Annotated in this window: 49 protein-coding genes and 3 tRNA genes (1 of these 52 running past the window's edge); 21 read left to right on the top strand and 31 right to left on the bottom strand. The window is 62.0% G+C overall.

Features of this window, described 5'->3' with window-relative positions:
• Positions 1–102: 102 nt before the first annotated feature.
• From gap to B5G09_RS09425, 4 genes are all read right to left on the bottom strand, one after another.
• Positions 103–1,122, bottom strand: coding sequence for a type I glyceraldehyde-3-phosphate dehydrogenase (gap, locus tag B5G09_RS09410; RefSeq protein WP_087404969.1), 1,020 nt, complete (start codon positions 1,120–1,122; stop codon positions 103–105).
• 234 nt (positions 1,123–1,356) lie between these two features.
• Positions 1,357–2,112 (bottom strand): ATP-binding cassette domain-containing protein, encoded by a 756-nt coding sequence (locus tag B5G09_RS09415; RefSeq protein WP_087310799.1) that lies wholly within the window; start codon positions 2,110–2,112, stop codon positions 1,357–1,359.
• Positions 2,109–2,852, bottom strand: a complete 744-nt coding sequence (locus tag B5G09_RS09420) for an ABC transporter permease (RefSeq protein ID WP_087310797.1) — start codon at positions 2,850–2,852, stop codon at positions 2,109–2,111. The genes B5G09_RS09415 and B5G09_RS09420 overlap by 4 nt, the downstream gene beginning before the upstream one ends.
• Positions 2,853–2,854: 2 nt before the next feature.
• A complete protein-coding gene (locus B5G09_RS09425; protein WP_087310795.1) occupies positions 2,855–3,256 on the bottom strand; it encodes a DUF4834 family protein in 402 nt (133 codons plus the stop codon).
• A gap of 152 nt (positions 3,257–3,408) precedes the next feature.
• On the opposite strand from B5G09_RS09425, the gene purB reads away from it, so the two are divergent.
• Complete coding sequence (gene purB, locus B5G09_RS09430; RefSeq protein ID WP_087404970.1) at positions 3,409–4,758, top strand: adenylosuccinate lyase; 1,350 nt, start codon at positions 3,409–3,411, stop codon at positions 4,756–4,758.
• Positions 4,759–4,770: 12 nt separating this feature from the next.
• Positions 4,771–5,112, top strand: coding sequence for a DUF3784 domain-containing protein (locus B5G09_RS09435; RefSeq protein WP_087404971.1), 342 nt, complete (start codon positions 4,771–4,773; stop codon positions 5,110–5,112).
• A gap of 394 nt (positions 5,113–5,506) precedes the next feature.
• Here the strand turns inward: B5G09_RS09435 and B5G09_RS09440 are convergent, their stop codons facing one another.
• From B5G09_RS09440 to B5G09_RS09460, 4 genes are all read right to left on the bottom strand, one after another.
• Positions 5,507–7,906 (bottom strand): TonB-dependent receptor, encoded by a 2,400-nt coding sequence (locus B5G09_RS09440; protein ID WP_087404972.1) that lies wholly within the window; start codon positions 7,904–7,906, stop codon positions 5,507–5,509.
• Positions 7,907–8,263: 357 nt separating this feature from the next.
• Positions 8,264–8,341, bottom strand: a tRNA-Val gene (locus tag B5G09_RS09450).
• An 89-nt stretch (positions 8,342–8,430) separates the two neighbouring features.
• A tRNA-Val gene (locus B5G09_RS09455) sits at positions 8,431–8,505 on the bottom strand.
• Positions 8,506–8,756: 251 nt separating this feature from the next.
• Positions 8,757–8,830, bottom strand: a tRNA-Asn gene (locus tag B5G09_RS09460).
• Positions 8,831–8,956: 126 nt separating this feature from the next.
• Here B5G09_RS09460 and B5G09_RS09465 point away from each other — a divergent pair.
• From B5G09_RS09465 to B5G09_RS09480, 4 genes are all read left to right on the top strand, one after another.
• Positions 8,957–10,033 carry a DUF1573 domain-containing protein gene (locus B5G09_RS09465; protein WP_087404974.1) on the top strand — a complete coding sequence of 359 codons (1,077 nt, stop codon included), beginning with the start codon at positions 8,957–8,959 and terminating at the stop codon, positions 10,031–10,033.
• Positions 10,034–10,063: 30 nt separating this feature from the next.
• Positions 10,064–10,948 (top strand): sulfide/dihydroorotate dehydrogenase-like FAD/NAD-binding protein, encoded by an 885-nt coding sequence (locus B5G09_RS09470; protein WP_087404975.1) that lies wholly within the window; start codon positions 10,064–10,066, stop codon positions 10,946–10,948.
• Between the two features lie 12 nt (positions 10,949–10,960).
• Positions 10,961–12,352, top strand: coding sequence for an NADPH-dependent glutamate synthase (gene gltA, locus B5G09_RS09475; protein ID WP_087404976.1), 1,392 nt, complete (start codon positions 10,961–10,963; stop codon positions 12,350–12,352).
• Between the two features lie 85 nt (positions 12,353–12,437).
• Positions 12,438–13,130: a lipocalin family protein gene (locus B5G09_RS09480; protein WP_241147624.1), complete on the top strand. Its 693-nt coding sequence runs from the start codon at positions 12,438–12,440 to the stop codon at positions 13,128–13,130.
• Positions 13,131–13,204: 74 nt separating this feature from the next.
• Here B5G09_RS09480 and B5G09_RS09485 read toward each other — a convergent pair whose 3' ends face one another.
• Positions 13,205–14,236: a glycosyltransferase family 9 protein gene (locus B5G09_RS09485; RefSeq protein ID WP_087310777.1), complete on the bottom strand. Its 1,032-nt coding sequence runs from the start codon at positions 14,234–14,236 to the stop codon at positions 13,205–13,207.
• Positions 14,220–14,825, bottom strand: coding sequence for a DUF4254 domain-containing protein (locus tag B5G09_RS09490; protein WP_087310775.1), 606 nt, complete (start codon positions 14,823–14,825; stop codon positions 14,220–14,222). The genes B5G09_RS09485 and B5G09_RS09490 overlap by 17 nt, the downstream gene beginning before the upstream one ends.
• Before the next feature lie 75 nt (positions 14,826–14,900).
• Here B5G09_RS09490 and B5G09_RS09495 point away from each other — a divergent pair, with 75 nt between their 5' ends.
• The 4 genes from B5G09_RS09495 to B5G09_RS14545 all read left to right on the top strand — a co-directional run bounded on the left by B5G09_RS09495 (position 14,901) and on the right by B5G09_RS14545 (position 19,651).
• Complete coding sequence (locus B5G09_RS09495; protein WP_087404978.1) at positions 14,901–15,905, top strand: glucosaminidase domain-containing protein; 1,005 nt, start codon at positions 14,901–14,903, stop codon at positions 15,903–15,905.
• Between the two features lie 115 nt (positions 15,906–16,020).
• On the top strand, positions 16,021–16,707 hold the full coding sequence (locus B5G09_RS09500; protein WP_087310771.1) for a hypothetical protein: 687 nt from the start codon (positions 16,021–16,023) through the stop codon (positions 16,705–16,707).
• 50 nt (positions 16,708–16,757) lie between these two features.
• On the top strand, positions 16,758–18,920 hold the full coding sequence (locus tag B5G09_RS09505) for a S9 family peptidase (protein ID WP_087404979.1): 2,163 nt from the start codon (positions 16,758–16,760) through the stop codon (positions 18,918–18,920).
• Positions 18,917–19,651, top strand: coding sequence for a methylated-DNA--[protein]-cysteine S-methyltransferase (locus B5G09_RS14545; RefSeq protein WP_343285481.1), 735 nt, complete (start codon positions 18,917–18,919; stop codon positions 19,649–19,651). Before B5G09_RS09505 ends, B5G09_RS14545 begins: the two co-directional genes overlap by 4 nt.
• 57 nt (positions 19,652–19,708) lie before the next feature.
• On the opposite strand, the gene B5G09_RS09515 is transcribed toward B5G09_RS14545, so the two are convergent.
• The 12 genes from B5G09_RS09515 to B5G09_RS09570 all read right to left on the bottom strand — a co-directional run bounded on the left by B5G09_RS09515 (position 19,709) and on the right by B5G09_RS09570 (position 31,733).
• Positions 19,709–21,262, bottom strand: coding sequence for a hypothetical protein (locus B5G09_RS09515; RefSeq protein ID WP_087404980.1), 1,554 nt, complete (start codon positions 21,260–21,262; stop codon positions 19,709–19,711).
• A gap of 149 nt (positions 21,263–21,411) precedes the next feature.
• A complete protein-coding gene (locus B5G09_RS09520) occupies positions 21,412–22,839 on the bottom strand; it encodes an NADH-quinone oxidoreductase subunit N (RefSeq protein WP_087404981.1) in 1,428 nt (475 codons plus the stop codon).
• Positions 22,840–22,846: 7 nt separating this feature from the next.
• Positions 22,847–24,331 carry an NADH-quinone oxidoreductase subunit M gene (locus B5G09_RS09525; protein ID WP_087310763.1) on the bottom strand — a complete coding sequence of 495 codons (1,485 nt, stop codon included), beginning with the start codon at positions 24,329–24,331 and terminating at the stop codon, positions 22,847–22,849.
• A 12-nt stretch (positions 24,332–24,343) separates the two neighbouring features.
• A complete protein-coding gene (nuoL, locus tag B5G09_RS09530; RefSeq protein ID WP_087310761.1) occupies positions 24,344–26,236 on the bottom strand; it encodes an NADH-quinone oxidoreductase subunit L in 1,893 nt (630 codons plus the stop codon).
• Positions 26,237–26,255: 19 nt separating this feature from the next.
• Positions 26,256–26,564 (bottom strand): NADH-quinone oxidoreductase subunit NuoK, encoded by a 309-nt coding sequence (gene nuoK / locus B5G09_RS09535; RefSeq protein WP_087310759.1) that lies wholly within the window; start codon positions 26,562–26,564, stop codon positions 26,256–26,258.
• A gap of 13 nt (positions 26,565–26,577) precedes the next feature.
• The gene (locus B5G09_RS09540; RefSeq protein ID WP_087404982.1) at positions 26,578–27,087 is read right to left on the bottom strand and encodes an NADH-quinone oxidoreductase subunit J; all 510 of its coding nucleotides are present in this window, start codon (positions 27,085–27,087) and stop codon (positions 26,578–26,580) included.
• Positions 27,088–27,090: 3 nt separating this feature from the next.
• Positions 27,091–27,525 carry a 4Fe-4S binding protein gene (locus B5G09_RS09545; protein ID WP_197714840.1) on the bottom strand — a complete coding sequence of 145 codons (435 nt, stop codon included), beginning with the start codon at positions 27,523–27,525 and terminating at the stop codon, positions 27,091–27,093.
• A gap of 2 nt (positions 27,526–27,527) precedes the next feature.
• Positions 27,528–28,604 carry an NADH-quinone oxidoreductase subunit NuoH gene (gene nuoH / locus B5G09_RS09550; protein WP_087404983.1) on the bottom strand — a complete coding sequence of 359 codons (1,077 nt, stop codon included), beginning with the start codon at positions 28,602–28,604 and terminating at the stop codon, positions 27,528–27,530.
• A 17-nt stretch (positions 28,605–28,621) separates the two neighbouring features.
• The gene (locus B5G09_RS09555; RefSeq protein ID WP_204246452.1) at positions 28,622–30,169 is read right to left on the bottom strand and encodes an NADH-quinone oxidoreductase subunit C; all 1,548 of its coding nucleotides are present in this window, start codon (positions 30,167–30,169) and stop codon (positions 28,622–28,624) included.
• Between the two features lie 61 nt (positions 30,170–30,230).
• Positions 30,231–30,893 (bottom strand): NADH-quinone oxidoreductase subunit B, encoded by a 663-nt coding sequence (locus tag B5G09_RS09560; protein ID WP_087310751.1) that lies wholly within the window; start codon positions 30,891–30,893, stop codon positions 30,231–30,233.
• A complete protein-coding gene (locus B5G09_RS09565; RefSeq protein ID WP_087310749.1) occupies positions 30,884–31,234 on the bottom strand; it encodes an NADH-quinone oxidoreductase subunit A in 351 nt (116 codons plus the stop codon). Before B5G09_RS09565 ends, B5G09_RS09560 begins: the two co-directional genes overlap by 10 nt.
• A 136-nt stretch (positions 31,235–31,370) precedes the next feature.
• The gene (locus B5G09_RS09570) at positions 31,371–31,733 is read right to left on the bottom strand and encodes a hypothetical protein (RefSeq protein WP_206384437.1); all 363 of its coding nucleotides are present in this window, start codon (positions 31,731–31,733) and stop codon (positions 31,371–31,373) included.
• Between the two features lie 293 nt (positions 31,734–32,026).
• On the opposite strand from B5G09_RS09570, the gene B5G09_RS09575 reads away from it, so the two are divergent.
• From B5G09_RS09575 to B5G09_RS09585, 3 genes are all read left to right on the top strand, one after another.
• Positions 32,027–32,659 carry an outer membrane beta-barrel protein gene (locus tag B5G09_RS09575; protein ID WP_087404985.1) on the top strand — a complete coding sequence of 211 codons (633 nt, stop codon included), beginning with the start codon at positions 32,027–32,029 and terminating at the stop codon, positions 32,657–32,659.
• Between the two features lie 138 nt (positions 32,660–32,797).
• A complete protein-coding gene (locus B5G09_RS09580) occupies positions 32,798–34,177 on the top strand; it encodes a tryptophanase (protein WP_087404986.1) in 1,380 nt (459 codons plus the stop codon).
• 7 nt (positions 34,178–34,184) lie between these two features.
• A complete protein-coding gene (locus B5G09_RS09585; protein WP_087404987.1) occupies positions 34,185–35,618 on the top strand; it encodes a sialate O-acetylesterase in 1,434 nt (477 codons plus the stop codon).
• A 163-nt stretch (positions 35,619–35,781) separates the two neighbouring features.
• Here B5G09_RS09585 and B5G09_RS09590 read toward each other — a convergent pair whose 3' ends face one another.
• The 4 genes from B5G09_RS09590 to B5G09_RS09605 form a co-directional block, all read right to left on the bottom strand.
• Positions 35,782–36,774 carry an aspartate-semialdehyde dehydrogenase gene (locus B5G09_RS09590; protein ID WP_087310739.1) on the bottom strand — a complete coding sequence of 331 codons (993 nt, stop codon included), beginning with the start codon at positions 36,772–36,774 and terminating at the stop codon, positions 35,782–35,784.
• Between the two features lie 161 nt (positions 36,775–36,935).
• Positions 36,936–39,338, bottom strand: a complete 2,403-nt coding sequence (locus B5G09_RS09595; RefSeq protein WP_087404988.1) for a transglycosylase domain-containing protein — start codon at positions 39,336–39,338, stop codon at positions 36,936–36,938.
• A 36-nt stretch (positions 39,339–39,374) separates the two neighbouring features.
• Positions 39,375–42,314 carry a hypothetical protein gene (locus tag B5G09_RS09600; RefSeq protein WP_087404989.1) on the bottom strand — a complete coding sequence of 980 codons (2,940 nt, stop codon included), beginning with the start codon at positions 42,312–42,314 and terminating at the stop codon, positions 39,375–39,377.
• A gap of 1 nt (position 42,315) precedes the next feature.
• Positions 42,316–42,663: a translation initiation factor gene (locus tag B5G09_RS09605; protein WP_087310734.1), complete on the bottom strand. Its 348-nt coding sequence runs from the start codon at positions 42,661–42,663 to the stop codon at positions 42,316–42,318.
• Between the two features lie 87 nt (positions 42,664–42,750).
• Here B5G09_RS09605 and B5G09_RS09610 point away from each other — a divergent pair, with 87 nt between their 5' ends.
• Positions 42,751–43,848, top strand: a complete 1,098-nt coding sequence (locus B5G09_RS09610) for a DUF4435 domain-containing protein (protein ID WP_087310901.1) — start codon at positions 42,751–42,753, stop codon at positions 43,846–43,848.
• Between the two features lie 142 nt (positions 43,849–43,990).
• Here B5G09_RS09610 and B5G09_RS09615 read toward each other — a convergent pair whose 3' ends face one another.
• Positions 43,991–45,256 (bottom strand): aspartate kinase, encoded by a 1,266-nt coding sequence (locus B5G09_RS09615; RefSeq protein WP_087404990.1) that lies wholly within the window; start codon positions 45,254–45,256, stop codon positions 43,991–43,993.
• 100 nt (positions 45,257–45,356) lie between these two features.
• Positions 45,357–47,495, bottom strand: a complete 2,139-nt coding sequence (locus tag B5G09_RS09620) for a prolyl oligopeptidase family serine peptidase (protein ID WP_087404991.1) — start codon at positions 47,493–47,495, stop codon at positions 45,357–45,359.
• 89 nt (positions 47,496–47,584) lie between these two features.
• Here B5G09_RS09620 and B5G09_RS09625 point away from each other — a divergent pair, with 89 nt between their 5' ends.
• From B5G09_RS09625 to mdh, 4 genes are all read left to right on the top strand, one after another.
• Positions 47,585–48,421: a 2,3,4,5-tetrahydropyridine-2,6-dicarboxylate N-succinyltransferase gene (locus B5G09_RS09625; RefSeq protein ID WP_087404992.1), complete on the top strand. Its 837-nt coding sequence runs from the start codon at positions 47,585–47,587 to the stop codon at positions 48,419–48,421.
• An 85-nt stretch (positions 48,422–48,506) separates the two neighbouring features.
• Complete coding sequence (locus B5G09_RS09630) at positions 48,507–49,229, top strand: biotin--[acetyl-CoA-carboxylase] ligase (RefSeq protein ID WP_087404993.1); 723 nt, start codon at positions 48,507–48,509, stop codon at positions 49,227–49,229.
• A gap of 146 nt (positions 49,230–49,375) precedes the next feature.
• Entirely contained in the window at positions 49,376–49,753 is a 378-nt protein-coding gene (gene gcvH, locus B5G09_RS09635) for a glycine cleavage system protein GcvH (RefSeq protein ID WP_087310724.1), read from the top strand.
• Positions 49,754–50,463: 710 nt separating this feature from the next.
• A complete protein-coding gene (gene mdh / locus B5G09_RS09640; protein ID WP_087310722.1) occupies positions 50,464–51,405 on the top strand; it encodes a malate dehydrogenase in 942 nt (313 codons plus the stop codon).
• Positions 51,406–51,529: 124 nt separating this feature from the next.
• Here the strand turns inward: mdh and B5G09_RS09645 are convergent, their stop codons facing one another.
• The 3 genes from B5G09_RS09645 to greA form a co-directional block, all read right to left on the bottom strand.
• A complete protein-coding gene (locus tag B5G09_RS09645; RefSeq protein ID WP_087404994.1) occupies positions 51,530–53,839 on the bottom strand; it encodes a TonB-dependent receptor in 2,310 nt (769 codons plus the stop codon).
• Positions 53,840–53,972: 133 nt separating this feature from the next.
• Positions 53,973–54,314 carry a hypothetical protein gene (locus tag B5G09_RS09650; protein WP_206384438.1) on the bottom strand — a complete coding sequence of 114 codons (342 nt, stop codon included), beginning with the start codon at positions 54,312–54,314 and terminating at the stop codon, positions 53,973–53,975.
• 94 nt (positions 54,315–54,408) lie between these two features.
• Positions 54,409–54,885, bottom strand: coding sequence for a transcription elongation factor GreA (gene greA, locus B5G09_RS09655; RefSeq protein WP_087404995.1), 477 nt, complete (start codon positions 54,883–54,885; stop codon positions 54,409–54,411).
• A gap of 336 nt (positions 54,886–55,221) precedes the next feature.
• Here greA and bamD point away from each other — a divergent pair, with 336 nt between their 5' ends.
• The 3 genes in view from bamD to coaBC are tightly spaced (at most 13 nt apart) and all read left to right on the top strand, a layout consistent with a single transcriptional unit that may run on beyond the window.
• Positions 55,222–56,040 carry an outer membrane protein assembly factor BamD gene (bamD, locus tag B5G09_RS09660; protein WP_087404996.1) on the top strand — a complete coding sequence of 273 codons (819 nt, stop codon included), beginning with the start codon at positions 55,222–55,224 and terminating at the stop codon, positions 56,038–56,040.
• Between the two features lies 1 nt (position 56,041).
• Entirely contained in the window at positions 56,042–56,374 is a 333-nt protein-coding gene (locus B5G09_RS09665; protein ID WP_087310714.1) for a DNA-directed RNA polymerase subunit omega, read from the top strand.
• A gap of 13 nt (positions 56,375–56,387) precedes the next feature.
• Positions 56,388–57,074, top strand: the 5' portion of a protein-coding gene (gene coaBC, locus B5G09_RS09670; RefSeq protein WP_087404997.1) for a bifunctional phosphopantothenoylcysteine decarboxylase/phosphopantothenate--cysteine ligase CoaBC. It continues 546 nt past the right edge of the window; the window shows 687 of its 1,233 coding nt (coding positions 1–687); the start codon lies at positions 56,388–56,390; its stop codon lies off the right edge, out of view.

Below are 57,074 nucleotides of genomic sequence, written 5' to 3' on the forward strand. Positions count from 1 at the left end.
CCCCCCGGCCTCATCCGCCCCCACGCCCATACCCACACAAAAACGCGCACAAAAAGAGGGAAGCTCGTTCGAGCTTCCCTCTTTTTTCGAGGTGTCTTACAATTACTTGTTGTTGTAAGCAGCCATCTTCTCGATGAGCATCAGCACCTTGTTCGAGTAACCCCACTCGTTGTCGTACCAGGCGACAACCTTTACGAAGGTGTCGGTCAGTGCGATACCGGCGGCCTTGTCGAAGATCGACGTACGGGGATCGCCCAGGAAGTCCGACGAAACGACAGCATCCTCGGTGTAACCCAGAATGCCCTTCAGCTCGCCTTCCGAAGCCTCCTTCATGGCGGCGCAGATCTCATCGTACTTGGCCGGCTTTGCGAGGTTGACCGTCAGGTCGACAACCGATACGTCCAGCGTCGGAACACGCATCGACATACCCGTCAGCTTGCCGTTCAGCGAAGGAATAACCTTACCTACGGCCTTGGCAGCGCCCGTCGACGAGGGGATGATGTTGCCCGAAGCGGCACGACCGCCACGCCAGTCCTTCATCGAGGGACCGTCTACGGTCTTCTGCGTTGCGGTGGTCGAGTGAACCGTCGTCATCAGACCGTCCGTGATACCGAACTTGTCGTTGAGCACCTTGGCGATCGGGGCGAGGCAGTTCGTGGTGCACGAAGCGTTCGAAACGATCTTCTGACCGGCATAGGTGTCGGTGTTAACGCCGCATACGAACATCGGCGTAGCGTCCTTCGAAGGAGCCGACATTACCACGTATTTGGCACCGGCTGCCAGGTGAGCCTGAGCCTTCTCCTCGGTCAGGAACAGACCCGTCGACTCTACGACGTACTCGGCACCTACCTCGTTCCACTTCAGGTTTGCGGGATCCTTCTCGGCGGTGACGCGGATGGCGTGGCCGTTGACGATCAGCTGGCTCTTCTCCATGTTGTAGCTGATTTCGCCCTTGAACTGACCGTGCATCGTGTCATACTTCAGCATATAAGCCAGGTAATCTACCGGGCAGAGGTCGTTGATACCTACAACCTCGAACTTGTCAGTCTGCGTGCAAGCAGCACGGAAAACCATACGGCCGATACGACCGAAGCCGTTGATACCGATTTTGATAGTTGCCATAATACTTTGAATTATTTGTTAATAAAACCTTGCGTTATTTTTTTCACAGCGCAAAAGTACATACTTTAAATATTATACGCAAATAAAAATTTAATTTTTTTACAATCCGTCTCCGCAACGGCTGCAACCCCTTTCCGGCCTTCGCGTTCAGCATCCCGCCGCAAGCTCGCCCGGACGGTTGTCGGACATCCGACGCCCCCTCGTCCGGTCTGCCGACGCCCCCCGGCCCGGTCCTTACTTGGCGGCCGCTTTGGCGCGCTTGGCCATGGCCGAGGCGAAGACGAAATCGTTCAGCTCGCGGTTGTCGGCATGGAGGATCTCCTCCTTGGTCCCCTCCCACCACTTGCGCCCCTGGTGGATGTAAACAATTTTCTCGCCAATCTCCATCACGGAGTTCATGTCGTGCGTATTGATGATCGTCGTCATGCCGTATTCGTGGGTGATCTCGTGAATCAGGTTGTCGATGACGATCGAGGTCTGCGGATCGAGGCCCGAGTTGGGCTCGTCGCAGAAGAGATAGCGCGGATTCATCACAATGGCCCGGGCGATGGCCACGCGCTTGATCATGCCGCCCGACAGTTCAGCCGGATAGAGATGGTTGGCATTATCGAGCCGCACGCGGCGCAGACAGGAGTTCACGCGTTCGAGCTTTTCGCGTTCGCTCTGGGAGGTGAACAGGTCGAGCGGCAGCTTGACGTTCTCCTCGACGGTCGACGAGTCGAGCAGCGCCCCGCCCTGGAAGATCATGCCGATATCCTTGCGGATCTCCTTGCGCTGGCGGAAACCCAGCCGCGTGAAGTTCACCTCGTCGTACCACACGTCGCCCGAATCGGGTTCGTGCAGCCCCACGAGGGTCTTCAGCAGCACGGTCTTGCCCGAACCGCTGCGACCGATGATCAGGTTCGTCCGTCCGGTCTCGAACTCCACCGAGATATCGTCCAGGACCACCCGTCCGTCGAACGACTTGACGATATGTTCGGCACGTATCATATCAGCAGCACTTGAGTCAGAATCAGGTCAAAGAGCAGCACCACCACGCAGCTTACGACCACGGCCCGCGTCGAGGCGACACCCACCTCGAGCGAATTGCCCCGGGCGTTGTAGCCGAAGAAGGCCGAAATCGAGGTGATGATGTAGGCGAAGAAGACGGTCTTGATCAACGTGTAGGTGATCGAGTAGGGTTTGAAGTCCATCAGCAGGCCGTCGACGTAGTCGGCCGGGATCATGATGCCCGTGGCGGCAGCGATGAGCCAGCCGCCCAGCACGCCGATCAGGATCGAGAGGATCGTCAGGAAAGGGAAGAAGATCATCGCGGCGACGATCTTCGGCAGAATGAGGTACGAGGCCGAATTGACGCCCATGATCTCCAGGGCGTCGATCTGTTCGGTGATGCGCATCGTGCCGATTTCGGAGGCGATGCTCGAGCCGACCTTGCCGGCCAGGATCAGCGCCACGACCGCCGACGAGAACTCCAGGATCATCGTTTCGCGCGTGGCGTAGCCGATCAGCGACTTGGGGATGAAGGGCGAATCGAGGTTGATCGACATCTGCAGGGTGATCACCGCGCCGATGAAGATCGAGATGATGGCCGTCAGACCGATCGAGTTGATGCCCAGCGACTCCATCTCGAAGAGGATCCGGCGGCGGTAGATGGCGGCCTTCTCCGGACGGGAAAAGACCTTTCCCATCAGGATGAAATAGCGTCCTATGAGTCCGAAAGCCCGCAGCATGGTCAGTTTTTCTCCTCTTCGAAATCAATGTAATCGCCCACGTCCTTCGAGACGCGTTTTTCGGGGGCGCCGGGTGTTTTGTGCACCCGCACTTCGCCTTCGCGGCCGCCGCGGGGTTCGTTGCCCGCGGCAAAGGGCGAGCCGAAACCGCCCTGTCGGGGGTCGAACCCGCTGCCGAACTGCTCCTCCATCTGCTTGCGGGCCCGGTAGAGCCGCCAGCGGAAGGCCAGCATCAGCACCAGAATCAAAAGAATCAGTCCCATGATGAAATAGAGTATGAAGAGTGCAATACCTTTGAGTACCGCCGGGGCTGCGACAGCCAGAAACAGAATGATGAACGTCGTGAACGGATTGCGCCGCACGAAGCCCACCACCGAGTCGATGATCGCCATCAGGAAGTTCATGTCTTCTCCGGTTTCCAGGTTTTCAAGCCTTCCCCGCAAAGAGCGTGCAAGCCGCACGCCGGGGAGTTTATCTTTGCAAAGGTAGCGAAAATTATGCGTAATTCAATTAAATGTCGTAAATTTGGTGCTCGAAAACAAATCTCATCCCAAATATGTTAACGCCACTGACTGCCATCTCGCCCGTCGACGGGCGCTACCGGAACAAAACGGAAAAACTGGCGGATTATTTTTCCGAACAGGCCCTGATTCGTTATCGAATCCGCGTCGAAGTGGAATATTTCATCGCCCTGTGCGAGCTTCCGCTCCCCCAGCTCCGCGACATCGACCACGCAAAGTTTGCCGAACTGCGCAGACTCTACACCGATTTTTCGGACGCCGACGCCCAACGGGTCAAGGAGATCGAGGCGGTTACGAACCACGACGTCAAGGCCGTCGAGTACATCATCAAGGAGAAGATGGATGCCCTGGGACTCGAACGCTACAAGGAGTTCGTCCACTTCGGCCTCACGTCGCAGGATATCAACAATACGGCCATTCCGCTCTCGCTCAAGGAGGCCATGACCGGCGTCTACTACCCGGCCGTCGAGGAGGTGCGTGACAAGCTGGCGTCGTTCGCCCGCGAGTGGCGCACGGTGCCGATGCTGGCCCGCACCCACGGACAACCCGCTTCGCCCACGTCGCTGGGCAAGGAGTTCTCGGTCTTCGTCGAACGCCTCGAGAAGCAGCTCGTCATGCTCCACGACATCGCCATCCCGGCCAAGTTCGGCGGCGCCACGGGCAACTTCAACGCCCACCATGCGGCCTATCCCGAGATCGACTGGGTGGCCTTCGCCAACCGCTTCGTCAACGAGCGGCTGGGGCTCTGCCGTTCGCAGTACACCACCCAGATCGAGCACTACGACAACCTGGCGGCCATCTTCGACAACATGAAGCGCATCGACACCATTCTGATCGACCTCTCGCGCGACATGTGGACCTATATCTCGATGGAGTACTTCAAGCAGCGGATCAAAGCCGGCGAGGTCGGATCGAGCGCCATGCCCCACAAGGTCAACCCGATCGACTTCGAGAACGCCGAGGGCAACTTCGGCATCGCCAACGCCGTCTTCAGCCACCTCTCGTCGAAGCTCCCCGTCTCGCGCCTGCAGCGCGACCTCACGGACTCGACCGTACTGCGCAACATCGGCGTTCCGGTGGCCCACGCCGTGATCGCCCTACAGTCGCTGATGAAGGGACTGGGCAAGGTGATCCTCAACCGCGACGCGCTGGAGCGCGATCTGGAGCAGAACTGGGCCGTCGTGGCCGAGGGCATCCAGACGATCCTGCGCCGCGAGGGCTACCCGAAACCCTACGAGGCGCTGAAGGCCCTCACGCGTACGAACGCCCACATCACGCACGAGGCCATTGCCGACTTCATCGAGACGCTCAACGTTTCGGAAGAGGTGAAGAAGGAGCTGCGCGCCCTCTCGCCGATGACCTATACGGGCGTCTTCCGCTGTTAACGCCGCCGGACCATGAACAGCGACCTGATCGTCTGCGGCGTGCTCTTTCTGCTCTTCGTCGTGATGGGCGGCTTCCTGCTCGCGGGACGCGGGGCGTGGCTGATCGCCGGCTACAACACGATGCCGAAGAAGGAGCGCAAACGCTATGACGAACGGGCGCTGTGCCGCTTCATGGGCTGGCTGATGCTCTACTGCGCCGCCTGCATGCTCGTGATGGGGGCCGACTCGCTGTGGCCCGGACGGGGATTGTGGCTCGCCGCAACAATCTGGCTGGTGATCGGGGCAATCGGGGCCGTGATCTACGCCAACACGGGAGGCCGCTTCTTGAAGGAAAACGCCCGGAAGAGGCCCTGAAAAAAAGGGCCCTCGGACAAAGCACACGCGAAACAGGCCCAAAGATACACCGAAAAGCCGCCGACGGATCGAATTCCGCCGGCGGCTCTCTTTTGGCACACGCTTTGCTCTTTGAAGAGTCAACTGCGGGTCAGCAACCGCAGTGAGGTTTCTTCATTTATTTAAGTTTGGGTTAGTAGTTTAGGAGGGCAACCTCCGAAGGCAGCAGGCAGTCGCGAGATTCCCTGCTGTTTTTGTGTGCCGCAAGACAGTCCCAATCCGCCCCACGCAGACACCCCGTTGCGTCCACAGACGAACATCCCGTTGCGCCCGCAGGCAGACACCTCGTTGCACCCTGCACCCACAGATGCACAGACGCCCCGACGTGCCGTTCGCATCTTTCGGCCCGCTACCCCTAAAACTCGATCGTCAGCCCCAGCGTCGGCAGCAGCGTACCGCTCACCTGCTCGATCCGCTTCATCTTATACCTTTGCTGTTCGACCGGAGCCTCCGGATTTTCGATCTCACCGGTCGACATCCAGACGTCGGGCGAACGGAACTTGCTCACCGTGACGTTCTGCAGATCGACGTAGAACCCCAGCATGAAGTGTTTGAAGTAGAATACCTTGTCCAGCCGAACGTCCAGCTGTGCAAAGGCGTCGAGCCGCTCGGCATTGTAAAAGTCGTAATTGTAGTAGGGGCGCCCCTGAGCATCCCAGGCCGTGACGAGCGACGACTTGTCCAGATCGTAGGGCGTATAGGGGGCGCCGCCCACGGCACTCAGCTTGGCGCCGAAGCTCCAGTTGCGCGGGAAATCGTAGGTGCCGCTGACGTTGACCACGAAACGGTTGTCCCAGGCCGAGGCGATCCACGGCGCCGAGACGTTGTTGCGATATTCCGAACGGTAGAGGGTCACCGACCCCACGACGTTCAACCGCCCGGGAATCTGCCACCGGGCCATCGCCTCCACCCCGTAGGCCCGTCCCTGGGCCGAGGAGACCAGCGCCTCGTTGCCCACCGTGCCGTAATCAGCCCCCTTGCATGCGAGAGGAATGCCGTCGGCCAGCGACAGCGGCACCTCACCGTAACGCTTGAAGAAGCCCTCGAGCGAGACGATCAGCCGGTCGCGGTGGCGCCAGTCAACTCCGGCGCTGACCGTTGCGACGTGCATGTACTCCAGCGAGCGGTTGGCCAGCGCCCCCTCCTGCTTGAAGCCGAGCGCCGTGTAGGGCGGCAGTTGGTAGTAGAGTCCGGCAGCGCCGCTCACCGACCAGGCATCGCTCAGCGCATAGGAGATCGAGCCGCGCGGCGAAAGTTGCTCCCAGAAGCGGGCCATGCGTCCCGAATAGTCGCAGCCGTCGGTGCGCAGTCCGGCCGAGGCCTTCAGCCGTTTGTTCAGCGAGATGTACTCGGCCGAGACGAAGGCCCCCCAACCGAGGATCCCCAGCCGGGTGTCGTAATTCGAGTAACGCGTCTGGTCGGCGACATAGAGCCGCTGGAACGAACGGTCCGTATAGTTCGACCAGGTCAGCTCGACCCCTTCGCGCACGCTCCAGCATCCGAGGTAGGTGCGGTTTTCGCCGCGCAGCGTGCTCTTCTGCTCGACGGAGCGCAGCCGCAGCGTCAGATTCTCCTCGCTCGACGAATCGTTGTTGCGGTATTTCAGGTTGCGGTTGTTCAGGTAGTTGTGGCTCAGCGTCACGGTCTGCACGTGGCGGCCGGCATAGTGGCGCCACGTGGCGCCGACGGTGAAGGTCTCCTGCTGGATGCGCGGCAGGTAGCTCAACAGATACTGCGCATTCTCCCCCTCCTCGTCGACGTTGAGCTTCATGTTGTCGATGCCGGCCAGCGCCAGCACCGTCAGCTCGTCACGCTCCGAAAGGCGCGTCTTGACCTTCACCTGTCCGTCGATGTAGTTCGGCAGGAAGGGCAGCCCCAGCATCTTGAACAACAGTTGCAGGTAGGATTGCCGCAGCGAGAAGAGACAGGTGGTCTTCCGCCCGATGTGGCCGCTGCCGCTCACCCCCACCTCCGAGGCGCCCAGCGTCGCCTTGAAGGTCTGCTTCTCAGGATTGCCGTCGCGCAGCTGAAAGTCGAGCACCGAACTCATCGCCCCGGCCCGGTCGGCGGGGAAAGCGCCCGTATAGAAGCTGATCTCGCGCACGAGGTCGGCATTGACGATGCTCACCGGGCCGCCCGTAGCGCCCTGCGTGGCGAAGTGGTTGATATTCGGGATCTCGATGCCGTCCATGTAGAACTTGTTCTCCGAGGGTCCTCCGCCGCGCACGATCAGGTCGTTGCGGTAGCCCACGGGCGAGAACGACACGCCCGGATAGGAGCGGACGATACGCGATACGTCGCGGTTCGAACCGGGACTCTTCTCGATCTCCTGCATGCCGATGACCTTCAGACTGACGGGGCTCTCGGTCGTCACGCGGAAGGGCGACGGACGCACCGTCACGGCCTCGACCTGCGTGGCATCCTCCTCGAGTTCGACCTCAATGAAGGGGGTGGCCGCCGAAACCCGGTATTCGGGCGTCGTGCAGCTCTTGTAACCCACCGACGAGACGGTCAGCCGCCAGATGCCGGGCCGTACGTGTTCGAGGCGGAAACGACCGAGCGAATCGGTCGAAACGCCCGTACGCTCCTGCCCGGCCAGCACCACGGCCGCATAAGGGACCGGCTGACGGCTCAGACGGTCGATGACCCGGCCGCTGACGGGATAGGAGTTTGACTGGGCCCGGACATCGGATGCCGCCAGGGCAAAGAGGAGGATCGCCAAGATCGACAGGATGTGGATTTTCAGCGCATTCATACGGCAAAGATACACATTTTCAGGGCGGATTGTCCCGACCCGGGGGCCAAATCGACAAAATCCGCGATCATCCTCCCGGAGCAAAATCACTACCAGGGGAAGCATACAAAAAGAGAAAGGGCACCGCCATCCGGGAGCGTCCGAAGCGGATGCCGGCACGTCAGAGGAGCAAAGCGGACAACGGCAATAGCCAAGGCCGGGCCGGCAGGGCGGGCCGGGCAGAGCTGGAGGGGCGGGCCGGGCGGAGCTGGAGGGGCCGGACGGAGCTGGAGGGGCTGGAGGACCGATAGCCGGGCGGCAAGGCCAAGGCAGACACGGGCAGACAAAAAAACGCCGCCTCACGATGAAGCGGCGTTTTGGTGGGAGCTGAGGGATTCGAACCCCCGACCCTCTGCTTGTAAGGCAGACGCTCTGAACCAGCTGAGCTAAGCTCCCGAAGACTCTCCCTTTCGGGAAAGCGGGGATATATATAAGCGGCACCAAGGCCGACAAAAAAGCCACCTCTTGACGATGTGGCGGCTTTGTGGGAGCTGAGGGATTCGAACCCCCGACCCTCTGCTTGTAAGGCAGACGCTCTGAACCAGCTGAGCTAAGCTCCCTTAAAAATGGCTTGGGACTGCAAAGGCAAACTTTCGATGGCCTGACGACCTCTTCCGTTCAACGGATCGCGCCGCGTTGTTGTCAACAGCGAGCTTTCCGGTATTCCGTTTCGAGACCGGGATTCATTGGAGAGTGGTCCTGACGATTACTCATCTTCCGACCTCTTGTCTCTCCCCCCCCCACGTCTCTCATCGGCCGCCCCTTGCAGGCGTGTTTCTGAAAGAACCTTTACGCAACCCTCGCGCATCTGCGCCTGAACAAGGACTTGAACCTAGGACCCCATGATTAACAGTCATGTGCTCTAACCAACTGAGCTATTCAGGCATTCGAAGCGGTGTTCTACCGTTTTCGTGGTGCAAATGTATAGCAAAAATTCATTCCTGCAAAATTTTCGCCGGTTTTTTTTGCAAAAAAAGTATCTTTGCAAAAATTCGAACAACGACTTCAAAGATGCGAAAACGAACCATATCGTTCATACTGTTGCTGTTATGCAGCGTCACGGGATTCGCCCAAGGGAAACTGGTCTTCGAGCCCGCAACGTGGGACTTCGGCACGATCCGCGAGGTCGACGGACGCGTGAGCCACACCTTCACGGGCGAAAACCGCGGCGACAGCCCGCTGGTGATCCTCGACGTGGTGACCTCGTGCGGATGTACGGCACCCCGCTTCTCGCGGCGCCCGATCCTGCCCGGCGAGAAGACCGAGATCACCGTCACCTTCGATCCGGCCAACCGCCCCGGCGTCTTCTCGAAGGATCTGACCGTCTACTCGAGCCAGCGGCAGAAGATCGCCACCCTCACCATCGGCGGCGAGGTCATCCCGCGGCCGAAGAGCATCGAGGAGCTCTACCCCGTCGATGCGGGCGGCGGCGTGCGGCTCACCACGACACTCAACACCTTTGCCTACATACGGGCGGGCCAGCACGTGCAGGGCGCTTTCGGCTGCATCAACACCTCCCGAAAGAGCGTCCGGCTGGAACTGCGTCCGCTCCATGCCAGCGGACTGCTCCGCCTCGAGGCCCCCGGGGAGCTCGCCCCCGGCCAGCGCGCCTCGATCAATGTCGCCTACCTCAACCCCGCCGCACAGCCGCACTACGGCACGATCCGCGATGCGCTGGAGCTGCTGGTCGACGGCCGCACGAACGGTACGGTACTCGTCACCCACGGCATCGGGGTGGATGCCGATGCCGGAACAGCGGAAAAAACGGCCCCGCGCTGCGAATTCTCGGAAAATATCCTTAAATTCGGAAGCCTGAAACGAACGGATGCAGTACACCGGCTCGCCTTCCGGGTTTCGAACACCGGAACGGCCGATCTGATCCTGCGGGCCGTCGAGGGCGAGGGGCATGTCGCCACGACCCTCCGGCCGGGCATCCGGATCGCTCCGGGGGAGTCGTTCCGCGCCGAGGTGATGCTGGACCCCCGCTCGCAGGACTACGGCGTGGTGAGCGAACACCTGGTCGTGGTGACCAACGACCCCGTGCGTCCGATGCGGCGCATCCGCGTGACGGCCATCATCGAAGAGTAGCAACAAAGCACACACAAAGCTGACATATATATGTATCCCATTCTTGAAAAAAGACTCCTTGCCGAAGGAATCTGGCTGATGAAGATCCTCGCCCCGCGGGTGGCGCATGCCGCCCAACCCGGGCAGTTCGTCATCGTACGGGCCGACTCGCACAGCGAGCGCATCCCGCTCACGATCTCCGACTACGATGCCGCCGAAGGCAGCGTCACGCTGGTCATCCAGGCCATCGGAGCCTCGACCCGCAAGATCTGCGCCCTGGAGCAGGGGCAGGAGATGGCCGATCTGGCCGGCCCGCTCGGACGCCCCTCGGCGTTCGTCCACACGCCCCTCGAGGAGCTGCGCACGCGCCGTTACCTCTTTGTGGCCGGAGGCGTCGGAACCGCTCCGGTCTATCCGCAGGTCAAGTGGCTGCACGAGCACGGCGTGCGGGCCGACGTGATCATCGGCGCCAAGAGCAGCCGCATGCTGATCTACACCGACGCCATGCGCCAGGTGGCCGACCACCTCTACATCGCCACGGACGACGGTTCGGAGGGGTTCAAGGGAATGGTCACCGGCCTGATCGAGGAGCTCATCGAGAAGCGCGGCGAACACTACGACGAGTGCGTGGCCATCGGACCGATGATCATGATGAAGTTCGTGGCCCTGACCACCCGCAAGTACAACCTCAAGACCACCGTGTCGCTCAACGCACTGATGGTTGACGGCACGGGCATGTGCGGAGCGTGCCGCGTGACGGTGGGCGGGCAGACACGCTTCACGTGTGTCGACGGCCCGGAGTTCGACGGCCACGAGGTCGATTTCGACGAGGCGATGCGTCGTCAGGGGATGTACCGCACCCAGGAGCAGCGCGCCGCGGCCATCGAGGCCGAGCGCGAGGCGGGACACGCATGCAGAATCGGTTTGGACAAATAACAGAGGACGACTATGGCAAACAAGATACCGCGCGTGCCGGTGCGCGAACAGGATCCGGCCGTCCGGGCGACCAACTTCGAGGAGGTCTGCTACGGCTACAATCAGGAGGAGGCGATGCTTGAGGCGTCGCGCTGCCTGCACTGCAAGAAACCCCGCTGCGTGGAGGCCTGCCCCGTGGGGATCCACATCCCGGACTTCATCGCGGCGCTGCACGAAGGCCGGCTGCAGGAGGCCGCCGACGTCATCGCGCAGGACAGTTCGCTGCCCTCGATCTGCGGCCGCGTCTGCCCGCAGGAGACGCAGTGTGAGGGGTCGTGCATCCTCGGCATCAAGGGCGAGCCGGTGGCCATCGGCAAGCTGGAGCGCTTCGTCGGCGACTGGAAACTTGAACACGGCACGGCGCCGAAGGCTCCCGCCGCACGCAACGGCCACAAGGTGGCCATCATCGGCAGCGGCCCGGCCGGACTGGCCTGCGCCAGCGACCTGGCCCGGATGGGTTACGAGGTGAAGATCTTCGAGGCGCTGCACGAGGCGGGCGGTGTGCTGGTCTATGGCATTCCGGAGTTCCGGCTGCCGAAGCAGCGCATCGTGGAGCGCGAGATCGAGGAGGTGAAGGCGCTGGGCGTGGAGATCGAAACGGACGTCATCGTGGGCCGCACCGTCACAGTCGACTCGCTGATGGACGAGGAGGGCTACGAGGCCGTCTTCATCGGTTCGGGGGCCGGACTGCCCCGCTTCATGGGCATTCCGGGCGAGAACCTCAACGGCGTGGTCTCGGCCAACGAGTTCCTCACGCGTACGAACCTGATGCACGCCTACGACCGGACGTACGACACGCCGATCTACGTCGGACAGCGCGTCGTGGTGGTCGGCGGCGGCAACGTGGCGATGGATGCCGTGCGCACGGCCCGGCGGCTCGGAGCCGATGCCACGATCGTCTACCGCCGCTCGGAAAAGGAGCTCCCGGCGCGCGCCGAGGAGGTGCACCACGCCCGCGAAGAGGGGATCCGCTTCCGGATGCTGACCAACCCCACGGAGGTGCTGGGCGACGAGCGCGGATGGGTGCGCGGCGTACGCTGTGTGGAGATGGAGCTGGGCGAACCCGACGAGAGCGGACGCCGCTCGCCGATAGTCAAACCGGGCTCGGAGTTCGAGATCGCCTGCAACGTGGTGGTCATGGCGCTGGGCACCTCGCCCAACCCGCTGCTGGCCTCGACGACCGCCGGACTCGAAACCACGCGCCGCGGCTGCATTGCGGCCGACGAACACGGCGCCACCTCGCGCAAGGGGGTCTTCGCCGGGGGAGATGCCGTGACGGGAGCCGCCACGGTGATTCTGGCCATGGGTGCCGGCCGCAAGGCCGCACGGGCCATCGACGAATACATCCGCAGCGGGAAGCAGTAAATCGCACGCGGTAAATGGCGTCGGGTGAACACAATCGGGAATTTTCGCTATTTTTGCAGCCGGAAATTTCAAAACCGCAAAGATGATGAAAAAGAGTATGTGGATCGCGGCCGTGGCCCTGCTCGGAGCCGCAGCCTGCGGCGAACGGAAGCCCGGGACCTTTACGGGCCATATCACCGACGCCTCGATGAATCAGGTCACGGTACAGGACCTCTCCTCCGAGCAGACCTATACCTTTTCGCTGGCCGATGCCGACCGCAGCGAAGCCTACGGACTGCTCGTCGGAGCTCCGGTGGCAGTGGAGTACCGCGGACGCCTCGAAGACGGGGCCGACGCCCTGAAGGTCTCGACCAACCCCACCTATGCCGAGGCCGTCGGGCGGTGGATGCTCTACAACGAGGAGCACCCCGAGTTCACGATGGGCGTCGAAATCCGCGTCGAGGGCGAGGCCGTCTCGATCAACTCGGCCACGCTGCTCTATTCGGGCTGGGAACTGCTGGACGAGGCAGACAAAATTCTGCTCCGGGGTCGCAGTGTCGGCAACGGCGCAAGCTTCGACTTCTCGCAGACGGGCGTCATCGCCCGGGATGCCGAGGGGCGTCTGCAGATGACGATCGAGGGGACGGAGGTCGTCTTCACGAAGGTCGCCGGACCGGAGATGCCCGCCGCAGAGGCCGAAGCGGCCGGGGACGGACAAGTGGAGACCGAACAGAACCCGGCCGGAGATACCGCCGCATCCGGAAGCGACCAGGCCGACTCCGCCTCCGTGGCGAAGTAACCCCGAGGAGACCCTTTCACAAAAAAACGTTGCAGCTATCTGCAACGTTTTTTTGTCCCGTCGTCGGAAAGTCGTTACGGCCGGCCGATCAGCCGCTCGACCCGATCGGTGACCATCTCGGGCGTGATGGCCGTCAGGCAGTGCCAGTCACCGAAACGGCAAGGCTTGTTGCCGAAGACCGAGCATGGGCGGCAATCGCAGTCAGCCTGCACGATGCCCTCCTCCGGTGCGCCGAATCCCAGGAATCCCAACCCGGGATGGGTGGCGCCCCAGATCGACACGACCGGCGTGCCGACCAGCGCCGCCAGATGCATGACCAGCGAATCCATCGCCACCACGCAGTCGAGATTCGAGACGAGGGCCATCTCGCCATCCAGCCGGAGCTTGCCGGCCAGCGCCGTCACGTTGGGATACGTCCGCTCCATCTCCTCGGCAAAGGTCTTCTCGGTGTCCCCGCCGCTGTGGATGAAGACCCGGTCAAAATGCTCCGCAAGCAGACGAACCAGCTCCCGGGCCTGCGCCTCGGGATAGGTCTTGCCCCGATGGGCCGAGAAGGGGGCGAAGCCCACCCAGCGGCCCTGCTTCGGCCCGAAAGGGTTTTCGAGGGTGCGATGCGGTGCCGGCGTCGGATCGGGAAACGTGAAGCCCAGCTGCCGGAAGACGTCGCAATAGCGCAACACGGTATGGCGCAGGGGTTTCATGCCACGGCCGCCCGTGCGGATGAAGCGGCGTTTTTCGGCGCGGCCCTTGTCGATATGGGCCGTCGGGATGCCGTGCAGCCGCATCGAGAGGCGGAAAGCCTTCGAGCGCAGCACGTCGTGGACGTCGGCCACGGCATCCACGCCGAGGCGCCGGGCCTCGGCCGCCAGCCGCCACATGCCCCGCAGCGAGTGGTGCACACCCTTCGTGTCGACCTCCAGAAAATCGACCGGAAGCCCCTCGAAAAAGGGATAGAAGAGCCGCCGCGTCGCCACCGTGACCTTCAGATCGGGGCAGGCCGCGCACAGCGCCCGCAGGGCATGGGGCAGCATCGCCACGTCGCCCATGGCCGAGGTGCGCAGTACCAGCAGGTGACGGGGCAGCGGGCCGTTACTTTTTCTGCCCATAGAGCACGGGATTCAGCGACGGGTCGTTGTACATCTTCATCTGCTTGTAGGTCTTCATGTACTTGCGTCCCGCCTCGATATCCTCGATCAGCTCCTCGATGGCCCGCGAAAGGTCGACCTGCTGGGTGAGCAGCACGTCGAGCTTGCGGCGGCAGGCATCGCGGTGAGCCTGGTCGACATCCGTACGTTCGGTCTCGCGAGCCATGTGGTAGATCTTCAGCGCCAGGATCGACAGCCGGTCGATGGCCCACGCCGGCGTCTCGGTATTGAGCCGTGCATCGGCCGCCGGGCGGACATCCCGGTACTTGTCCAGCAGGTAGGAGTCGATATACTCCACCATGTCCGTGCGGTCCTGGTTCGACTTGTCGATACGCCGCTTGATCCGGAGCGCCTCCACCGGGTCGATCGCCGGGTCGCGGATGATGTCCTCCAGATGCCACTGCACGGTGTCGATCCAGTTCTTGTGGTAGAGCAGGTGGTCGATCGTCCCCGCCTCGAACGGATTCTCGATCGGGTGGTCCACATCGTCCCAGCGGTGGTAATCCTCGATGGAACGGTTGAAAATGCGGTTCGCGTTTTCGGTAAACATAGGTTCGGTTTTATGGGATTATTGCTATTTTCAGCGGAAAATTATACCTTTGTCGGTAATCATCAAACAAAGATAATGAATATTTCCAGAAAAGCAATACTCCTGACGGGAATCCTCCTGGGACTCGCCCTCGGCCTGAGGGCCCAGGTGCGCCAGACCCGCGAGGAGTATGTCGACCGATACATGCACATCGCCGTGGCACACATGGAGCGTTACGGCATCCCGGCCAGCATCACCCTGGCCCAGGGAATCCTCGAGTCGGACTGCGGCAACAGCCTCCTGGCAATGAAGTCGAACAACCACTTCGGCATCAAGTGCAAGACGGGCTGGAAGGGCGAGCGCGTCTACCACGACGACGACGCCAAGGGCGAATGCTTCCGCGCCTACCCCTCGGTCGAGGCCTCGTACGAGGACCACGCCGAATTCCTCGACTCGCAGCCCCGCTACGACTCGCTCTTCGCCTACGCCTCGGACGACTACAAGAGCTGGGCCCGCGGGCTGAAGGCCGCCGGCTATGCCACGGCTCCGGACTACGCCCAGCGGCTGATCCGCATCATCGAGGAGAGCCAGCTCTACCTGCTGGACCGTCCCGACGGTGAGCGGCTCTACGCCACGCGCTTCGGACTGGAGCGCAACCCCGAGGAGTGGTTCTCGTCGCAGTCGAGCGTCGAGGAGGTCGCCCGCACCGAGGCGGCCGTCGATCCGGACAACTACCGCGTGACGATCAACGCCCACGAGGGTTACAACGTCTACATGACCAACGGCGTGCACTACGTCACGGCCAAGGAGAACGACACCTTCGAGAACATCGGCCGCAAGTTCCGCATCTCGGCACGCAACCTGCGGCGGTTCAACGACCTGAAGGACAAGAAGGCCCAGCCGATGACCGGCGAGGTGGTCTACATCGAGCGCAAGAAGAAGCGCTGGGAGGGCAATGCCCAGCACCACATCTGCCGCCCGGGCGAAACGGCCTACGCCGTCGGACAGTCCTACGCCATCCGCACGCGGTCGATCGAGCGGCTCAACGGACTCAAGCCCGGCGAAGAGCTTGAAGCCGGCCGCCGGCTGCGCATCAAATAAACCCCGGCAGACAGGGCGGCCGTGCAGCAGCCGGGACCCCGGACAACAGCCCCGGAAACCGCCGGACGACACCCCGCACCCGAATACCGCAAAAACCAACGACATACCATACCTTATGGAAACAACCCCCTTGAGAACCCGGATTCTCGACACGATCATCCGCAAATCGAACCTCAAACAGAAGGTTTTCGACAATACGTTCGCCGCCTTCAACCTGCTGAAGGAGACGCTGCTCGAAATCGCCGCGGAGATGGACGACGAACTGGACGGCAAACTCGACCGCCGCGTGCGGCTCGAATACCGCGACCGCGGTAAATTCGAGGCCCAACTGCAGGTGGCCAACGACCTGCTGATCTTCCAGATGCACACCGACATCTTCGAGTTCGACGCCAACCACCTCATCTGGCAGAATCCCTACGTGCAGGCCGACCAGGAGAACTCCTACTGCGGTCTGATCAACATCTACAACTTCCTCTCCGACTCGTTCAAGTTCAACCGCAACGCCGACGAGGGCTATCTCATCGGGCGGATCTTCATCAACCGCGAACGCTGCTACTTCGTCGAGGGCAAGCAGCAGACCTCAATGCGAGCCATGAACTTCGGCAAGAAGGAGATCGACCGCGACGCGCTGGTCGACGTGCTGGAGGCGGCCATCGCCTACTCGCTCGACTTCGACCTGCTGATGCCTCCCTACGAGGAGAACAAGCGCGTGACGGTCGACCAGTTCAACACCAAGATGGACAACTCGAAATTCGTGACGGGCAAACGCCTGGGCTACGACTTCGACGTCGAGGACATCTGATCCCGCAACCCGCCTGCCGGCAACACCTCACCAGAACACTCCGCAACACGATGAACAACCCGACCAACCGAAGCACGCGCCGCACAGCCTCCCTGCTGTTGGGCGCGACGCTTCTTTTTACGGCCGGCCGCACCTCGGCCGGTAACGAATATGCCGAAATCGCCCGTCTGAAGGCGCTGAACGAGACGGTGCGCGGCATCCGCTCGATGAACGACGGCGAGCACTACACCCGCCTCGAGGGCAACGACATCCGCCGCTACGCCTACGCCGAGGCGGGAGCGGGCGAGAGTCTGCTCCCGACGCCGACGCCCAACCTCACGATCTCGGACTACGAGCTTTCGCCCGACGAGCGGTCGATCCTCATCGCCTCCGGGCGGCAGCCGATCTACCGCCACTCCTACACGACAAGCTATACGCTCCTGCGCGACGGACGGCTGACGCCGATTCTGCGCGAGGCCGAGGCACCGCGCGACGCCTCGTTCTCGCCCGACGGACGGCGCATCATCTACTCCGACCACAACGACCTCTACGCCTACGACCTCGAGACGCGGCAGACCCGCCGTCTGACCGACGACGGCCGCTGGAACGAGGTGATCAACGGCACGACGGACTGGGTCTACGAGGAGGAGTTCGGCACGACGAAGGCCTACGCCTTCTCGCCCGACGGCAGCCGCCTGGCCTTCCTGCGCTTCGACGAGAGCCAAGTGCCGCTGATGGAGATGATGCGCTACGACGGCAAGCTCTACAACCGGGCCTTCTCATTCAAGTACCCGAAGGCCGGCGAGCGCAACTCGACGGTCGAACTGTGGGTCGTCGACCTGGCAACCGGCGCCAAACAGCGCCTCGAGACGGGTCCCGAGAGCGACCAGTACATTCCGCGCATCGGTTGGACCCCCGACGGGCGGCCGTGGTACTTCCGCCTGAACCGCCGCCAGAACACCTTCGAGATGGTGGTCTGCGAGCCCCACGGCGCCCAGCGCACGGTCTACGAGGAGCGCACGCAGCAGTATGTCGAGCGGGTTGACGACCAGACGGTCACGTTCGTCGACCGGGACCGCTTCCTCGTGCGGCAGGAGAGCCATACGGGCTACATGCACCTCTACCTCTACAGCCTGCGCCGCGGACTGCTCGAACAGGTGACCCGCGGGGAGTGGGAGGTGACGCAGGTGGTCGGCACGGACGGCAAACGTGTCTGGTACCTCTCGACCGAGACCTCGCCCCTGCGCCGCAACCTCTACAGCGTGCGCCTCGACGGCCGCGACAAACAGCGTCTGACACAGGGCGAAGGGTACTACACCGTCGCGCCGAGCGTCGGCATGCACTACTTTATCACCACCTTCTCGAACGCCTCGACGCCCAATCTCACCGAGGTGTGCGATGCCGAAGGGCGGCCTCTGCGCACGCTGGCCGACAGCCGCGCGCTGCGCGACGAGCTCGCGGCCCGGCAGCAGCCCGTCAAGGAGTTCTTCCGCTTCACGACCGAGCGGGGCGACACGCTCAACGCCTATCGAGTGCTGCCCCGCGGTTTCGACCCCGCGAAGCGCTACCCCGTGCTGCTGACGCAGTACTCGGGCCCGGGATCGCAGCAGGTGGCCGACCGCTGGTCGATGGACTGGGAGGATGCCCTGGCCGAAAAGGGTTACGTGGTGGTCTGCGCCGACGGCCGCGGAACGGGCTTCCGGGGCGAGAAATTCAAGAAACAGACCTACGGACGGCTCGGTGCGCTGGAGGTCGAGGACCAGCTCTCGCTGGCCCGCTACATGGCCTCGCAGCCGTGGATCGACCCGGCGCGCATCGGCATCTACGGCTGGTCGTACGGCGGATTCATGGCCCTGAGCTGCGCGCTGAAGGGCCACGGGCTGTTCCGCATGGCGATTGCCGTGGCGCCGGTCACCTCGTGGCGCTACTACGACACGATCTACACCGAAATCTACAACAACCTCCCGCAGTTCAATGCCGACGGGTATGACAAATATTCGCCGATCCACTTCGCACAGATGCTCGACGACCGGCGCACGCGGCTGCTGATCATCCACGGCACGGCCGACGACAACGTCCATTTCCAGAATACGGTCGAGATGACCCGCGCGCTGAACCGTGCCGGCAAGCAGTACGACATGATGGTCTATCCGGACCAGAACCACTCGATGATGCCCGACGCCATGAGCCACGTGCGGCAGAAGATGATCGACTATACGCTCGAACATCTATGATCCGGTCGCTGCATATCGCCACCCCGCTGGGGCGGATGACGCTCACGGCCTCGGAGCAGGCGATCGTCGGACTGAGCTTCGGCAGTGAGATCCCCGCCGGGGCGGAGCTTGTTGCGGAAGGGGCGGAATTGCGGGCCGACGGAGGAGTGATGTACACGGGAGAGGCGGCACTGCGGACCGACGGGAATGCAACTTGCGCAGCCGGGGCAGTATGTGCGGCCGGAAAGCCGGGACGCGCAACAGAAGAACCGGGACGCGCAGCCGGAGGCATGCAGGTCCGCACGCCCGGCGAAAGGGTAACATGCGCGGCCGGAGAACCGGGGCACGCGGCCGGATCGGAAATTCCGCCGCTACTGCGCCGTGCAGCCGAAGAGCTCGGGGAGTACCTGGCCGGGCGGCGGCGTGACTTCACCCTACCGCTCGATCCCAGCGGGAGCGATTTCCAACGGCAGGTCTGGCAGGCCCTGCGGAGCATCCCCTACGGCCAGACGCGCACCTACGGCCAGATTGCCGAACAGATCGGCCGCCGGCGGGCCGCACGGGCCGTCGGGATGGCCAACAACCGCAACCCGATCGCCATTCTGATTCCCTGCCACCGGGTCATCGGCAGCGACGGTTCGATGACGGGCTACGCCGCCGGAATCGCCATCAAGGAGCGTCTGCTGGCTCTCGAACGCCGCAACACGCCCCGGGCCGAAGGCGAACTCTTCCCCGTTCGGGACGACCGGTGACAAGACGCCCGGCCGGCGCCCGACCAAAGGCGGAAAAACGAACCGCCGGAGCATCCCCTACCGACGCCCCGACTCCCGATCTGCGGAGTCTACCGGGGATTCCACCATCTCATAGGCATTTTTCGAACGGACGGCATAACGCGTCCAGTCGTTGAAGTTGAAGTAGCGCACCACCCACGCGGGATAGGGGCTCCAGTTGATTTTGCGCAGCGTCAGCGGTGAGTGGTCCGCCAGACCGGAATCCGCCGAGAGGATCAGCACCTGCCGTCCGGCGGCCGCAAGCTGCTGCGCCGCGGCCTCCAGTTCGGCCGATGTGGCGCAGTGGCGCAGGTCGAGGTTCCGAGGCAGGTAGAAGCGCGCTTCGGTCACGCGGGGCTCGCCCGAGAAGTGCTGCATGCGGCTGCAGTAGGTTGTCTCCCCGGCGAGGTTCAGCGCCACAACCTCGCCCCGACCGCGGCAATAGTCACGCAGCATGCAGTAGAAGCTGATATCCGGCGTGGTCTGCGCCAGATTGTAGACCATGGCGCCGAGATTCAGCACCGCCAGTACGCCCAGCGCCCACTGCCAGCCGCGCCGAGAGAAGCGTTCGCCCTGTCCGCGGAACAGATCGACGAGAAACCACGGCACGAAGAAGAGCGCCGGGAAGAAGAAGCGGATCTCCTTGTGAGCCAAAAAGAAGTGGATGAGCAGGAAGGGAATCAGCATCCAGGTGACGACGTGGCGCGGATGGCGCCAGAAGAAGACAAGCGTCGCGACGAGGGCCAGCAGTCCGAAGAAGATGCCGCCCTCCAACACCGGGGCCGTCAGGTAGTACCACCAGGGTTCGTGGCGGAACAGATCCATCCGGGCATGGAGGATATTCTCCTGCAGGTAGTTCCACGGGGCGAAGACCCACTCGCCGTAGAGCCAGTGGTCGGCCGCCATCCCGACGGCCAGCAGCACCGCAACCCCCACCACCATGCCGGCATAGAGCCGCCAGCGGCGGTTGAAGCACAACAGCCAGATGCCGTAGCCCAGCAGGGCGAAACCCGCCTGATAGCGGACGATGAAGAGTGTCCCGGCCACGGCTCCGAGCGCCAGTCCCCAACGGAACTCCTGCCGGGAGTCGCTGCGGCGGTAACGGATCGTCAGCGCCGCAAGCAGCAGCAGGAGATTACCCGAGAGCATCTCGGCGTTGAAATGGACGTGCAGATAGGCCATGAACCAGAGGAAAAAGCCCGTCAGCAGGAACCACTTGCTCTGTGCTTCGGAGAGCCCGCCGCGCACCGTACGCCAGAAGAAGAGCATCACGACCACCGACAGAAGACCGCTCAACAGCTGCAGCAGCGTCACGGCCAGCCACGGCGACCAGATGCCGGCGGCCGTCAGCCCGCGGCAGACGACCCACGCCACGAAGGGTTGCACGCCGGAGCGCATCTGCAGCGGATACTCCCAGGCCAGATGGTCGACCGTCGGGGTTCCGAAGAGCTTCATGTGGGCATATTCGAGGATCTGGTAGTGTTCGTCGGAGTGGTAGACGCCCCGGCTCAGCAGCGCATAGAGCAGGGTCACCAGGCATCCCGCCACCAGAATCTGTCGGACGGAGATCCGTCGCAAGAGGGTAAGCAGCATGATTTCGAGCGGTTACAAGCGATTTCGTGAGGCAAAAATAGGGCAAATTCCGCAATATCCGGCCGGCACCGCACAAAATACGATCTCCGGCCGTACAAAATAGAGGCGCAACCCGTTGGGGTTGCGCCTCTTTGAGCGATCCTCCCGGATCAGAGTCCGAAGGAGAGGGTATTGATTCCGTCGTAAACGGCGCTTACCACACCCAGCAGCAGCACGCCGGCCATGCACAGAGCCAGGCTGATGCGCGTATAGGTATCGCTGCGGAAAGTGGCAATCGGCTCGTCCGACGGGGTGATGAACATCGCCTTGACGATCAGCAGGTAGTAGTAGAGCGAGATGACCGTATTGAGCAGGGCGATGAAGACCAGCACGTAGAAACCCGCCTTGAAGGCCGACGCGAAGACGAAGAACTTCGAGAAGAAGCCCGCGAAGGGCGGAATGCCCGCCAGCGAGAAGAGCGCCAGCATCATCATCACGGCCAGTTTGGGATTCGTGCGGTAGAAGCCGTTGTAGTCCTCGAGCGAGACCTTGCCGCCCGTGTGCTGCTCGACGGTCGACAGCACGCCGAAGACCGCCAGGTTGGCCGCCAGATAGACCAGCACGTAGAAGACCAGCGAGGTCATGCCCAGCGCACTGCCGCCGATGACGGCCAGCATGATGTAGCCGGCCTGCGAGATCGACGAGAAGGCCATGAAGCGTTTGAGGTCCTTCTGCCGCAGGGCGAAGAGGTTGGCCACCGTGATGCTCAGCACCGTGACGATCCACAGCAGCGTCTGCCACTGCTCGATCATCGGGGCGAAGACCTTGACCAGCGTCGTGAAGAGCACGAACGCGGCCGCAGCCTTCGAGACGACCGAAAGGTAGGAGGTCACGGTCGTCGGAGCGCCCTGGTAGGCGTCGGCCGTCCAGAGGTGGAACGGCACGAGCGAGATCTTGAAGCCCAGGCCCGAGAAGAAGAAGACCAGCGACATGATCTCGAGGGGCGAACCGTCGAGTCGGGGCGCCATGTCGTCGAAATAGAGCGTACCGGTCGTGCCGTAGAGGAACGAGATGCCGAAGAGCATCAGACCGCTCGAGAAGAGGGCGCAGAGGATGTATTTCGCACCGGCCTCGGCCGAGTGGTGCTTGTACTTGTCGAAGGCCACCAGGCAGGCCATCGGCACCGAGGCCAGTTCGAGTCCGATGAAGAACATCAGGAAGTGGCCCGCCGAGATCATGAAGTACATGCCCAGCAGCGTCGAGAGGGTCAGGATGTAGAATTCGCCCTGTTTGTGGCGGGTGTCCTCACGCTGCAGCCACTGATCGGCCTGCAGGCAGACGATCAGCGCACCGATCGAGAGGATGCTCTTCACCACGCCGTCCATCGGCACCGTGCGGAACATCCCGCCGAAGAGTTCGCCCTCGGGACCCGGGACCAAGTTGACCGCCACCTGAACGAGCAGCAGCACGCACGTCACGGCCGAGAACCAGCGGTGACCGCGCTCGCCGGCGATCAGGTCGTAGAGGAAGACGAGAACAAGGATTGCCGTGAGGGTCAGTTCGGCCCGCATCAGCGGAAATATCGAGGTGTAATCCATACGCTTATCAACTCAAGATGTGTGCAATGAGTTCCGAGACGCTGCCGCGGATCATGTCGCTCACCCACAGCGGGGCCAGGCCCAGACCGGCGACGGCCACAACCAGGCAGATGACCGCGAAGCGTTCGTCCCACGTGGCGTCGGAGAGTTTCAGATGTTCGGGGTTTTGGCACGTGCCGTAGAGGATCCGTCCGATGACGCGCAGGATGTAGACCGCCGTGATGACGATCGACGTGCAGGCGATGACGGTCACCACGCGGTGGAACGTATCGTCGTTCATGAAGGCGCCATTGAAGATCGTCATCTCGGCCACGAAGCCGCTCAGGCCCGGCAGTCCGAGGTTCGCCAGACCGGCGATCACGTAACCCACCGCCAGAAAGGGCATCACTTTCATCAGACCGCTCAGCTGACGCACGTCACGCGTATGCGTACGGCCGTAGATCATGCCGATCAGCGCGAAGAAGAGCGCCGTCATCAGACCGTGGCTCAGCATCTGCAGGATGGCGCCCGTCGAGGCCGTGGTATTCATCATCAGAATGGCGAAGAGCACCAGACCGCAGTGCGATACCGACGAGTAGGCGTTGATGTACTTCAGGTCGGTCTGCACGCAGGCCGAGAAGGCGCCGTAGACCACCGAGATGGTCGTCAGGATGATGAAGATCCAGCTCAGCTCGTGCGCCGCCTCGGGCAGCAGGTACATCGCCACGCGGAAGCAGCCGTAGCCGCCCAGCTTCATCAGCACGCCGGCGTGAAGCATCGAGACGGCCGTCGGGGCCGAGGCGTGACCGTCGGGGCTCCACGTGTGGAAGGGGAACAGGGCCCCCAGCACGCCGAATCCGATGAAGACCAGCGGAAACCAGATCCGCTGCAGCTGGATCGGAATGTTGTGCAGGGCGGCGATCTCCTGCACGTTCATCGTCGTGGCACCGGCACCGAAATAGATGCCCAGGATGCCGATCAGCAGCAGCGCCGAACCGCCCATGAGCATCAGCGTCAGCTTCATGGCCGAGTACTCCTTGCGGCCGCTGCCCCAGACGCCGATCAAGAGATACATCGGGATCAGCGCCACCTCGTAGAACATGAACATCGTGAAGAGGTCGACCGAGATGAAGAATCCGAAGACGCCGACACTCAGCAGACAGAACCACAGGAAATAGGCCTTGACGTCCTTCTGCATCTGCCACGAGGCGAAGGTGCCCGTAAAGACGATGATGGCCGAGAGCAGCAGCATGGCCACCGAGATGCCGTCGACACCCACGGCATAGTGGATGTTGAGCGGGGCGTACCACATGACGCTCTCCGTAAGAAGCATCTGGGCCGTTTCACCCGCCTCACGCAGGCCGAGGTAGTGGAAAACGAGCCATACGGCCAGCGCCAGCAGCACCGTGGATCCCACCACCATCACGGTATGGATCTGCCGCCGCGACTTCGAGAGCCACAACCCCAGCATCATCACCAGGGGTACGGCAGGAAACAGGGATAAGATATTCATAACGTGTTCCGATTAGCAGATTAAAAGAATCAGGATCGTCAGTCCCAACGCACCGCCCATGAACCAGATGCAGTAACGCTGCACACTGCCGCTCTGCATGCCGCGGATCAGGCAGGCGACACCGTTCGTGGCCGAGGCCAGCAGATTGAGGAAACCGTCGACGACGTGACGGTCGAACCAGGCGATCGGCGTCGAGATGCAGGCGAAGATCACGCGGTGGGTGATGAACTGGTACACCTCGTCGATGTAGAAGCGGTGGTAGGCCGCCCGATGCAGACCGCTGAAACGTTCGGCCAGACGGTCGGCCACGGGCTGCTTCTCACGGGCGTACATCCACGTAGCCAGCGCAATGGCCACGACGGCCACGCAGAGGCTCAGCGTCGCCACACGGCCGTCGATGTGGATCGTGTAGGGGAGGCCGTCCGACGAGACGAACTGCCCGAAGGGGATGAAGCCCGCCACGCAGGTCACCGCAGCCAGAATCAGCAGCGGGAGCGTCATCGTGAAGGGGGCCTCGTGGGGCGTATGCTCGGCGTGGAGCTCGCGGTTCTCGCGGCCCCAGAAGATGCCGTAGTAGAGGCGGAACATGTAGAAGGCCGTCAGACCGGCGATGGCCGTCATCACCCACCCCATCACGGGGCTGAAGGCGAAGCAGGCCGTCAGGATCTCATCCTTCGAGAAGAAACCGCTGAAGGGCCAGATGCCGGCGATGGCCAGGCAGGCCACGAGGAACGTGATGTGCGTCAGGGGCATATACTTGCGCAGGCCGCCCATCGTCGACATCTCGTTCGAGTGTACGGCGTGGATGATGGCGCCGGCACCGAGGAACAGCAGCGCCTTGAACATGGCGTGGGTGAAGAGGTGGAACATCGAGGCCATGTAGCCCAGACCGCCCGTGTGGGGGTCGCTCGACGTGCAGACGCCCAGCGCCACGATCATGAAGCCGATCTGCGAGATGGTACTGAAGGCCAGCACGCGCTTGATGTCGCTCTGCACGCAGGCTACCACGGCGGCGTACAGCGCCGTGAAGGCACCGATGTAGGCCGTCCAGTGCAGCACCTCGGGGGCGTAGCCGATGAACAGCGGGAACATCCGCGCCACGAGGTAGACACCGGCCACGACCATCGTCGCGGCATGGATCAGCGCAGAAACGGGTGTCGGGCCCTCCATGGCGTCGGGCAGCCAGATGTGCAGCGGGAACATGGCGCTCTTGCCCGCACCGCCGACAAACATCAGACCCAGCGCCAGCGGGATCATCACCCCGGCGGCGGCCAGCGTCGCGGCGGCGGGCGTGAAAGTGAACGTCCCGGCGTAGTAGCCGTAGACGAGGATGCCGACGAGGAAGCCCAGGTCGGCGAAGCGCGTCACGATGAAGGCCTTCTTCGAGGCGGCGATCGCCTCGGGCTTCGTGTAGTAGAAGCCGATCAGCAGGTAGGAGCTGACGCCCACCAGCTCCCAGAAGAGGTACATCTGGAAGATGTTCGTCGCCACGACCAGCCCCATCATGCTCATCGTGAAGAGCGACAGGAAGGCGTAGTAGCGCTGGAAGCCCCGCTCGCCCTTCATGTAGCCGAACGAATAGATGTGGACCATGAGCGACACGGTGGAGATCACCACCAGCATCATTACCGAGATCGGATCGAGCAGCACACCCAGGTCGATGTGCAGATCACCCGAGATGGGCAGCCAGACCGTATTCCACGGAATGAGGGTCGGGAAGAGGCCTGCGGCGTCGCGTCCGGCCGAGAAATACTCCCAGGCCGTCAGGTAGCTCAGCACGGCCACCACGGCCAGCACCGCCGTACCGATGGCCCCCGCCACCACGGGCCGGAGTTTCATGCCCGCGAGTCCCAGCAGCAGGAAGCTCACGAAGGGCAGCAACAGAATCAGAATCGTATATTCCATAAGCGTTCGTGCACGGGGTTTACCACTTCATCTCCCGCAGGTTCTTGACCTCGATGTTGCGGATGTTGCGGTAGATGTTGATGATGATGGCGATGGCCACGGCGGTCTCCGCGGCGCTCACGCCGATGGCAAAGAGCGTGAAGAAGAATCCCTCCAGCTGCTCCGGGAAGAGGAAACGGTTGAACACCACGAAGTTGATATCCACCGAATTGAGGATCAGCTCCACGGAGATCAGCATCGCCAGCAGGTTGCGGCGCGTGACGAAGCCGTAGAATCCCACGAACATCAGGATCGTGGAGACGACGAGATAATATTCCATTTTGATCATAGCCGTACTTTTTTTAACGTTTGCGGGCGATCATGATACCGCCGACGATGCAGGCCAGCAGCAGTACACTGATGACCTCGAAGGGCAGGACGTAACCGTATTTGTCGGCGCTCATCAGCGCATGACCGATGGTCCGCACGTTGAGTTCGCCGTGTTCGAAGTGCTGCGGCAGGAAGTCGTGGCGCAGCATCACCCACAGGCAGACGCCCAGGCTCAATACCGTGGCGATCAGACCCGCGATGAACTTGTAGCTCTTCAGTTCGGAGGCCTTGTCGCCCTCGCTCGACGTCAGCAGGATCGAGAAGACGTAGAGCACCGTGATACCGCCGGCATAGATGAGCAGCTGAACGGCGCCCAGGAACGAGTAGTTGAGCTGGAAGTAGATGCCCGCCGTGCCGAAGAGTACGAAGAGCAGGTAGGTCGCAGCCCGCAGAATACGCTTGGTCGTCACGGCCAGGATGGCGTTCACACAGATGAATATCGCCAGAATGATGAAAACGATCAGTTCGAGAGTTATCTCCATGGCTTAACGATTGAGTTGTTTGACGAGTTTTTCACGGGTGAAGACCGCATGTTCGAACTTCGTGGTGAAGCGGATGGCGCCCGTCGGGCAGCCGTTCACGCACAGGTGGCAGAACATGCACGACCCCAGGTCGTACTCGTAGCGCACCAGGCGTTTCTTCTTCTTGCCCGTTTCGGGGTCGGTGACCATTTCGGTCGTCAGACGGATCGTGCCGTTGGGGCAGTTGGTCTGGCACAGCCCGCAGGCGATGCACTTGTTGTGGCCCTCGGCGTCGTGCGGCATGGTCAGTTCGCCGCAGTAGCGGTCGAACATCTTCAGCGTGGCCCGGTTCTCGGGGTACTGTTCGGTGACCTTCGGCGTGAAGAACTCCCGGAAGGTGACCTTCATGCCCGTGAGAAGGGTTCCCAGGCCGTGGAAAAGTCCTTTGATATAGCTCATAATCAGAAATGCAGTTTGAATACGACGACAATGACCATCAGCAGCAGGTTCACCAGTCCGATCGGCACAAGGTATTTCCACTCGAGGGTCAGGATCTGGTCGATGCGCAGACGCGGGAACGTCCACTTGATCCACATCAGCAGCCACACCACGAAGAAGGCCTTGGCAAAGAACCACACGAAGCCCGGAATGTAGTCCATGGCGGTGTTGAAGCCCTCCCAGCCGGGGATGTGCAGCGGCATCCACCCGCCGAGGAAGATCGTGGCCGCCACACCCGAGATGATGAACAGGTTGACGAACTCGGCCACGTAGAACAGTCCGAAGTGCATGCCCGAATACTCGGTGTGGTAACCGGCCGTGAGCTCCGACTCGGCCTCCGGAAGGTCGAACGGACCGCGGTTGACCTCGGCGTTGCCGGCGATCAGGTAGATGACGAAGGCGATCAGCGCCGGGATGTGGCCCTTGAAGAGGAACCAGCCGTCGGCCTGCCGCTCGACGATCTCGGAGAACTGCATCGTATCGGTCAGCACGACGATCGTGAGGATCGACAGACCGATCGACAGCTCGTAGGAGATCATCTGCGCGCCGCTGCGCATGGCGCCGATGAGCGAGTACTTGTTGTTCGAGCTCCAGCCGGCCAGCAGGATGCCCACCACGCCGATCGACGAGGCGGCCATCAGGAAGAAGACGCCGACGTTGAAGTCGAGGATCTCCAGCCCCCGCGCCACGGGCAGGCAGGCGAAGGCCAGTACCGAGGCCAGAATGACGATATAGGGGGCCAGGTTGTAGAGGAAACGGTCCGAATGGCGGATGGTGATGATCTCCTTGGTCAACATCTTCAGCACGTCGCAGAAGACCTGCACCGTGCCCCACGGTCCCACGCGCATCGGGCCCAGACGGCACTGGAACGCCGCGCAGACCTTGCGCTCCATGAAGATCATCACGATGGCGATCATGGCATACATCAGCAGCAGGCAGACGCCGACGATCACGCATTCGAGGAAGATCGCCAGGCCCTCGGGCATCCACGACGTCAGCAGTCCGTGAACCCAGCTTGTAATTATGCTGAAATCAAACATATCTTCGGGTTTTGCGTTTAACGGTCAATATCGGGGACCACATAGTCCAGCGTTCCGCCGATGGCGATCAGGTCGGCGATCTTCACCCCGCGCGAGATGGTGTCCAGGCAGGCCACCAGCGGAAGCCCCGTCGAGCGGAACTTCATGCGGTAGGGGTACTTGTCGCCGCGGCTCTCGATAAAGACGCCGAACTCGCCGCGGCTCCCCTCGACGGCGGCGTAGTAGCTGCCCTCGGGGATGCGGATCACGGGCTTCATCTTCAGCTGGTAGTCGCCCTCGGGGATGTTGTCGATCAGCTGCTCGATGATGTTCATGCTCTCTTCGATCTCGCGCATGCGGACCATGTAGCGGGCGAAGCAGTCACCCTCGGTGAAGAGCACCTCGTTGAACTGCACCTTGTCGTAGGCGGCATAGGGGTGGCGCTTGCGCACGTCGCAGGCCCAGCCCGAGGCACGTCCCGTACCGCCCGTGGCGCCGAACGAGATGGCATCGCGGCGCGTCAGCACGCCCGTACCCTTCAGACGCTCCTGGGCAATGACGTTGCCCGTGAAGACCTCGTGGTACTCGCGCAGTTTCGGACGCATGTAGGCGATGAACTCCTTGGTCTTGCGCACGAACTCCGGATGGATGTCGGCCTGTACGCCGCCGATCGTATTGTAGGTCTGGATCAGACGGCCGCCGGTGGTCTGCTCGAGGATGTCGAGGACCTTTTCGCGGTCGCGGAAGCCGTAGAAGAAGGCCGTCAGGGCGCCCATGTCCATGCAGAGGCACGAGAAGAAGAGCAAGTGCGAATCGATGCGCTGCAGCTCGTCCATGATCGTACGGATATACTTCACGCGATCGGTCACCTCGACGCCCAGCCCCTTCTCGATGCACATGCACAGCGCATGGCGGTTCTGCGAAGCCCCGAGGTAATCGAGACGGTCCGTCAGGGCCAGCGTCTGCGGGTAGGTCAGCTCCTCGCACATCTTCTCGATGCCGCGGTGGATGTAGCCGCAGTGGGCGTCGAGCTTGCGGATGATCTCGCCCTCGAGCGAGACGCGGAAGCGCAGCACGCCGTGGGTGGCGGGGTGCTGGGGGCCGATGTTGATGACGTACTCCCCTTCGTCGAAGAGGACGTTGCGCTGGCGGATGACGCTGCCGTCGGGCATCAGCTCGTAGGAGGCGGTGCTGTCCTTCGAGACCTCGTTGCTCATGCGCAGCGGGTTGAGCGACGGATCGTAGTCCTTGCGCAGGGGGTAGCCCACCCAGTCGTCGCGCAGGAAGAGGCGGCGCATGTCGGGGTGGTTCAGGAAGCGGATGCCGAAGTAGTCGAAGGCCTCACGCTCGTTGAGTTCGGCCGCCTTCCAGAGGTCGCACACCGAGGGAAGCACCGGATTTTCGCGGTTGGCGGTCAGCGTCCGCAGGACGACATTCTCGCCCGTAGACGTCGCCTCGAGGTGGTAGACCACGCCGAAGCCCTCCTCGCCCCAGTCCATGCCCGTGAGGCTGCGCAGGAAATCGAAGCCTTCGTGATGGAGGCGCTTGGCCAGGTCGTGGAACCGTTCGGACGGCACGGTAAACATCCCGTCGCCGTTCTCCGACCACACGGCCGCGGGCTCCCACGCCGTGATTTTATCTTTCAGATTACTGTTCATGGTTCGAATCTCGATCTTCTACATTCAGTTCGTTCTTTTCGGCCGTCAGGTCGCGGCGCATCAACTCCTCGTACTCCTCCTGGCTGATCTGGCGGTTGACGTCGCCGAAGAAGCGCTGCACCTTGACCTTGCGCTGCAGCTGCATCAGTCCGTAGAGCATCGCTTCGGGACGCGGCGGGCAGCCCGGGATGTAGACATCCACCGGAAGGATCTGGTCCACGCCGTTGACCACGTGGTACGACTTCTTGAACGGGCCGCCGCTGATGGCGCAGCCGCCCGTGGCAATGACGTACTTCGGGTCGGCCATCTGGTCGTAGAGACGTTTCAGTACGGGGGCCATCTTGTGGGTGATCGTACCGGCGACCATGATGAAGTCGGCCTGACGTGGGGAGGCGCGGGCCACTTCAAACCCAAAGCGGGCAAAATCGTAGCGCGCGGCGCCCACGGCCATGAACTCGATGCCGCAGCAGCTCGTGGCGAAGGTCAGCGGCCAGAGACTGTTGCTGCGGCCCCATTCGATCACCTCGTCCAGGCATCCCACGACGACGTTCGTGCCGTGCTCGCGCAACTCGCGAATCATCGATTCGATGTACTCGTTGTCGTTGAAGTCTTCGTACTTCATCGACTTGATGCGGGGTTTTCCTACTTCCATTCCAAAGCTCCTTTCCGCCAGGCATAGGCCAGGCCCAAAATCAATACGACCAGGAAGAACAGGATGCTCACCAGCCCGTAGGTGCCGAGATCCTGCACGACGACGGCCCACGAGAAGAGGAAGACCGTCTCGACGTCGAACATCAGAAAGAGGATGGCAAAGAGGTAGTAACCCACCTTGAACTGCATCCACGAACGTCCGTGCGTCGGAATACCGCATTCGTAGGCCTCACCCTTCTGGGGGTTGTACGAACGCGGCGAGATGGCGCGGGCGATGCCCAACGCGACTGCAACCAGCGCAATGGCCGTAAGAATGACGACCACCAATAGCGTGAAATACATATATTAATTTATTTATGGATTCGACGGTTGCTGCGACCGGCGGGAGGAGGGCTCCCGGGGTCGGTTACTGGGTCCGTCCTGCGGCCATATCGGCGGAGGCCGTGCTCCGCGGCGGCGGAAGACGGAGCCGGGCGGGTCAAATCAGCAGGCGCCCGAGCGAAATGACATAGTCATCCCCCGCAGAGCCGGGCCCGGCGTCGGAGTGCCGGGCCGAGGCGATCCGCACCCCGACGGCGCGCTCCACGTCGGCACGCTGCACGGCACGCTGCCGCACGACGAACTTGTGTGCGAAGATGACAACCGGGGGTTCGGCCTGGAATTCGCAGGAGTGGGTCCACGCAGAGAGCTGGTTGCGAACGGCATCGGAAGCGCCGTCGGATTCGGTCGAGCAGGTCAGCACCGACTGGTTGTCGTGGACCTCGTTCCGGAAAGATACACCTTCCAGACTCCCCGTCAGAACGAAGAGCAACAGAATCAGCAAGTATTGAATTCTCTCCACCATCGGATTAGCGGCATTTCGCGTTGCGAAGATACGCTCTTTCGCGCAGAAAACACAACCCCGAGGCAAAATTTTTTTAAAAAGTCGGTTTTTCGGCTCCGAAGCGGGGGGGGGGGCCGAACGGACGTCGGACCCTCCCGGACGACAATCGCCGCCGGGTCGGCAACCGTCAGCCGGCCATCCCCGGGTCCGGATTCTGGAAAAATATCGGTGTTTTTGCCTCTTCGAACCAAAAAAATCGTATCTTTGAGAAGAATTCCAAAACATTCATTATTAACCCTAACACTACACTCATGAAAAAACTTCTGCTTTGTCTGGCCCTGGCCGGCATGACCTCGGCCCTGTACGCCCAGAAGGGCGGCGACATGCTCGTTTCGGGATCGTTGTCCTGGAAATCCTCCAGCTCGAAGGCCACCGTAGCCTCGACCTCCGCCACCGAGAAGGGGTCGCGCAGTTTCGAAATCACACCGCAGTTCCACTACTTCGTCATCGACAAACTTTCGGTCGGCGGCGCCATCGGCTACAGCTTCACGAAGGATCCGAACTACAACAACTCCACCAACGGCGACCAGCTCTTCGACAAGAGCGGACTCTTCATCATCCGCCCGATGGTCAGCTACTACATCTCGCTGGGTGAGAAATTCTACTACGTTCCGCGTTTCTACGTGGGCGCAGGCTTCGGAAAGAACAAATCGGAGATCAACGATACGGATGTCACCGAGCAGAACACCTCGATGTTCCAGATAGGTCTCAACCTGCTCAACTTCGAATTCCGGCCTTCGGACCACATCGGCATCATGTTCAATGCCGGCGACCTGGGCTACCGCACCGACATCACCAAGGAGGGCGACAACAAACTCTCGAACCGCAGTTTCTCGCTCGGTCTGAACCTCGGCGCCACGATCGGATTCAACTACTACTTCTGATCCTGCCCGCCGTCAAGGCCCGTTCCACACCGCCGTTTTCCTGAGAAACGGCGGTTTTTTCGTATAAATTGAAAGCTCCGGAGGCAATATCTCGATTTTTTTGCGTAATTTTGAGAAATAACCTTTCAAACCAACACCATGAAACTACCCTACGCTGAACCCTACAAGATCAAGATGACCGAGGCCATCCGCACGTCGACCCGCGAAGAGCGCGAAACCTGGATCCGTGAGGCCCGCTACAACCTCTTCAAGCTGCGCGCCGACCAGGTGACGATCGACCTGCTGACCGACTCCGGCACGGGCTCGATGTCCGACCGCCAGTGGGCCGCCATGATGACCGGCGACGAAAGCTATGCCGGCGCCTCCTCCTACTTCCGGCTGCGGGCCATGGTCGAGAAGCTCTTCGGCATGCCCTACTTCCTGCCGACCCACCAGGGACGCGCCGCCGAAAACGTCATCTTCTCGGCGCTGCTCCACGAGGGTGACATCGTCCCCGGCAACTCGCACTTCGACACCACGAAGGGACACATCGAGTTCCGCCGCTGCCACGCCGTCGACTGTACGATCGACGCCGCAGCCGACACCCAGCTCGAACTCCCCTTCAAGGGCGAGATGGACACGGAGAAACTCGAAAAGGTCCTGCGCGAGAATCCCCGCGAGAAGATTCCGTGCGTGGTGCTGACCATCACCAACAATACGGCCGGCGGACAGCCCGTCTCGATGCGCAACATCCGCCAGACGGCCGAGGTATGCCGCCGCTACGGCGTGCCCTTGCTCATCGACTCGGCGCGCTTTGCCGAGAACGCCTACTTCATCAAGACCCGCGAAGAGGGCTATGCCGACCGTTCGATCAAGGAGATCACCCGCGAGATCTACTCCTACGCCGACATCATGACCATGTCGGCCAAGAAAGACGGCATGGTGAACATGGGCGGACTGGTGGCCATGCGCTCCGAGGAGCTCTTCACGCGCGCCATGTCGTTCTGCATCATGTACGAGGGGTATGTCACCTACGGCGGCATGTCAGGACGCGACATGGATGCCCTGGCCGTGGGGCTGGACGAGAATACGGAGTTCGAGCAGCTTGACGCCCGCATCCGCCAGGTGAAACTGCTGGGCGACCTGCTCGACGAGTACGGCGTACCGTATCAGCGGCCGGCCGGCGGACACGCGATCTTCATCGACGCCAAGAAGGTACTGCCGAACCTCCCGAAGGAGCAGTTCATTGCCCAGACGCTGGCCGTGGAGCTCTACATCGAGGCGGGGATCCGCGGCGTGGAGATCGGCTCGATCCTCGCGGACCGCGACCCCGAAACGCACGAAAACCGTTATCCGGCCCTCGAACTGCTGCGTCTGGCCATCCCGCGCCGCGTCTATACGGACAACCACATCCGCGTCATTGCCGCCGCCTGCCGCAACATCTACGAACGCCGCGCCGAGATCACGACCGGCTACCGGATCACCTTCGAGGCCCCGATCCTACGACACTTCACCGTCGAACTCAAAAAGATCGAATAATCCCGCCATGAAACGACTTCTGTTGACACTGGCCGCTCTCGGAACGGCCTTCACCCTGCAGGCGAAGATCACCCTGCCGGTGCTCTTCAGTGACAACATGGTACTCCAGCAACAGAGCGATGCCCGCTTCTGGGGAACGGCTTCGGCGGGTAAAAAGGTGACGATCCGACCGTCGTGGAGCAAACACCCCGTTACAACGACGGCCGACCGCGAGGGCCATTGGCAGACGACCGTTCCCACCCCCGAGGCAGGCGGTCCCTACACCATCGAGCTGAGCGACGGCGAAGCGCTGAAGATCAACAACGTCCTGATCGGCGAGGTGTGGTTCTGCTCCGGACAGTCGAACATGGAGATGCCCATGGGCGGCTTCCGGAATCAGCCCGTCGAAGGGGCCACGGAGGTGATCGTCGGAGCCAAGGCCTCAACGCCGATCCGCATCTGTACCGTCCAGCGCGCCACGGCCCGCACGCCGCAGGAGAGCTGTTCGGCCCGCTGGTTGGAGAACACGCCCGACGCGGTCGCCGCCTCCAGTGCCACGGCCTATTACTTTGCCCGTTACCTCGAGCAGCGGCTCGACATTCCGGTCGGAATCATCGTCACCTGCTGGGGCGGAACCCCCGTCGAGGCATGGATGGACCGCCCTGCCATGGAGGCCTTCCCGGAATTCGACCTCTCGTTCCTCGACCGGAACGACAAGATCAACCACCCGTCGCATCAACCCACGATGCTCTACAATGCGATGATCGCCCCGCTCATCCCCTATACGATCAAGGGGTTCCTCTGGTATCAGGGCGAGGAGAACCGCAACCGCCCGGCCCAGTATCAACGGCTGATGCCGGCCTTCGTCGAGATGCTCCGCAAGAACTGGGGCCAGGGTACCCTGCCGTTCTACTACGTGCAGATCGCACCCTACAAGTACGGAGTCCCCGATCTGGTGGGCGGTTCGGCGCTGCTGCGTGAGGCCCAGATGCGCAATCTCGACGAGATTCCGGCCAGCGGCATGGTCGTCACGCTCGACATCGGCAACAAAACCTGCATCCATCCGGCACGCAAGGCTCAGGTCGGTCAGCGGCTGGCCTGGCTGGCGCTGTACAACGACTACGGCATCCGGGGATTCGAACCCAACGCCCCGATCTACGAGTCGATGAGCGTCGAGGGCAACCGTGCCCTGCTGACCTTCCGCACGGGCAAGAGCTCGCTGGCGCCGCTGGGTGACGAACTCGCCGGGTTCGAGGTGGCCGGAGCCGACCGGGTCTTCCATCCGGCCAAGGCGTGGATCGACGGCCGCAAGGGTGTGCTGATCGTCTCCAGCGAGGAGGTTCCAACACCGGTTGCCGTACGCTACGCCTTCCGCAACTATGCCGAGGCCTCGCTCTTCAACACCAGCGGCATTCCCGCCTCGTCGTTCCGCACCGACGACTGGGAACTCCCCGTCAAATAATCCGGCAGCCTCCCGGGGGAGGCAAGGCGGGGGGGGGGGAAAAATAAAATCGGCCCCGACTCGGCCGGCCCATCCCATGAAAAAACCCTGTCCCGTGAATCCGGAACAGGGTTTTTCAGGTCGGTCGCACGCCGACGGGACTCCCGCCGCAGACCCGCCGCCATCAGAGCAGCGTCTCGAGGATCTGCACGGCATTGAGTGCCGCCCCCTTCTTGATCTGGTCGCTCACGCACCAGAACGTCAGGCCGTTTTCATCGGTCAGATCCTTGCGGATGCGGCCCACGTAGACGGGATCCTTGCCGGCGATGAACAGCGGCATCGGGTAAACCTTGTTGGCCGGATCGTCCATCAGCACCACGCCCGGCGCCTGGGCAAATGCCGCGCGAGCCTCCTCGACCGAAACCGGACGCTCGGTCTCGAGCCAGACGCTCTCCGAATGGGCCCGCATCACCGGCACCCGTACGCAGGTGGCCGACACACGGATATCGGAGTGCATGATCTTGCGCGTCTCGTTGAACATCTTCATCTCCTCCTTCGTGTAGTCGTTCTCGGTGAAGACGTCGATATGCGGAATGACGTTGTAGGCCAACTGGAAGGCGAACTTCTCGACCGTCGGCTCCTTGCCGGCGGCCAGTTCGGCATACTGATTGACCAGTTCGGTCATAGCCGAGGCTCCGGCTCCGCTGGCCGACTGGTAGGTTGCCACGTGCACACGGCGGATATGCGAAAGCTTCTCGATGGCGTTCAACGCCACAACCATCTGGATCGTCGTGCAGTTGGGGTTGGCGATGATCCGGCGCGGAGCACACTTCGCATCCTCGGGATTCACCTCCGGAACGACCAGCGGCACGTCAGCATCCATGCGGAAGGCACTCGAGTTGTCGATCATCAGGGCACCGTATTTGGTGATCGTATCGGCAAATTCGCGCGAGGTGCCGGCACCGGCCGACGTCAGGGCGTAATCCACCCCCTTGAAATCGTCGTTATGCTGCAACAGACGGACCGTCAGATCCTTGCCGCGGAAACGGTAGGTCCGGCCGGCGCTCCGCTGGGAGCCGAACAGCAGCAATTCGTCGATCTTCAGATCGCGTTCTTCGAGGATTTTCAGGAACTCCTGTCCTACGGCGCCACTGGCGCCCACAATGGCAATTCTCATGTTGTTTCCTAATTTAACGGATAGCGGGACAAGTTGTCCGGACAAATATAGTAAATTTTTTTAAGAACCCAAGTCCTTCACCCCGCATAACGACATCTGCCGTCTCAGATTCCCGTCCCCAAGGCTGCGAAGCGGAGCCCGGCGGACGGAAGTCCGGGACTCTACCCGAAAAACTCCTCCTCGTCGCTCTGCTCGGGGCCAGCGGCATCCATCTCGTCCTCACAATCGTAGTGGGGCATCATCGCCGGCCGCACGAACTGGTCCGTACGGCTCACGCCCAGGTGTCCGTCGTCGTAGACCCGCTTGAGGAACTCGCCCACGATCGGCAGAGCCGCCACGCTACCCTCACCGCCCGAAAGGAAGTGCACCGACTGATCCTCACCGCCGACCCAGGCGCCGGCCACCAGTTTCGGAGCCACACACATGAACCAGGCGTCGCGGTTCTTGTTCGACGTACCGGTCTTGCCGCCGATCTCCATGTCCGTGAATCCGAACTGCCACTTCAGACGTCCGGCCGTTCCGGCATTGACCACCCCTTCGAGCATCGTCAGCATCGTATAGGCCGTGCGTTCGCTGATGGCGTCCTGCGACTGCGGGATGAACGAGGCGATCAGATTGCCCTGCCGGTCCTCGATGCGCGTCACGAAGATCGGGTCGGTATGCACCCCCTCGTTGGCGAAGGTCGAGAAGGCGCTGACCATCTCGTAGACGTTCGATTCGGAGGTGCCCAGGCAGAGCGCCGGAACCGGATCGATGTAGCTGCGGATACCCATGTTGTGGATGAAGTCGGCGACGGCCTCGGGCTGCTTGGCCTGCTTCATGATCCAGGCCGAGTAGTTGTTGCGACTGCGGGCCAGGCCCCAGCGCAACGGATGCAGCACGCCGTCGTAGACCACCTTGCCGGCCTCCTTCGGCGACCAGGCCGTGCCGTTGGCCGTCTCGATCGTCGTCGGCAGGTTCGGAACCATCGTGCAGGGGGTGAAGCCCAGATGGTCGATGGCGAAGGTATAGACAAAGGGCTTGATCGTCGAACCGATCTGGCGTTTGCCCTGTTTGGCCATGTCGTACTTGAAGTAGCGGAAGTTCGGACCGCCGACGTAGGCCTTGACATAACCCGTGCGGGGATCCATCGCCACCATCGCCGCCCGCATGATGCGCTTGTGGTGGAGGATCGAGTCGCGCGGCGTCATCACCGTATCGCGTTCGCCCTTGTAGGTGAAGACCCGCATCGGGCAGGGTTCGTCGAACGACGCCGTAATCTGCCGCTCGCTGAAGCCCGCCCGCTTCATCTCTCGGTAACGGTCCGAATAGCGGATCGCCTGACGCATGATCCGCTCACGCTCCTCACGGTCCGTATCGAGGAACAACACCTTCGTGCGGCGGTACTGCGCATCCATCTTGGGCTGGATGACCGTCTCCATCTGCTTCTGCACGGCCTGTTCGGCGTAGGTCTGCATCCGCGAATTGATCGTCGTGTAGATCTTCAGGCCGTCGCGGTAGATGTTGTAGGGCGTACCGTCGGCCTTGCGGTTCTTGTGGCACCAGCCGTAGAGCGGATTCTCGTCATACTCCTTGACCGCCTGGTCGTAGTCCCACTCGTTGTAGAACTGGCTGCGCTTCGGGCGGTCGGCACTCATCACCAGACGCAGCATCTCGCGGAAATAGGTCGCCGAGCCCTCGTTGTGCGAAATGGGGCGGTAGTTCAGCACGATGGGCAGCGCCGCAATCGAGTCGCGCTGCTTGCGCGTCAGCGCCCCGGACTCCTCCATGCGCGTGAGGACCAAATTGCGGCGGGCCAGCGCATTGTCCGGGTTCCGCACGGGCGAATAGCGCGTCGGGGCGTTCACCACGCCGACCAACACGGCCGCCTCCTGTACGTTGAGCTCGTGGGGCTCCTTGTTGAAGAACGTATGGGCCGCCGACTTGATGCCGTAGGCATTCGAACCGTATTCGACCGTATTGAGGTACATGGCGGCGATCTCCTCCTTCGTATAGTTGTATTCGAGTTTGAGGGCCGTGATCCACTCCTTGAGTTTCGCCGTCACGAGCTTGGTCATACGGGCCACGCGGCCGCGGTTGCGGGCCGTATCGCGCGGGAAGAGGTTCTTGGCCAGCTGCTGGGTGATGGTCGAGCCGCCGCCCTGCGAGGTGTTCTGCAGCAGCACGGTCTTGAAGGCCACGCGGGCCAGCGACGGAATGTCGATGCCCGAGTGGCTGCGGAAGCGGGCATCCTCCGTGGAGATGAGCGCCGCGACGATCGGCGGCACCTCATGGCCGTCGAGGCGGATATGGAGCGTCGAGTCCGTCGGATAGAGGTCGGCATACTGCACGTAGGAGCGGTTCTGCACGAAGAACGTGCCGATGACCTTGCCGTCTTCGGAGTAGATCTCCGTGGCCAGATTGCTGCGGGGGTTCTCCAGCTCCTCGAACGAGGGCAGGCGGCCGAAGAGGCCGAGCGCCGTCAGCAACAGCAGCAGTGCCAGCAGTACGAAAGGTGCGAAGGCCACGCCCCAGATCCATTTGATCGCTTTGGGGCTGATGCCCGACTTCTTACGTTGTTCCATAAGACCGAATTTTGCCGTAAAGATACAAAATATTCCCTAAAATGGGAGTCCGAGCGATCCGCCGATCCACACCCCGCCGGTCGAGGGGCGGTAGCACGAGAGGGTGAAGGTCGAGGTGCCCGAGGCGGGTTGGCGGAAGAGGTTGAAATCGAAAACCACGTCGCCGCCCGCCGACCAGATCCGCTGCCACGCGAGCGCTCCCCCGACCGGAGTCCGGAAACGGGCGTAGTCGCCGCCGACGTTGAGCCGGATGCGCTTGAAGTAGATCACCGAGCCGATACCCCCCTCGGGATAGCAGAGCGGCAACTGGTAGTTGGCCTCACAGGCCGTGTAGTTGTTCGAGACGATGTCGGCCGAAGTGAAGCCCCGCGGGATGAGGCGCGTGGACTTGTAGCTCAACGGGGCATAGCCCCCCGGGAACTTGTAACCGCCGATCGAAGTCTGGTAGGTCGCGGCTACCGAAAGCGAGTGGTGGCGCATCACCCCCGGCAGATAGGCCTGTCCGTAGAAGAGGATCAGATCGCTGAAATAGCGGTCCGCCGGATTGAACGTATAGCTGGTCGAGAGGGTGTAGCCCCAGCGGGGGGCGAAGTCGCGGTGAGCCATGCGCACCTGGTCCGAATAACCCAGTCCGAAGGCGACCTGATGCAGCCCCTCGCGGAAGCCGACATGCTGGATGTTGGTGATTCCGCCCCCTTCACCCCACTCGATCTTGCCCAGATCGGCCACCATGCCGTTCGAGTAGTTCCAGCGGGCCGAGACCGAGAACTGGCGCGTATGGTAACCGCGTTGCAGATAGAAGGGCAGCGTGGCCGACAACCCCACGGAGTAGTACTTGTCGGGGGCCGGACGCGACTGATACTCATACTTTCCGGTTTGGGCGTTGTACTGTCCGAGCGAATAGAAGAGCTGGTTGCCGCCGTACGAGGCGTCGAGATCGAAGCGGATGCCCAGTCCGTAGTAGCGTACGCCCAGATTGAAGAGCGACCCTTCGGAACGGTTCCAGCCGTAGGAGGCGTAGGCCTCGGTATTCGAGAGCAGGTTCTGCGAGATCAGCGTCACACCGGCATTCAGGTCGATCGACTGCTCCTCGACCAAAGAGAAGGGATTGAAAGCCAGCGGCATCCAGCTGTGAACGTTGACCAGATTGGGCACTTTGGCGTAGCGTTTTGCCCGGAAATCCGAACTCTGAAGCGTCGAGTCGGCCATCGCGAAGCGCACCGTATCGAGATTCAGCACCTCCCAGCGGCGGCGCGGCGGATTGACCCGGTTCAGCGGCACGCGCCGCGCCTCGACGGGAATCCGCACGCTGTCAGCCGGCTGTGAGGCCAGGCGGTATCCCCGTCGGTCGTAGGTCGTCACCAGCAGCCGGTCCCCGGCCGGTGCCGGGTCAAACGAACCATAGGTCGAGGTCGTCAGGCGGTATTCGCACCTCTCGGTCAGATCGTAGCAATGAGCCTCATCCTTGCCTGAGGCGATCGAGCCGTAGTAGAGCCGTCCGTCGGAGGCCCGCAGATCCGAAAGCGTAATGTAGGCCCCGCGGGTCACGGCGTGCAGCCCCCCGGCATCGATCCGTCCGATCCACATGCCGCTGCCGTCCGTAACCAGCACATACCACGCCCGCGTCCGGTCGTCCCACGCCAGTCCGTGCAACTCCGTGCGGTCGGGCGCCGCGAAGCGCTCCTCCTCTCCGCCGTTGCGCCGCACGACCACCGTATAACGGCCCTCGGGCGCATATTCGACCCACCCCAGCGCATCGGGAGTCGAGGTGGGATAGAGCGCCCGCCGGGCCGGACCGACCGTCCGGGTCCGGCCATCGGCCAGATTCATGTAGCAGAGCTGCGAATTGACCCGCTGTTCGAAGAGGGCCGAGCGGCGGTATTCGGTCCACCAGACGCGGCCGTTGCCCAGCGTCGGGCGCGTGGAGATCAGCCCCGTCGCAGCCACCTCACGCTCCCGACCCGTGCGGAGGTCCACCGTCACGAAGCGCGACACTCGGTCCAGATCGGTCTTCACGGCCAGCACCGCCGTATCGCCCAGCGCCAGCGGCCACTGGTATTCGGTATGGTTGCGCTCGGGGAGTTCGACGAGCGGCCGGGCCGTGTCCGGCTCCTCGGGCAGCGACGACCAGAAGCGTTCCAGTTCGTCGAACGTCTCGCGGAAGAGCCGGCTGACATTCGTATCGTAGTACTTCTCTAGCGCGATGCGCGTCGTGGCCAGCATGTAGGGGTTGCGCGACCCAAACCACGCCACGCGGTCCCAGACATTCTCGCCGTAACGCTCCCAGGCGTAGGAGCAGATCTGATAACCCAGTTCGTAATGGTCGGGGATGTAGTCGCGGTAGGAGCCGCAGAACCAGCGGTCGATGTTGCGGTGGTCGCGCCCGACGCTGCCCATGGCCCGGTAGGCCATCGAGAAGGAGGGCTGCAGTCCGCGGCCGAACGACGACATCATCGTCTCGGACATCACCGCATCTCCCTCCATGGCCCATACCGGCATGCACAGCAGACCGATGGTCGAGCCCTGCTGCCCGAGGATGTAGCTCAGCACGCGGATCACCCCCCGGTTGAGGTTGTTGTACTGCACGGCATGGCGGTACTCGTGGGCCACCAACTGCTTGTACCACGGCATCGAATAGCTGTCGATGGCCGGCGAGGTGAGGAACTCCACGCGTTTGGGAAGGTACATCACCAGTCCGTTCGACTCGAAGTTCTCGGGGTGCATGACAAACGGAATGCGCATCGGCCCGTGGCGGAAGCCGTAGGCGATGTCGGGCTGCACGGCGCGGATGTAGAAGAGCGTGCGCCGCGCCAGCTCCGAGACCGTATCGGGATAGATCATCCGCACGTCGGGCGTACGGATCGTCGACCACTTGAGCGGAGGATCCGAGCCCCACGTGTAATACTGGGCCTCGGCACGCCGCACACCGAAAAGCAGCGCGGTGAGCAGCAACACGAACAACAGCACCCGCCTCACCTCAGTTGCCGGCCTTTTTGCAACGGTAGCCGCTGCTGGTGAGCAGGTTGACGATGCGGTCGCGGTGGTCGCCCTGAATGATGATTTCGCCCTCCTTGGCCGCTCCGCCGACGCCACACCGGGTCTTGAGCATCCGGGCCAGAGCCTGCAGATCCTCGTCGCGCCCGACGAAGCCCCGCACCAGTGTGACGACCTTGCCGGCGCGCTGCTTGCGGTCGAGCCATACGCGCAGCTCCTGCCGCTGCGGCGGAAGAGTCTCCGCCTCAGGCTTCGCGGCGGTCTCGTATTTGAAGTCGGGATTGGTCGAGTAGACCATCCCCAAGCGGGATTTCCAGTCGTTGTCTGCCATAAATCGTGTTCGGAAGGTAGGAATTAAACGCCGATCGGGCGCCTTTATTTTGCGCAAAAATACGAAATTATTTATCTTTGTATGCGTATGGCCAGGAAGTTCACCGAAAAACCCCGCAAATCACACCCCTTCGCCCATGCGAAGAGCCTCGAGGAGCTCCCCCGCCCGCTGCCGGCCAACCCCGACCAGCGGCTGGTGAAGGTCTATGTCGAAGGCTATGAGGATGTCGCCTTCTGGCGCGGCATCTTCGACCACTTCCGCAACCCCTATCTGCGTTTCGAGATCTCGGTGCCCGACCGCGGCGACCTGCCCAAGGGCAAGAAGGTGCTGCTGGGGATGATCCCCCAGTCGTCCGAGGAGATGATCCTCTGCGTCGACTCGGACTTCGACTACCTCTTTGCCGGGCGCACCGAACAGTCGCGCCAGCTGGCCGACGCCCGCTTCATGTTCCACACCTACGCCTACGCCACCGAGAACTACCTCTGCTACGCCCCCTCGCTGCACAACGTCTGCGTCAAGGCCACCAAGAACGATACGCGCATCTTCGACTTCGTGCGCTTCCTGCACGAATACTCCTGCACGATCTACCCGCTCTTCCTCTGGTATGCCTTTTCGGCGCAGCTGGCCTCGGAGCACGTCTTCCCGCTGGCCGATTTCAAATCGTCGGTGCGGCTGGGCTACCTCGAGATCGAGAACAACGGCGAACGCACCCTCGAATGGCTGCAGCGCAACGTCGCCAAGCGCGAAGAGCTGCTCAAGCGCCGCAATCCGCGGATGATCGAACCCATGAAGGAGTTCGAGACCCAGCTCCGGCAGCGCGGCGTGAAACCCGAAAACACCTACCTCTTCATGCACGGCCACACGCTGATGGACAACGTGGTGATGGTGCTGCTGAACACCGTCTGCGAGAAGCTGCGCGACATGTCGATCGCACGGATCACCGCCTCGCAGAAGCAGGGCGTGGCCCTGAAGAACGAGATGTCGAACTACACCAATTCGCTGCGGTCGATCCGCGACGTGCTGCTCGACAACGAAAACTATACGGCGTGTCCGCTCTACAAGAGCCTGCAGCGCGACATCGAACGCTATATTGCCCGCATGATCTGGAACATGAAACGCAACGGCGAGATTCGTGAACAGTCGGTCGTGGGCATCCTTCACCGTCTCCGTCAGGGAGTCTTTTAGAGAGGGACTAATGAGAGAGAGGGGGGGCCATGGGGCGACCGATCCGTTCCAAACCGGAAGCACACGAACATCCGGAACCCGCACAACAAAAAAAGAGAGCCGTCGGGCTCTCTTTTTTCATGGGCTCCCATCGGGCGGCCAATCAATACTGCCCCTGCTTCTTGCGCACGACGCGTACGGTGGACTGCGTCGCCTGGCGGATGAAGACCTGCGGACCGCGGGCATAACGCCGCCACAGATCATCCGTATAGCCGCGGATGGTCAGCAGCTCCATGTCGCGCGTCGTCATCACGTCGAAGCCCGACTCGCGCAACGCCCGGACCACCTCGTCGATATGCCACGAATTGTCGACACACAGACTCAGGTTGACCGCCGAGTTGTGGATCAGATTGGTCTTGATGCGGAAGTGCTCGAGCAACGAGAAGATCGTCGCGAACTTCTCCTCCAGCACGAACGAGAAGTCGCGCGAACGGATCGTCAGCAGCACCTGATCCTTCTTCAGAATCAGAATCGGGACGTCGACCGGCGCCGACATGCCGCGGATCACCGTCCCCGGCTTGCGCTTGTCGCCAAACGGACGCACGTAGAGCGGGATATTCTTGTTCTGCAGCGGTTTGATGGTCTTCGGGTGGATGATCTGCGCACCGCTGTAGGCCAGTTCGATGGTATCCAGATAGTTCAGCTCGGCGATCTGCACGGCGTCGGGGAAGATCTTCGGGTCGGCGTTCAGCACGCCGTCGACATCCTTCCACACCGACATCGACTCCGCATCGAGGATATTGGCCGCCACGGCTGCCGAGTAGTCCGACCCTTCGCGGCCCAGCGTGGTGGTGGTTCCGTCGGGCGCCCCGCCGATGAAGCCCTGTCCGATGAAGATCGTCTCCGGGCCCCCTCCGACCGCCTCCCGCAACAGCGGCGTCGAAGCCGCAAGATCGACTCCGGCATCCTTGTGACGCTGTTCGGTGACGAAGCACCGGCGCATGTCGATCCAGCGGTTCGGGACCCCGGCGTAGTTCAGATACTCGGAGATGATCGTCGTCGAGACCAGCTCGCCGTAGGCCACGATCGTGTCGTACCACAACTCGGCCTCTTCGGGGAGGTAGCGGGTCTGTGTGGCGACGTGCTCCAGCTCGTCGAAAAGACGCTCGACACGCTCCAGCTGTCGGTGTTCGTGCCACAGATCGTCGATAATCTCGGCGTGGTACTGCCGCAACTGTGCGATATGGTCGAGCGACTGCTGCCGGTCGCCCTTCTGGAGTCCCTCGAAGACCTTCTCCAGGGCATTGGTCGTCTTTCCCATCGCCGAGACGATGATGAAGAGATGTTGTTCGTCGTCGATGATCCGGCGCAGGTTTCTCACCCCGTCGGCATTCCGCACCGACGCGCCTCCGAATTTGTAGACCTTCATATTTTTCCTTATTAACCTAACCTTCTGTTGATTCGGCAAGGCACGGAGGGCCTCGCAGCGAAGCCCCCGAGCCGTTGCCACCTCTTGCCGGCAGCCGCCGCTACTCCCCGACCGGGCGATACGGCACACCGATATTCTGGAAGAGGAACGCGTACATGTCGGTGGCATCGTCGATGCGCTTCGAGGTGGGCTTGCCGGCTCCGTGACCCGCCTTCGAGTCGATGCGGATCAGCACCGGGGCATCCCCCGCCTGGGCATACTGCATCTCGGCGGCGAACTTGAACGAGTGGGCCGGAACGACGCGGTCGTCGTGGTCGGCCGTCATCACCAGCGTCGCCGGATAGACCGTACCCTTTCGGATGTTGTGCAGCGGCGAATACTTATAAATATAGGAGAACTGCTCGGCGTCTTCCGACGAACCGTACTCCACGGCCCAGCCCCAGCCGATCGTGAACTTGTGGTAGCGCAGCATGTCCAGCACGCCGACCTGCGGCAGGCAGACGGCAAAGAGATCCGGGCGCTGCACCTCGCACGCACCGACCAGCAGACCGCCGTTCGAGGCGCCGTTGATGGCCAGCCGCTCCTTCGAGGTGTACTTTTGGGCGATGAGGTATTCGGCCGCCGCGATGAAGTCGTCGAAGACGTTCTGCTTGTTTTCGAGCATGCCGGCCTTGTGCCAGGCCTCGCCGTACTCCGAACCGCCGCGCAGGTTGGCCACACAGTAGATGCCGCCCTGCTCGACGAACATCAGCGCCGAGGGGTTGAAGGCCGGTGTGATATTGATCTGGAAGCCGCCGTAGCCGTAGAGCAGGCAGGGATTCCTGCCGTCGAGCTTCATGTCCTTGCGGCGGGTGATGAACATCGGCACCTGCGTACCGTCCTTCGAGGGGTAGAAGACCTGCTCGGTGACGTAAAGCGAGGGGTCGAAGGCCACCTCGGGGGCCTTGTAGAGGGTCGACTCGCCCGAGGCGATGTCGTAGCGGTAGATCGTGGCGGGCGACGTGTAGTTCGACAGCGTGTAGTAGAGCTCCGCAGCCTCCTTTTCGCCACTGAAGCCGCCTACGGCACCGATGGCCGGGAGCTCGACCTCGCGGACCAGCTTTCCGTCGTAGTCATACTGCGCGATGCGGTTCTGTGCATCCTGCAGGTAGGAGGCGAAGAGGTAGCCGCCGGCCTTGCCCACCCCTTCGAGCAGGTTTTTCCGATGCTCGGGGATCACCGTGGCGACCTGTCCGGGCTTCGTCAGCGAGATCCGCTTCAGGGCATAGTTCGAGGCCCCCTCGTTGGTCATGAAGTAGAGGTTGTCGTCCTGGCAGTCGACGAGGCGGTAGTCGTGGGCGAAGCCCGGGAGCAGCGTCCGGAAGCTGCGCTCCGAAACCTTGCGTACGAGGATCTCCGAACCGGAGGTTCCCTCCGAACCGACGATGAAGAGCCAGCGGCCGTCCTGCGAAGGCCAGGCCGAGAAGTAACGCAGCGGATGGGCCTTGTCCTCGTAGATGAGCCGGTCGGCGGACTGCGGCGTGCCGAGTGCATGGTAGAAGACCTTCTGGAACTGGTTCTGCGACGAATAGGTCCCCGTCTTCGGGGCATCATAGGCGCTGTAGTAGAAGCCCTTCGAATCGGGGGCCCACACCGCTCCCGAGAACTTCACCCACTCGATCCGGTCTCCGGTCAGCTCCTTGGTCGCGGTATCCATGACGCGGATCTCGACCCAGTCCGAGCCCGACGCCGCGGCGGCATAGGCAAAGTAGCGGCCGTCCTTCGAGAAGGAGATCTCGCCCACGGCCACCGTACCGTCGTCCGAGAGCGTATTGGGGTCAAGGAACACCTCGCCCGGCTGGCCGGGAGCCGTCGTGCGGTAGATCACCGCCTGGTTCTGCAGGCCGTCGTTGGAGGAGTAATACCACCAGTCGCCGTGTTTGGCCGGAGCACCCTCCTTGGGGTAGTTCCACAACTGGGCCAGCCGTTTGCGGATGGCTTCGCGGAAGGGAATCTGCTCCAGATAGGCGTTCGTCACGGCATTTTCGGCGGCCACCCAGGCGGCCGTCTCCGGCGAATTGTCATCCTCGAGCCAGCGGTAGGGATCCGGCACCTCGGTGCCGAAATAGTTGTCCACTACCTCGCCGCGCGGCGTCTCGGGGTAGGGAGCATGCTTTATCTGTTTCATGTTGTTGCAACCGGTCGTTGCCAATGCCACCGCGCCCGTCAGCACGGCGATCGTCCAGGAATAATGCTTCATAAGTACAACCGTTTGGGTGATATTGGGACAAAGTTAGGAAAAATTCGATATTTTCCATAAATTTGTCCTCCTGAAAAATACCGAACAAGATGACTGACAACCATAACGAACTCAAAACACGCATCGACCAGGCGTGGGAGAACCGCGAACTGCTGCACGACGAAAGCTATCGACAGACCATCCGCCAGGTGATCGACCTGGTCGACCGCGGCCAGCTGCGCACCGCCCAGCCCGTGGCCGAGGGCAGCGAGGAGTGGCAGGTCAACGAATGGGTCAAGAAGGCCGTGCTGCTCTACTTCCCGATCCAGCCCATGCGCAAGATGCAGGCCGGCGAACTCGAATGGTTCGACAAGATGGAGCTCAAGCACGACTACGAACGGCTGGGCGTACGCGTCGTACCCCACGCCGTGGCCCGCTACGGCGCCTACATCGCTCCGGGAGCCATCCTGATGCCCTCGTACGTCAACATCGGCGCCTATGTCGACACGGGCACGATGGTCGACACGTGGGCCACGGTCGGCTCGTGCGCCCAGATCGGCCGCCACGTCCACCTCTCGGGCGGCGTCGGAATCGGCGGCGTGCTCGAACCCGTGCAGGCCGCCCCCGTGATCATCGAGGACAACTGCTTCATCGGTTCGCGCTCGATCGTCGTCGAGGGGGCCCACGTCTGCCGCGAGGCGGTCCTCGGATCGAACACCGTCATCACCGGTTCGACCCATATCATCGACGTCACCGGTCCCGAACCCGTCACCTACAAGGGCTACGTGCCGGCCCGCTCGGTGGTCGTCCCGGGCAGCTACCGCAAGCAGTTCCCCGCCGGCGAATACAGCGTCTCGTGCGCGCTGATCATCGGCCGCCGCAAGGAGTCCACCGACAAGAAAACCTCGCTGAACGACGCCCTGCGCGACTTCGGCGTCTCGATCTGACCCACGACCGGAATCCCCTCCCGCGGGGAGGGGGGGGGATACAATGGCACCCCCTGCGGTTCGCCCCACCCAAACACCTCGAAAAATGATCTACCACCTCGACACGACCACCTCGACCAACGACGACGCCCGCGACCCGCGATACCGCCACGGCGACATCGTCTGGGCCGAGCACCAGACCGCCGGACGCGGCCAGCGCGGCCATCAGTGGCTCAGCCCCGAAGGCGAGAATCTCACCTTCACGATGGTCGTCGAACCGCGCTTCCTGCCCGTCACGGAACAGTTCCTGCTCTGCGAGGCACTCTCCGTGGCGCTGACCGACACCTTCACCGCCTACGGCATCGAGACCCGCATCAAGTGGACCAACGACATCTATGCCGGCGACCGCAAGCTCGAGGGCGTGCTGATCGAACACAACTACGCCGGCGCAACGCTCTCGCGTTCGCTGCTCGGCATCGGCATCAACGTCAACCAGACGGAGTTCGACCCGTCGCTTCCGAATCCCGTCTCGATGGCTCAGCTCACCGGACGCCGCTACGACCGCCGCCAGGTGCTCGAGACCTTCGAACGCTGCATGACGGCCCGCTACGAACAGCTCGAACACGGCGACCGCAACGCCCTGCAGGAGGAGTATCGCCGGCGCATGTACGACCTGGGCGTGCGGCGGACGTTCCGCTATCCCGACGGTTCGCTCACGCACGCCGTCATCGAAGGCGTGCGCCCCACCGGCGAACTGATCCTGCGCCACGACGACGGCGCGCTCCGCGAATACCTCTTCAAGGAGATCGAATTCGTCCTCCGGAAATAGACCCCGTCAAGGCGGAGAGCCCATGACGGGCCGGGAAGATCCGCCCCGGCGTCGTAAATTTCGGACGATTTTTCTTGCTGTTACAAAAATAACAGTTATATTTGCAAAGGAATAAACCGATTTCATAAACAAAAATTTCAAATACCATGAATGTACCTGCAAATCTGAAATACTCGAACGACCACGAGTGGTGCCGCGTCGAGGGCGACGTAGCCGTTGTCGGCATCACCGATTTCGCACAGAGCCAGCTGGGCGACATCGTCTTCGTCGACGTGCCGACCGTCGGTGAAACACTGGCCGCCGGCGAAGTCTTCGGCTCGATCGAGGCCGTGAAGACCGTCAGCGACGCCTTCCTGCCCGTGGGCGGCGAGGTGCTGGAGTTCAACAGCGCCGTCGATGCCGATCCTTCGATCGTCAACAAGGACGCCTACGGCGAAGGTTGGCTCGTCAAGGTCAAGATGACCGATCCGGCCGAATTCGAAAAGCTGCTCAGCCCGGCCGACTACGAGAAACTGATCGGATAGTTCCGACCATAACAAGGGGCGGAGAAGTTCGCTGCCGGGACATTGCGGGGGGGGGTGAAGGCACGCACGAATAGGCGCATCGCGAGGAGAGAGGCATGACGCCGACATCAATAAAAGGTTGAGAAAAAGTGAGTGTGTGCGCAAACAGGAGAATGGAGCAATCAACCCCGGCAACGGACGGATTCGCAACTCTCGGGAGAAGAGCCCCGGCGGGCTCGGTCCCGGCACGACAACGCTGAAACCCGGATGCCGTGTGTGCAAACGGGCCATGGAAAAAGCAGACACTGTAACCAGCCGACATCTGCAGGCGCAGAAAGCGCAACCGGTGCGGCCGTGTGGGAGATGGAACGCGCAGAACCAGGAGGGGGGGGGAGAAGAAAAACTCCGCAATGGACTCACGAATCTGGGCAAGACAGAACGGGAAATGGGAAAAGAATGGGAAAAGTCCAAACGGAGTCCGATACCCGAGCGTATGAATCCCCGAAAAGCGCAAACGTGCGAATGTTCCGCGGCAAGGACAATCCGCTCCTGCAAGGCAGAATGCGGATACTGGTCCGCACCGACCGCCTCAGCGGAATGAAAAGGTGTGAAAAAGAGTGACGGAGCCGCAACGAAAGTCTCGCTGACCGTGTTCCGAATGAGGATCCGCCGCAAAGCGGACAACTCCGCCCCCAAATCCGAATTACCTGCTAACCCAAACGCTCAAAAGTATGTCAAAAGTTACCGTCGTAGGCGCAGGCGCCGTAGGTGCAACCTGTGCGAATGTGATGGCTTGCCGCGAAGTGGCAAGCGAGGTGGTTCTCGTCGACATCAAGGAGGGCCTCTCCGAAGGCAAAATGCTGGACATGTACCAGACCTCCACGCTGATGGATTTCGACACGAAACTCGTCGGTGTAACCAACGACTACCGGAAGACGGCCAATTCGGACGTGGTGGTCATCACCTCGGGCATCCCCCGCAAACCGGGCATGACCCGCGAAGAACTCATCGGCACGAATGCCAGTATCATGAAGGGCGTCGTCGGCAACGTCATCCAGTACTCGCCGCGCGCCATCATCATCGTCGTGGCCAACCCCATGGATACGCTGACCTATCTGGCCCTGAAGGCCTCGGGACTCCCCAAAAACCGCATCATCGGTATGGGCGGCGCACTGGATTCGTCGCGCTTCAAGTGCTATCTGGCCAAGGCTACAGGCGTCAACATCAACAATATCGACGGAATGGTGATCGGCGGTCACGGCGACACGACGATGATCCCGCTGCTGTCGAAGGCCACGGTCAACGGAGTTCCCGTCACGCAGTTCGCCTCGAAGAAGAAACTTCAGGAGGCCGTACAGAACACGATGGTCGGAGGCGCCACGCTGACCAAACTCATCGGCACGTCGGCCTGGTACGCTCCGGGAGCCGCCGCCTCGATGATGGTCGAGGCCATTCTCCACGACCAGAAGAAGCTGATCCCCTGCTCGTGCTACCTCGAGGGCGAATACGGGCAGTCGGACCTCTGCATCGGCGTACCGGCGATCATCGGCCGCAAGGGCATCGAGAAGATCGTCGAGGTGGAGCTCACCAAGGAGGAGGCCGCGAAGTTCGCCGCCTCGGCCGAAGCCGTCCACAAGACCAACCGCGTGCTGCACGAGATCAACGCCCTGTAGCCCGACGGCTGCCAGCAGGCAACCGCGAAGACAAACGGCCCCGATCCGCGTATCGGGGCCGTTTTTATGCAACAGGGAGAGCTTCCGAAGAGGCCCGAAGGCGGCAAACCGCCCCGGACAACCCTCAGAATGAGATCTTCGCGCCGACAAACCAGCTGCGCGGCAGCGACGGTCCGTAGATATAGCCCGAATCCCGCTCGACGCCGCGGTCGAAATCGCGCTGATAGGCGTTGAAGAGGTTCTGCACGCCGCCGTAGAGCTGCAGTGTGACGTCGCGGTAGATCCGCCAGTCGTAGGCCACCTTCAGATTCACGTCGCAGAAGGCCGGCGTCGTGACGGCCACATCCTGCCCGACGCCCGAACCGGCCTTGTGCTGCACGAGCATTTCGCCCGTACAGGTGCCGGAGAGATCGGCCGTCAGGCGGCGCCACGGTTTGAACGATGCCGTGAAGTAGCCGTAGAGGTCCGGCGTGCGGAACATCCTCCGCACGGGTGCCACTTCGGGGTCGTCGCTCCACGCCTCGGGCTCGACATAGCGGCTGCGCTGCCACGTCATGCCGGACTGCAGCTCGAACCAGCGCGTGAAGACCGCACGCCCCTCGAGGTTCAACCCCGTCACCGTCGCTCCCGAACCGTTGTAACGCTCCTGGATCTTGCTGCCGTCGTCCGTCTGCTGCAGGTCGCGCAACGCAAAGACATCCTTCAGCCGGGTGTGGAAACCCTCGATCAACAGGTTGGTCTGCACCGATCCGAAGTTGTGGTAGAGGTCGGCCGAGAGGCTGACGCTGTGCGAACGCTCCTCGCGCAGGTTGTCGGCCAGCCGGATGCGAACCCGCTCGCCGCCCACGATGGCGACGTGCAGATCCTCGTCGAAGGCCTGCGGGGCCCGGTAGCCGGCGGCGTAGCTCAACCGCAGGTTGACCGACTCCGTGGGGTTGAAGCGCAGGTTGACCCGTGGGCTGAAGATCACGTGATCGACCAGATTGTGCTTGTCCAGACGCCCGCCCAGCAGGAAGGACCACCTCTCCGACTTCCACTCGTTCTGCAGATAGCCGCCGACGATATGCACCCGCTGATCGGTATGGATGTCATAGCCCACCGAACGGTCGGCCAGATCATCGTAGCTGTATTCGGCCCCAAGGGTCAGCTCGGCGGGCAGGAACCACAACCGCTCGAAGGCATGGACATACTGCAAGCCGGTCGCCACGACCAGATCCCGGGTCGTGCCATAGGCCCGCGTATCCTGCCGGCTGCCGTAGTAGCTCTTGCGGGCCGTATGCTGGAACGAGGCGTAGGCATTGAAGCGGTCCCGGCGGTCGGCCGACGAGAGGTCGAACGAAAGGCTGCCGCCGTCGATGGCATGGTCGGCCTGTTCGGCCACATTGGCCTCGTGAGGGGGCTGTTTCAGCAGGTCGCCGCCCCGGCGGAACTCGTTGAGATGGTGGTACTGGGCCGTCAGCCGCGAATAGGCCCCCGTCCGCAGGAAGGTGCGCATGCCCAGCGAACGGCTCTCAAGCTGCGGAAGCTCCGTAAAGCCGTCGCCGTTGTGGTCGTATCCCGAGCGGTGGCGGCTCTGGCCGAAGATGCCGAATCCGGCGCGACCGCTCTCGGAGACGATCGAGGCGTTGAGCATCGAGGTGTTGTCGTAGGAGTGGCTGCCGCCGAGCGAGAGCAGCCGGTGGGAGAACTGCGCCGTACTGCGCGTCGGTTCGCGGGTGATGACGTTGATCGTCCCGCCGATAGCCGACGACCCGAAAAGCGCCGAACCGCCGCCGCGCAGCACCTCAACCCGTTCGATCATGTTCGAGGGGATCTGCTCCAGGCCGTAGACCCCCGTCAGGGCCGAAAAGAGCGGATGCGAATCGACCAGAATCTGCGAATAGTGGCCGTCCAGACCGTTGATGCGCACCTGCGTGAAGCCGCAGTTCTGGCAGTCGTTCTCGACCCGCACGCCGGGCTGGAACGACAGTCCCTGGGCCAGGCACGACGCCTCGGTGCGTTCGAAGAGCCGGGCGTCGAGGACGCTCACCAGCGCCGGAGCCTCGCGCCGCAGCGTAGCCGAACGGCTGGCCGAGACAACCACCTCGTCCATGGCAATGCCGCTGGGTTCGACCTCGAAATTCAGTTCGAGGGTCGTGCCACGTGTCAGCTGGACGGAGTCGCGCCGTAGGGCGTAGCCCAGTGCCCGGACCTCGATCAGCCGCCGCCCCTCGGGGAGGTTCTTCAGAAAGTAGTGGCCCGAGGCGTCGGTGGTGGTGCCGAAGGTGGTGCCGACAACCGAGACCGTGGCATAGGCCAGGTGTTCGTGCGTCGTGCGGTCGACGACGTGTCCGAAAAGGTTCGCGTCGGTGGCTTTGCGGGGAGCCTCGGCGCCCGCTGCGCCGAAACAGAGCAGCAACAGCAAAGGCAGTGCCGCCAAAAGGATATTTTTCATATGTGGATTTTCAATCGGTTTGACAACTGGGGAACGTTCCGAAGGCTTTCGAAGCCCCGGAGGCAGGCATACGACGCCTGCGTCCCTGCCCGTGCAGGGACCCGATGCGATACGCCGCCGCGCATCGCTTCCGTCAGCGGTCAAACCCGGGAGGCGCCCGCAGCGAAAGGACCGTCACGCGCTGTGCGCAACAACACCGCGTGGCTTGGGGCTGCAGCACGGCCAGCACCTCGCCGTGGAACTGTGGGGCCGGCAGGCTCTGCGCCAGATAGGGAAAGAAGTGGTAGTTGTCAACGGGACAATACCCGACGATCTCCTCCCGGGCTCCGTTGTCGGGCAGCAGACCGCCGCAATGGGCGGCAAAATGGGCATGGTCCTCGAGATAGATATGCACCTTCTGCCCGGCATAGGCGCCGAGCAGCGTCAGCAGCAGAAAGGCTGCCGTCAATCGTCGGAGCGTGAGGTGCATCTTCATCGCCGTGAAGGTACGAAAAAAAAGGACCGCGGCAAGCGGTCCCGATAAAAATACCGAATTCTCGGTAGGTCGTATGTCTTTTCCAGGCTCCGGATCAGATCGAGATGTCGAGGATCTCGAAGTGAATCGTTCCGGCCGGCACATTCACATCCACACGGTCACCCTTCTTGTGACCCAGCAGTGCCTTGGCAATGGGCGTGCCGATGGCGAGTTTGCCCTCGCGCAGATTGGCCTCGTGCTCGGCTACGATCGTATAGGTCATCTGCTTGTTGTTATTGTGATTCAGCAGCGTCACCTTGCTCAGGATCTGCACCTTGCTCTTGTCAATCTTCGACTCGTCGATGACCCGGGCATTGGCAATCGTGTCTTCGAGTTTGGCAATCCGCATCTCGAGCAGTCCCTGCGCCTCACGGGCCGCATCATACTCAGCGTTCTCCGAAAGGTCGCCCTTGTCGCGAGCCTCCGCAATCGCCGCCGAGATAGCCGGGCGCTCGACGGAACGCATGTGGTCGAGTTCGTCCTTGAGTTTCTTGTACCCCTCGGCTGTCAGATAAATAGTCTCTTTTGCCATAATTCAATCATTCCCCGGAGGTCCCGTCCGGAGCGGAACCTCCAAAAAATAAAACATAAAAAATAAGAATCCCGGCCCGCAAAGGCCAGAACCCTGTTTCATCGCATAAGGCAAAGATAAGAAGGATAATCCACATTTGCAAATCTTTTTTCACGTCCGAAGCCGGAAAGTGCCTTTCTTCCACCCAATTAGACGATGCGCCGGCAGGCAGGGGGCCGCAACGACCCAAACCTCCCGACACAAGGGCCTTTTCCCGCGGGCAGGGCAATATTTTTTTTTGCAAATCGTTAATTTATGCGTAACTTTGCGCGATAAAGCGCCGTAAAAGACTCTCAAATGAAGCAGACTTTCTCATACGCCCTGTGCGCCCTGGCGGCGGCCCTCTTCCTCAGCGGATGCTCCGGCATGAATGCACTCCTGAAAAGCGGGCAGCCCGAACTGATCTACAGCAAGGCGCTGGAGTATTACGACAACGGCAAATGGCAACGCGCCATCACCCTCTTCGAGGGCGTGGAGCACTACTATCAGGGCACCTCGCGCGAAGACACCGTCTCCTTCTACAAGGCCCGCAGCCGCTTCAAGAACCACGACTACGAAACAGCCTCGACCGAACTCGACGACTTCCGCCGCAAATTCGGCCGCAGCGCCTTCATCGAGGATGCCGAAGGCATGTACGCCCTCTGCTTCTTCTTCCTCTCGCCTGCCCCCTCGCGCGACCAGACCGTCACCGGTCAGGCCCTGATCGCCATCAACGAGTTCATGTCGCGCTACCCGCAGAGCTCGCGCATCGAGGAGTTCAAGAAGATCAACACCGAACTCACCGAACGGCTCCACGAAAAGGCCTACCTGAACGCCTATACCTATTACAAGATCGGACGCTACAAGTCGGCCATCACGGCGCTCAAGAATGCCCTGAAGGAGTACCCCGAAAGCAAACACCGCGAAGAGATCATGTATCTGATCGTCGAATCGAGCTACCGCTTCGCCAGCAACTCGATCGCCGACAAGCAGACCGACCGCTACCTGGCCATGCTCGACTCCTACCTCTCGTTCAAGGAGGAGTTCCCCGGGTCGACCCACATCCGGGAACTCGACCGCATGGCCCAGCACGCCCGCGACTATCTCGACCGCAACAACAAGGACAACAATATATAAGATGGAAATCAAGAAGAACATCCCCAACAACACCATCACGCGCAAGCTGGTGGATCTGGACAAGGAGACCGGCAACGTCTACGAGAGCATCAACATCATCGCCCGACGCGCCAATCAGATTGCCACGGAGCTCAAGACCGAGCTCAACCGCAAACTCGCCGACTTCTCGTCGCCGACCGACACCATGGAGGAGACCTTCGAAAACCGCGAGCAGATCGAAATCTCGCGCTACTACGAGCGCCTGCCCAAACCGACGATCATCGCCACCGAGGAGTTCCTCGATCACGAACTGGTCTACAAGGAGGGCAAGGACGATACCTTCAAGGAGATCTAACCCCCGGACGACAATGACCTCTCCGACTGCGGCGGGCCACGATCTGGCCGGCCGTCACATTCTCCTGGGCATCACGGGCAGCATAGCGGCTTACAAGGCTGCCATGCTGTGTCGTTTATGGAAGACGGCAGGCGCCGAAGTACAGGTGGTGATGACCCCGCTGGCCAAACAGTTCATCACCCCGCTGACGATGGCCACCCTCTCCAAGCGGCCCATTCTGGTGGAGTTCTTCGATCCGGAGAACGGCGCCTGGAACTCCCACGTCTCGCTGGGCGAATGGGCCGACTGCTACGTGATCGCTCCGGCCACGGCCAACACGCTGGCCAAGATGGCCACGGGCGTGGCCGACAATCTGCTGCTGACGACCTATCTTTCGGCGCGCTGTCCGGTGGTCGTGGCCCCGGCCATGGACCTGGACATGTACGCCCACGAGGCCACGCAGCAGAATCTCCGTACGCTGGCCGCCCGCGGAGTGCGGATCGTCGAACCCGGCGAGGGAGAACTGGCCAGCGGCCTGAGCGGCAAGGGCCGCATGGCCGAACCGCAGCAGATCGCCGAATACGTCGGGAGGCTGCTCGGCGAAACGGACGAAAAAAAAAAGACGCTCGCCGGTAAACGGATGATCGTCACGGCCGGAGCCACGATCGAGGCAATCGATCCCGTGCGCTTCATCTCGAACCACTCGTCGGGCAAGATGGGC

This window comes from Alistipes sp. An54 (assembly GCF_002159375.1).
Classification (GTDB): Bacteria; Bacteroidota; Bacteroidia; order Bacteroidales; family Rikenellaceae; genus Alistipes; species Alistipes megaguti.

What these genes read in the sequence shown, in the direction of transcription:
- B5G09_RS09420 (WP_087310797.1), bottom strand. Translation starts at nt 2,852, where the DNA reads ATGCTGCGGGCTTTCGGACTCATAGGACGCTATTTCATCCTGATGGGA.
- B5G09_RS09515 (WP_087404980.1), bottom strand. Translation starts at nt 21,262, where the DNA reads ATGCTGCTTACCCTCTTGCGACGGATCTCCGTCCGACAGATTCTGGTG.
- B5G09_RS09610 (WP_087310901.1), top strand. Translation starts at nt 42,751, where the DNA reads ATGGCCAGGAAGTTCACCGAAAAACCCCGCAAATCACACCCCTTCGCC.
- B5G09_RS09525 (WP_087310763.1), bottom strand. Translation starts at nt 24,331, where the DNA reads ATGAATATCTTATCCCTGTTTCCTGCCGTACCCCTGGTGATGATGCTG.
- B5G09_RS09545 (WP_197714840.1), bottom strand. Translation starts at nt 27,525, where the DNA reads ATGAGCTATATCAAAGGACTTTTCCACGGCCTGGGAACCCTTCTCACG.
- B5G09_RS09465 (WP_087404974.1), top strand. Translation starts at nt 8,957, where the DNA reads ATGCGAAAACGAACCATATCGTTCATACTGTTGCTGTTATGCAGCGTC.
- B5G09_RS09440 (WP_087404972.1), bottom strand. Translation starts at nt 7,906, where the DNA reads ATGAATGCGCTGAAAATCCACATCCTGTCGATCTTGGCGATCCTCCTC.
- B5G09_RS09555 (WP_204246452.1), bottom strand. Translation starts at nt 30,169, where the DNA reads ATGTTTACCGTGCCGTCCGAACGGTTCCACGACCTGGCCAAGCGCCTC.
- B5G09_RS09480 (WP_241147624.1), top strand. Translation starts at nt 12,438, where the DNA reads ATGAAAAAGAGTATGTGGATCGCGGCCGTGGCCCTGCTCGGAGCCGCA.
- B5G09_RS14545 (WP_343285481.1), top strand. Translation starts at nt 18,917, where the DNA reads ATGATCCGGTCGCTGCATATCGCCACCCCGCTGGGGCGGATGACGCTC.
- B5G09_RS09505 (WP_087404979.1), top strand. Translation starts at nt 16,758, where the DNA reads ATGAACAACCCGACCAACCGAAGCACGCGCCGCACAGCCTCCCTGCTG.
- B5G09_RS09645 (WP_087404994.1), bottom strand. Translation starts at nt 53,839, where the DNA reads ATGAAAAATATCCTTTTGGCGGCACTGCCTTTGCTGTTGCTGCTCTGT.
- B5G09_RS09470 (WP_087404975.1), top strand. Translation starts at nt 10,064, where the DNA reads ATGTATCCCATTCTTGAAAAAAGACTCCTTGCCGAAGGAATCTGGCTG.
- B5G09_RS09520 (WP_087404981.1), bottom strand. Translation starts at nt 22,839, where the DNA reads ATGGATTACACCTCGATATTTCCGCTGATGCGGGCCGAACTGACCCTC.
- B5G09_RS09540 (WP_087404982.1), bottom strand. Translation starts at nt 27,087, where the DNA reads ATGGAGATAACTCTCGAACTGATCGTTTTCATCATTCTGGCGATATTC.
- B5G09_RS09585 (WP_087404987.1), top strand. Translation starts at nt 34,185, where the DNA reads ATGAAACGACTTCTGTTGACACTGGCCGCTCTCGGAACGGCCTTCACC.
- B5G09_RS09560 (WP_087310751.1), bottom strand. Translation starts at nt 30,893, where the DNA reads ATGGAAGTAGGAAAACCCCGCATCAAGTCGATGAAGTACGAAGACTTC.
- nuoL (WP_087310761.1), bottom strand. Translation starts at nt 26,236, where the DNA reads ATGGAATATACGATTCTGATTCTGTTGCTGCCCTTCGTGAGCTTCCTG.
- B5G09_RS09575 (WP_087404985.1), top strand. Translation starts at nt 32,027, where the DNA reads ATGAAAAAACTTCTGCTTTGTCTGGCCCTGGCCGGCATGACCTCGGCC.
- B5G09_RS09495 (WP_087404978.1), top strand. Translation starts at nt 14,901, where the DNA reads ATGAATATTTCCAGAAAAGCAATACTCCTGACGGGAATCCTCCTGGGA.
- bamD (WP_087404996.1), top strand. Translation starts at nt 55,222, where the DNA reads ATGAAGCAGACTTTCTCATACGCCCTGTGCGCCCTGGCGGCGGCCCTC.
- B5G09_RS09590 (WP_087310739.1), bottom strand. Translation starts at nt 36,774, where the DNA reads ATGAGAATTGCCATTGTGGGCGCCAGTGGCGCCGTAGGACAGGAGTTC.
- mdh (WP_087310722.1), top strand. Translation starts at nt 50,464, where the DNA reads ATGTCAAAAGTTACCGTCGTAGGCGCAGGCGCCGTAGGTGCAACCTGT.
- B5G09_RS09435 (WP_087404971.1), top strand. Translation starts at nt 4,771, where the DNA reads ATGAACAGCGACCTGATCGTCTGCGGCGTGCTCTTTCTGCTCTTCGTC.
- B5G09_RS09650 (WP_206384438.1), bottom strand. Translation starts at nt 54,314, where the DNA reads ATGAAGATGCACCTCACGCTCCGACGATTGACGGCAGCCTTTCTGCTG.
- B5G09_RS09490 (WP_087310775.1), bottom strand. Translation starts at nt 14,825, where the DNA reads ATGTTTACCGAAAACGCGAACCGCATTTTCAACCGTTCCATCGAGGAT.
- B5G09_RS09630 (WP_087404993.1), top strand. Translation starts at nt 48,507, where the DNA reads ATGATCTACCACCTCGACACGACCACCTCGACCAACGACGACGCCCGC.
- gltA (WP_087404976.1), top strand. Translation starts at nt 10,961, where the DNA reads ATGGCAAACAAGATACCGCGCGTGCCGGTGCGCGAACAGGATCCGGCC.
- nuoH (WP_087404983.1), bottom strand. Translation starts at nt 28,604, where the DNA reads ATGTTTGATTTCAGCATAATTACAAGCTGGGTTCACGGACTGCTGACG.
- B5G09_RS09665 (WP_087310714.1), top strand. Translation starts at nt 56,042, where the DNA reads ATGGAAATCAAGAAGAACATCCCCAACAACACCATCACGCGCAAGCTG.
- B5G09_RS09580 (WP_087404986.1), top strand. Translation starts at nt 32,798, where the DNA reads ATGAAACTACCCTACGCTGAACCCTACAAGATCAAGATGACCGAGGCC.
- B5G09_RS09595 (WP_087404988.1), bottom strand. Translation starts at nt 39,338, where the DNA reads ATGGAACAACGTAAGAAGTCGGGCATCAGCCCCAAAGCGATCAAATGG.
- B5G09_RS09415 (WP_087310799.1), bottom strand. Translation starts at nt 2,112, where the DNA reads ATGATACGTGCCGAACATATCGTCAAGTCGTTCGACGGACGGGTGGTC.
- gap (WP_087404969.1), bottom strand. Translation starts at nt 1,122, where the DNA reads ATGGCAACTATCAAAATCGGTATCAACGGCTTCGGTCGTATCGGCCGT.
- B5G09_RS09605 (WP_087310734.1), bottom strand. Translation starts at nt 42,663, where the DNA reads ATGGCAGACAACGACTGGAAATCCCGCTTGGGGATGGTCTACTCGACC.
- gcvH (WP_087310724.1), top strand. Translation starts at nt 49,376, where the DNA reads ATGAATGTACCTGCAAATCTGAAATACTCGAACGACCACGAGTGGTGC.
- greA (WP_087404995.1), bottom strand. Translation starts at nt 54,885, where the DNA reads ATGGCAAAAGAGACTATTTATCTGACAGCCGAGGGGTACAAGAAACTC.
- purB (WP_087404970.1), top strand. Translation starts at nt 3,409, where the DNA reads ATGTTAACGCCACTGACTGCCATCTCGCCCGTCGACGGGCGCTACCGG.
- B5G09_RS09565 (WP_087310749.1), bottom strand. Translation starts at nt 31,234, where the DNA reads ATGTATTTCACGCTATTGGTGGTCGTCATTCTTACGGCCATTGCGCTG.
- B5G09_RS09615 (WP_087404990.1), bottom strand. Translation starts at nt 45,256, where the DNA reads ATGAAGGTCTACAAATTCGGAGGCGCGTCGGTGCGGAATGCCGACGGG.
- B5G09_RS09500 (WP_087310771.1), top strand. Translation starts at nt 16,021, where the DNA reads ATGGAAACAACCCCCTTGAGAACCCGGATTCTCGACACGATCATCCGC.
- B5G09_RS09625 (WP_087404992.1), top strand. Translation starts at nt 47,585, where the DNA reads ATGACTGACAACCATAACGAACTCAAAACACGCATCGACCAGGCGTGG.
- B5G09_RS09485 (WP_087310777.1), bottom strand. Translation starts at nt 14,236, where the DNA reads ATGGGCAGAAAAAGTAACGGCCCGCTGCCCCGTCACCTGCTGGTACTG.
- B5G09_RS09425 (WP_087310795.1), bottom strand. Translation starts at nt 3,256, where the DNA reads ATGAACTTCCTGATGGCGATCATCGACTCGGTGGTGGGCTTCGTGCGG.
- B5G09_RS09620 (WP_087404991.1), bottom strand. Translation starts at nt 47,495, where the DNA reads ATGAAGCATTATTCCTGGACGATCGCCGTGCTGACGGGCGCGGTGGCA.
- nuoK (WP_087310759.1), bottom strand. Translation starts at nt 26,564, where the DNA reads ATGATCAAAATGGAATATTATCTCGTCGTCTCCACGATCCTGATGTTC.